The sequence below is a fragment of the Collimonas sp. genome (genome assembly GCF_039923675.1).
In the GTDB taxonomy this organism is placed as follows: Bacteria; Pseudomonadota; Gammaproteobacteria; order Burkholderiales; family Burkholderiaceae_D; genus Collimonas.
The window spans coordinates 115344-172180 of sequence record NZ_JBDTCG010000052.1 but is presented as its reverse complement, the minus strand read 5'-3'; the positions used below and the strand labels follow the sequence as shown (position 1 = coordinate 172180).

Below are 56837 nucleotides of genomic sequence, written 5' to 3'. Positions count from 1 at the left end.
AAGCACCCTGAGTTATGTGTATTTCCCGACGACCGCCATCGTCTCCTTGCTATACCTGCTGGAAAACGGGGCTTCCGCCGAAATCGCAGTGGTGGGCAACGAGGGCATCGTCGGCGTTTCGCTGTTCATGGGCGGCGAATCCACTCCCAGCCGCGCGGTAGTGCAAAGCGCCGGTCACGGCTTCCGGCTGCAGTCGCGGGCCATGAAAGAGGAATTCAACCGCGCCGGTCCGGTGCTGCATCTGCTGTTGCGCTATACCCAGTCGTTGATCACGCAGATGACCCAGACCGCCGTATGCAACCGTCACCACACGCTGGACCAGCAGTTGTGCCGCTGGCTGTTGCTGAGCCTGGACCGCTTGCAGGGCAACGATCTGGTCATGACGCAGGAGCTGATCGCCAACATGCTCGGCGTCCGCCGCGAAGGGGTTACCGAGGCTGCAGGCCATCTGCAGCAAGCCGGGCTGATCAGCTATTCGCGTGGGCACATTACGGTGCTGGACCGGCCGGGGCTGGAGTTGCGCACCTGCGAATGCTATGCGGTGGTGAAGAAAGAATGTGACCGTCTGCTTCCCGATAAGCAGGCAATCTGATTCCGCGTCGCATTGTCCTTGCCAAGCACCGGCAATGTCATGCCTGCGCTGCCAGCCGGCTCAACGCATTCAACTAAGTTCCCGCTATGTGTGCTGGCAGACAGTCGGCCGTAATTGCTTGATGCACACTGTTAGTGCTACCCAACATTGCATTCGCCAATAACGCACTCTCCGCCTGTTTTGTTGTTACAGGCGGAGCGGCAATATACCGGAGAACTAGTTTGGGCCCCGTCGAGAATCATCTTATCGAGCTGCTCCCGCGTAAGGATCGTTCGCGATTGCTTGCCGTTAGCGAGCTGCTGCAACTGGAATCCGCCGAGGTATTGTGCGAGCCGGGCAAGCCGATTCGTCATGTGTATTTTCCGGTTGAAGCGTCGATTTCACTGCTCGCCCTGATTGACGGCAGCCCCGGCGTCGAAGTCGGGATGGTGGGACGGGAAGGCATGCTGGGCGTGCAGATGATCCTGGGCGTGGCGCTGGCGACGGTGCACGCTGTGGTGCAAAGTCCTGGCACCGCATTGCGTATCGCCGTTAACGATTTCCACAATGAACTGGCACATAGCCAGGCTTTGCAGCGCGGCATGAACACCTATCTTTACGTCCGCCTGGCGCAGATGACGACATCCGCGGCTTGCCTGCGTTTCCACCTGATTGGTCCGCGCCTGGCGCGCTGGCTGTTGATGAGCCAGGACCGGGTCCATGCCGACAGCTTCCATGTCACCCACGAATTCCTGGCGGCCATGCTCGGCGTGCGCCGCGAAGGCATCACCACCGCCGCGAGCGCGTTGCAGCGTAGCGGCCTTATCGCTTATCGGCGCGGCTATCTGACTGTACTTGACCGGCATGGACTGGAAGCGGCCGCATGTGGCTGCTACGCGGCCGAGCGTGAAGCTTATTCGGCGATGCTATGCTGAATGACCAGCGCTAGAGCAGAAAGAGACGCTTCCTGCTCTAGACGTGACAAAGGCAGGCTCGCGCGAACCAAGCCTGCCGAATCTCACCTGCCGTCGGCTATTAGCGCTTGCCGGCCTCGTTGCCGATCACGCCGCCGACTGCTGCGCCGCCGACCGTACCCAGCGCGCTGCCACCGGTCAATACCGCGCCGCCAATTGCGCCTACACCGGCGCCGATCGCGGTATCCTGGCCGCGCCGGGACATACCGTCACAGGCGCTCAAGCCTAACGCCATCATCAAGGTAATCGCACTGACTGCCAATTTTTGTGTCGTTTTCATCGGAACACCTCTTTGTCAAAATAATTTCCAGTTATAGGGAAATGCCTACACCCTGGTCTCCAAAGTAGTCTTAAAAATGCACTTCGTCGGTACGCTGGCGCACCTAAGGCAGCGTTGTGTTGCTGCCTGTGCGTCTGCCAATCAAGGATGCGCATGCCAGCTTACATTTCCAATTTTGCATCGAGAACAACCGTTGCATTCAGCAGCTTGGAGACCGGACATCCCACCTCGGCTAAAATCTGCAGATAAATTTTCAGGCGGTTGCCACGGTGATGCATTCGTGGCAGCATATTCGACGTAACTTCTCATCGTTCGCAGTCATCACCGGGAGTATCAGGCAATGAATATCGACGAACTAAAATCAGTAGCGCGCGCCATCGTGGCGGCCCAGAAGGGCATTCTTGCCGCAGACGAAAGCGGCCCGACGATCAAGAAACGCTTTGATTCAATCAAGCTTGAATGCAGCGAAGAAAATCGCCGCCGTTATCGCGAAATTCTATTTACCACCGTAGGCGCCGAGCGCTATCTGGGTGGCGTCATCCTCTACGATGAAACACTGCGGCAGAGCAGTGCAGAGGGGATACCCTTCGCCGAATTATTAACCCGCCGCGGCATCATCCCTGGCATCAAGGTTGACGGCGGCGCCAAGCCGCTGGCCTTGCATCCGGGCGAAAAAATTACCGAAGGGTTGGACGGTTTGCGCGAGCGTTTACAGGAGTATGCGCAACTGGGAGCGAAGTTTGCGAAATGGCGTGGCGTCATCGAGATCGACGCCACTGACATTCCCAGCAGCTACGGGATTCGCGCCAACGCGCATGCGCTGGCGCGTTATGCCGCCTTATGCCAGGAAGCCGGTATAGTGCCGATCGTCGAACCGGAAGTATTGATGGATGGCGCACATGATCTGGCGCGCTGCGAAGCGGTAAGTTCGCAAGTATTGCAAGCCGTGTTTGACGAGCTGGCGGCGCACGGCGTTGCGCTGGAGGGTATGCTACTGAAGCCGAACATGGTTATCGCCGGCATGAATTCTCCGCAGCAGGCGGGCACCCGCGAGGTTGCCGAAGCCACGATGCGTTGCCTGAAGCAGCATGTACCGCCGGCAGTGCCAGGTATCGTCTTTCTTTCTGGCGGACAAAGCGCGGAAGATGCTACCCACCATTTGAGCGCCATGAATCAGCTTGGTCCGTTCCCGTGGCAAGTCAGTTTCTCCTATGGCAGGGCGCTACAAGCGCCGGTGCTGGAGAGCTGGAAAGGATTGGAGCAGAATGTGGCGGAAGCACAGAAGATATTCTTGCGGCGTTGCGAGCTGAACAGCCTGGCGTGCGCGGGAAAATACAATAGCGGCATGGAGAGCGGCGCTATCTAGCAACCATTCTAGCCACCATGAATGTGAAACAAGTCCGCAAACGGGCTTGTTTCACGTAGGCTTATTGTGTTGCCAACTCAGCTTGCCTTGTTGCGTATCTTGGTCACCGTTTCGGCCCGCAAGCGAAATCCATCCGGCATGCCCGATCCGAGCAGCGGCTTCAAATACTGATGAAAGGCCTCGGTGACGTCGGTGCCGCTGGTGGCGATCAGGTCGTCTTCCATGACACGGGTTTTTCCAGCCACCACATCCAGCGCCATCAATTCATAATTGACAGAATATGAACCGTTGCGTTTGATGGCCACTGTGCCGTTACGTGCTTTTTGCACGGCAAACTGTAGTGCCTTCTCACCGACTTCGCGCGCTTCACGCTGGTCCACATCCGATACGCAGCCGGCAAACGAGCGTTGCAGATAGCCGAAGGTATCGCCGCGCACGCGCTTGATGTTCAGTTTCGACTTGATCTCTTCACATAGCAGATCTGCCAGCGCGCCGTTGCCGGACAATTGCACGTTGCCATGGTCGTCGCGTTCGACTGTTTCCGCCAGCAGGCTGGCGATCGGGGTCCCGGATTCATCGTGTATGCCTTCGGAAACTGCAATCACACAGCGCCCCAGGCGTTGATAGACTTCGTTCACATCGGCCAGGAATTTTTCCAGCACAAAGCTGCGTTCGGGCAGGTAAATCAAGTGCGGTCCATCGTCGGAAAATTTCCGCGCCAACGCTGAAGCCGCAGTCAGGAAGCCGGCATGCCGTCCCATCACTACGCCGACATAAACGCCGGGCAGGGCGGCATTGTCCAGATTGGCGCCGGCAAATGCTTGCGCCACGAAGCGCGCCGCCGATGGAAAACCCGGCGTGTGATCGTTACCGACCAGGTCGTTGTCGATGGTCTTGGGAATATGGATGCAGCGCAGCGGAAAGGCCAGTTTTTCTGCTTCCAGGCTGAGGATGCGCAGCGTGTCGGAGGAATCGTTGCCGCCGATATAGAAAAAATGATTGATCTGATGTGCCTGCAATACCTGGATGATTTCCTGGCAGTATTTGAGATCAGGTTTGTCGCGCGTCGATCCCAGTGCGGAAGATGGCGTGTTCGCCACCAGCTCCAGGTTGCGGCTGGTTTCTTGCGCAAGGTCGAGGAAGTCTTCATTGACGATGCCGCGCACGCCATTGCGCGCGCCATAGACCAGGTCGACATCGCGCACGCCGCGCGCCGCCAACACCACGCCCACCAGCGATTGATTTATCACCGCGGTGGGGCCGCCGCCTTGGGCGATAAGGATTCTTCTGGATTGCATTTGCCTGCTCCTTGGACCATCGTTGTATGGGCTGCTGCTGGGCTGTTACCCGCAGATTCTACCCCGATCGCGCGCCCGTGGCGAAACCCGGACCGGTGGCGCCGGTCCGATCCGCAATCCCGCTGTTACGCAGCCAGGTTTTTATCTGCCCCAGATTTTTTTATACTCGGTGCGGTAGCCGTTGTTGGGCTCGAAAGTATTTTTATCGCCGCCATGGAAAGCGATGTTCTGTTCCGTCACCAGATAGGCTGGCGTGCTGTAGGCGCTGGCCTTTTCGCCGGAAAATGCACGGTTCAGTTCATCGACGATCTGCCATCCTTGCTGGCCGAACGGCTCAGGTACGGTGGCGATTTGCTGGCTCTTGTTGCGGATGCGCTGATACGCGGTTTCAGAGCCTTCGCCAGCCGACAGCGTCTCGATCTTGTTGCTGGCAAGGATGGCCATCGAAGCCGGCGCCGCCAGCAGGTCGAGATAGCTGTCGTTGACGCCGATGATGTAGGTCCATTTTTTGCCGAAGCGTTGCTGCAACGATGTCAGCAAGGCCGGTATCTTGTCTGCGGCGGTAGTGATCGGCAAGGCTTCAACGCTGAGCAGGCTGCAGGTGCGGCATTGTTTGATGACGGCAGCCACTTCATTCGATTTTGCCTGCGAATACAGGCTGGCCGGATCGGTGAGCACCACCACGCCGGCCTTGCCGTTCGAGTTGACTACGCCAAGCAAGGCAGCGATCAGCGCTTCTTCCTTGGGATCTGCCGTGACATTCGAAAACAAGCCGTCGCTCGGCCCGATCCTGGTTGATGCATGCCAGCCGACCACGGGCACATTTTGCGTGTTGGCCGCATTCATTTCCTTCGGTTGTTCATTGGCGTCGATGCCGGCCAGCACGATGCCATTGGGCTTCAGCGCCAGGGCGCGGCTGAAGGCTTCCGCGTGCTTGCTGTCGACGCCCCAGCAATCGATCGTGAAGACTTCCCAGCCGGCTACCGCGGCCGCTTCCTGCACACCCTTGGAAACCCGCAAGACGCTATTGTTTTTGAGATTCGAGGCGATGACGACGATGAGTTTTTTCTGTGCCGCCATCTTGGGTCCGGTGATGGGGCCGTCCCAGCTGTTTTTGAAGGCCATCGCCTTGGCGATTTTGGCGTTGGCCCGGTTCAAGAAAGTAGTTGGATCTTCCTGTGCGAATGCTGAACCGATGAGACCGAATACAAGTGCTACCGTTACAAAATTAAAATTAAAATTTGTAATTTTCATTATTTTTTTATCCGGATGTTGACTGCATATTGTCGGAGCGGATTTTTCCCGCTTGTCTTCTTTTGCAAATTAATGCAAATTATTATTTGACAACAACTCCCTGTGCTACAACGCAACCATCTCCTTTCGTTAGCGCCTATGCCGCTTTCCCGTAAATCTGTCTCCATCGGAAAGGGCCTCGGCCTTGGCGTGCCTTAGCTTACGCAAAGGTTAAATCATTGTCTATTGGAAATCACTATTGCACCGCATGTAAAGCATTTTTCAAGCCAGGAACACAATGGATTTGTCTGCGGCGGCGCACCAATAAGGACATGATGCCTAGCCTGTCGCCAGATGCAAAAAGGGCCACCTCCACTATGGAAGGTAGCCCATTTACTGTCGTTGCGGTCGCGGGGAACCGTTGGTTCAAGTCAGCGCTGAAGTCACTTTCAACACTTCCTCGACGGTGGTCACGCCTTCCAGGACTTTCAGTGCACCAGCAAGTCGCAAAGGTTTCATGCCGTCGGCGATGCTTTGCTTTTTCAGTGCATGAATATCGGTTTCAGCCTGGATCATTTTGGAGAATGGCTGGGTGATGGTCAGCAGTTCATACAGGCCGGTGCGGCCTCGGTATCCGGTCTGGCGGCACTCCGGGCAACCTACCGGGTGGTATACCGCCGCCGGTTTCGGCAGGTTCCAGCTTTCCACCAGTGTCGCCCAGACTTCGTCGGCCACCTGGCCGTCCGGGCTTTTGCAATAAGTGCAGAGGGTGCGCACCAGGCGCTGCGCCATGATGCCGATCAGTGTGGTTTCCAGCAGATAGTACGGTACGCCCAGTTCCAGCAGGCGCATTACCGCTGACGGCGCGTCGTTGGTGTGCAGGGTGGAGAGCACCAGATGGCCGGTGAGGGCGGCCTGGATCGCCATTTCGGCGGTTTCCAGGTCGCGGATTTCACCCACCATGATGATGTCAGGATCCTGCCGCATCAAGGCCCGCACGCCATCGGCAAACGTCAGGTCGATGCCATGGTTGACTTGCATCTGGTTGAAGGATGCTTCCACCATTTCAATCGGATCTTCCACTGAACAGACATTGACTTCGGAAGTAGCCAGCGCCTTCAGCGTCGTGTATAGCGTGGTGGTTTTGCCGGAACCGGTCGGCCCTGTCACCAGGATGATGCCGTGCGGGCGCTTGGTCAGCGCATCCCAGCGCAAGGCGTCGTCGGTCGGGAAGCCAAGCTCGGGCAAGGTTTTTACCACTACCTCCGGATCGAAAATCCGCATTACCAGTTTTTCACCGAAAGCGGTCGGCAAGGTCGACAGGCGCAACTCGATTTCCTGGCCGCCGGCGGTACGGGTTTTGATGCGGCCGTCTTGTGGCCGGCGCTTTTCAATCACGTCCATCCGTCCCAGCAGCTTGATGCGCGCGGTCATGGCAATCATGACCACCGCCGGCACCTGGTATACTTGATGCAAGACGCCATCGATGCGGAAGCGGATCGCGCTGAAATCGCGCTTGGGTTCCATGTGGATATCGGAAGCGCGCTGTTCGAACGCATACTGCCAGAGCCAGTCGACGATGTTGACGATGTGCTGGTCGTTGGCGTCGACCTGCTTGTTGGTTTTGCCAAGCTCGACCAGCTGTTCGAAATTATTTCGCAACGCCAGATCCTGGCCGCCGGTCTTGTGCGCGCTCTTGATCGATTTCGCGAGCGTGAAAAACTGGGTGATGTATTGGGTGATGTCGAGCGGATTGGCGATCACCAGGCGGATATTGCGGCGTGTGATCTTGGCGATTTCCGCCAGCCATTCGGTGCGGAACGGTTCTGCGGTGGCGATCACCAAATCGGTCGCGCTCAGTTCGACCGGCAGGATATTGAAACGGGTTGCATAGCTGGCGGACATGACATCGGCCACCTTGGCAAAATCGATCTTGAGCGGATCAATCCGGTAGAACGGCATGCGCACCTGCTGCGCCAGCCACTCGGTCAGCCATTCCAGCGTGATGGCGCGGTGCGGCGGCAAGGCCGACTGCCGCTTGCATTGGGCGACGGCGCTCAGCGGATGGATGGCGATGGCAGCGTTGCGGAAAATCCCCTGGGCCTGGGTGTAAAAAGCCTTTACTTCGTTTTTATCGACCGTACCGTCGTTCAGCAGCCAGGTGAAAATCTGCTGCAGGTCGAGTACTTTGGGCGGAGCATTGTTCATTGCGATAGGAATATGGATTGATTAAATCGGCGCGCGCCGGCATGGTGTTCAGCGTAGTCTGCTACTGCGGCGAATGCCAGGTCTTGAGGCCGTTGACCCACGATTTGGCGGGCAGCTTGGTGGCGGCGGTAATTTCCGCCGCGCGTTCGTACCAGGCGCTGAAATCGACTTGCGGGGCTTTCTTGAAAGCGATGGCGATGACGTTGCCCTCGTGGACCTCTGGCAGGCACCAGACATCGTCGAAGGCAAACATCATGGCTTTCAGGTTCTTGGCGTAGCTGGGATGATCGCCGAACAGGTTGACTGTCATGATGCCGTCGTCGGTAAGGCAAGCCGCACAAGCGCTGTAAAATTCAGGCGTGTCCAACACCGGGCCGCGTGCGGTGGCGTCGTACAGATCGACCTGCAAAGCGTCGATGCTGCCATGATTCACCGGGTCCATGACGTAATCCATGGCGTCCATTTCAAACACAGAAAGTCGTTCGTCTTCAGGCGGCAGCTTGAACATGGAGGCGCAAATCGCCAGCACAGAAGGGTTCAGCTCGATTGCTGTTACTCGTGCGACGGGAAACTGGCGATAGCTGAACTTGGTCAGCGCCGCAGTGCCGAGGCCCAATTGCACGATGTGTTGCGGTTCCGGATTGAACAGCATCCACGCCATCATTTGCTGAGCGTACTCCAGCTCCGGCCAGTCCGGCTTGCGCAGCCGCATGGCGCCTTGCACCCATTCGGTACCGAAATGCAGATAACGCACCCCATCTTGTTCTGACAGGGTAACGGGGGCGAATTTCGGTTTGCGAGGTGGCTTGGGAGTGTCTTTTTTTGCAACGTCGGCGCGCTTGCCGGCGCTGGTCTTGCGCGGGCCGTCCATGCGGTTGGCGTCGGCTTCTATGGATTTGCGTTTGATCAGCATCAGTGAGTTATTCAGGCGAAATGTAAGCAGATATAAATATAGGGCAATGATACCGCGCCACAGCTGCAAATTTGGCTTAAATGTACTAAAACCCGGTTAGCAGACGCCGATTGCCAACCACCGGTGATCCAATCCTGATCAATCCCGATTTCCCCAATCTGGCCGCGGTTTGTCCCTGCAGCCGATGAACATGGATTTTTTGCGCGCATCGCGGCCCGGGCTGCGATCCTGGTCGTAGACGAAATAGCCGTCGCGGCCGCAAAGATCGGCGGCTTTCTTGTAGCAGGCGCGCCAGGATTGTTCGGCATCGGTGCATTCGACCAGAAAGGCGTCGCGGCCATCGGGGCCGGCTATGCGCTCGGCGGTCACGCATCCGCCGAGCGCGAGTAACAAGGGCAGCGTCAGCGAGACTGCATATGGTGACTGAGGCAGTGAGGATAATTTTTTCATGTGTTTTCTTGCGTCCCGTTTAAAGACTGAGGCCAAGAGAAACGCATGCTGAAAGCGTTACCAGTAAAGTGAGGACGGTGGCGGTGCGTAAAAGATGCTTGAGCAATGGCGACATGTTGATTCCTTGAGAGGTCAGAGCGGCTCATTCTAGAGAGTCATCGTCGCTCAAGGTTTGTCGAATTGTGGGGAATGTGTGCGAACTTTGTAATTGACGCAGCAGTGTGTCGATGTAGCGCGCTTGGTCAGGAAACGCGTTCTTGCAGCGTTATCCAGGCCGCGAGTTTTTCCGCATAAGGCTTGGTATAGGCCGGGCTGCTGGAAGGCAGCAGAATGATGCGGTAGCGTCCGGCCTGTTCGCCCAGTGCCTTTAATCCCAGCCTGGCAGCGGTGCCGCCATTGAAGGCGATGGTCTGCAGTTGCGGCAGCGTAGCGATCAGGCTTGGCAGGTCGTTATGCACGTGGTCACGGATATTGCTGTCCAGGCTGCCGTCGCGGAGGGCTTCGGCCACTACATCCCACAAGCCGATGCCGTGCGCCAGCAGCGCTTGCAGCCGCGCCGCATAAGGCAGCGCCGGCAAGTCGACGCCGATGACTTCCGTCAGCAGTTTCCAGAACCGGTTTTGCGGATGGGCATAATACTGGCTGTGCGCCAATGACTGCACGCCCGGCAGGCTGCCCAGGATAAGGGTATGGACTTGTTGATCGACGACCGGTGGAAAGCTGCGCTTGCGATTCATTTTTTCTTGCAAAGATTATCGTGATGTTTGCTGGCGAGGACGCAACTCTGACGGCTGGCGCCGGTCAAAGTGCAGTTAATCAATGTCTGATTATAATGCGCTGAGATGGGGCTCTGCGGTGGCCGGCGAGATCGCCTGCGCCGCCTTGTTTGGAAGCGCAAAAAATGAGGAAGAAAACATGTCGAAAGCAGTCATGATTATTACCGGCGGCAGTCGCGGCATCGGCGCGGCGACTGCCCATCTTGCCGCGGCACGCGGCTACGCAGTGTGCGTCAACTATGTGCACAACCGCAGCGCTGCCGAGTCGGTGGTGGCGGCGATTCGCAGCGCTGGTGGCGAAGCGCTGGCGGTGGCCGGCGACGTCGCTTCCGAGTCGGATGTGATGACGTTGTTCCAAACCGTCGACAACCAGTTGGGTACGGTGACTGCTCTGGTCAACAATGCCGGCATCCTGGAACGCCAGATGCGGGTGGAGGAGATGGATGTGGCGCGTTTGCAACGCGTACTGACGACTAATGTCATCGGCAGTTTCCTCTGCGCGCGCGAAGCGGTTCGGCGCATGTCCACACGCTTTGGCGGCCAGGGAGGCGCCATCGTCAATTTGTCGTCGATGGCGGCCAAGCTGGGCGGCCCGGGTGAATACGTCGATTACGCCGCATCCAAAGGCGCCATCGATGCAATGACGGTCGGCCTGGCGAAAGAAGTCGCCGACCAGGGGATTCGCGTCAATGCAGTCCGGCCAGGCGTCATTTATACTGAGATACATGCCAGCGGCGGCGAGCCGGGCCGGGTTGACCGCGTCAAAGACAGCGTGCCGATGCGGCGTGGCGGCAGCGCCGAGGAAGTGGCGCGCGCAATATTGTGGCTGTTATCGGAGGAAGCTTCCTATTCGACCGGCACATTTATCGATGTTGCAGGGGGACGTTGAGACGGCTGTGTTGCAAATGATTCAACAGCTCGGCCAACTGGTGTTTTTAGCAAAATTCCGTCCTTTTTAAAAAAATTGATAAAATGCGCAACATTGGTACACGATTCAAACAAGTTTCACTAGTGTAAAAAGTATCTGTGCTGCAATATGGCTAACTCGGCAACCCCTCTGCTGGTGCGCTAATCGCGTTGGCTATAGGCGGCAATTTCGGTGTAAAAGCAATTTACGATGGAGTTATCAAGAATGAAGAATCTGATTGTAGTCGCCGCATTGGTGGCTTTGAGCGGTTGTGCAGTGACTCCGAACTCGGCGAGCGTCTATAACAGCCGCCAGGCGCAGGGCGAGCAGTCGGTGCGCATGGCGGTGGTGGACTCGGTGCGTCCGGTGACCATTGACAAGAGCACCGGCGGCAACGGTGCCGGCACCCTGGCTGGCGGCGCGCTGGGCGCGGTTGCTGCCGGTTCCACCATCGGCAAGGGCAATGGCTCGCTGGCAGCCGGCGTGGTCGGTGCGGTATTGGGTGGCATCGTCGGCAATCAAGTGGAAAACAACCTGAATCAGCGTCCGGGGCTGGAAATCACCGTGCGTCTTAATAATGGCGAGCTGCGGGCGATTACCCAGGATGCTGACGAGCGGTTCAACGTTGGCGACCGTGTACGCCTGCTGTCTTCCGGCGGCGTTACCCGCGTCACGCATTAATTGCCGAAGCGGATGGCGGCCTGGCCGCCACCCGCACAAGCCAAGGGCTGTAACGGTGATCGCGATCGCCGTTACAGCCCTTTTTTGTTAGGGCGCTTGCTCGTCGTTGATTACGCCAGATTCATGGTCCGTTATGGATTACCACCAGCAACGCCGTGGCCGTACTTTTGCCGACATTCTTGATGTAATGGGGGCAGTCGGCTGCATATCTTGCCGTCTCGCCAACCTTGATTTTGGTCAGGTTGGTTCCGCTCTGGACTTCCAATGTGCCGGACAAGACCGTCAGGTGCTCGCGCGAAGCCGGCTCGTGCGCTTCGGAGTCGAGGCAGCCGCCCGGCTGCAATGACAATTCATACCATTCAAACTGGCCTGCCAGCTCAATCGGACCAAGGATACGCAACGCGCAATGGCCGTCTCTTGAGCGCAGGGAGGGTGTAGCGTGGCTGGCCACGGTTTCGATCGAGGTCGGCACTACCTGGTTGCCATCCACCAGTAAAGAAATCGGTACGCCCAGCGCATTCGCAAGCCGCCACACCACGGCTACCGTCGGATTGGCCTGGTTGCGCTCGATTTGCGACAGCATCGACTTCGATACGCCGGCGCGTTTCGACAGCGCATCCAGCGACAAGCCGTCGGCCTGGCGCAGCTTCACCAGGGTATCGCCGACTTTTGGCGGGGCATCTTCCAAAATTTTCTCAGCCATGGTTTTTCCTGCCGTTTTTTTTCGCTGAATTGCTACGCATCTGGTTGACAGCCTCGTTGTTGTGCATTATCGTGGAATTTGTGTTCGATATATCGAATTAGAACAATATATTATATAAGATCGAGGCTCGCAATGACAGTCACGCAAGGTAACAGCACAACCAGCAGCACAAACAGTAGCTCCCCGCAGTTCTACACCCATTTGCGTGAGGAGCTGACGGCAATCGAAGCCGCCGGCCTGTTGAAATCCGAACGCCTGATCCTTGGCCCTCAGGGCGGCAAGATCAACACTGAAAGTGGCGAATTGATCAACATGTGCGCCAATAACTACCTCGGATTGTCTTCTCATCCGGCGTTGATCAAAGCCGCTCACGAAGCCTTGGACTCCCATGGTTTCGGCATGAGTTCGGTGCGCTTCATCTGCGGCACGCAAGATATCCACCGCGAACTTGAACAGCGCCTGGCGACATTCCTGGGTACGGAAGATTGCATCTTGTACGCAGCGGCATTCGATGCCAACGGCGGCCTGTTCGAGCCACTGTTGGGAGAGCAGGATGCGATCATCAGCGATGCGTTGAATCACGCCTCGATCATCGACGGCGTGCGCTTGTGCAAGGCCAAGCGCTACCGCTACGCACACAACGACATGGAAGACCTGGAGCGCTGCCTGAAGCAGGCCAAAGCCGATAATGCCCGTTTTTCCATGGTGTTTACCGACGGCGTGTTTTCGATGGACGGCACCGTGGCGCAACTCGATGTGATCCGCCAGCTGTGCGACAAATACGGCGCGTTGCTCGGCGTCGACGATTGCCATGCCACCGGGTTCATGGGCGCCAGAGGGCGCGGCACGCATGAAGCGCGTGGCATCTTCGGCAAGGTCGACGTGATCACCGGTACATTGGGCAAAGCCTTGGGCGGCGCCAGCGGCGGCTTCACTGCGGGACGGCGCGAAGTGATCGACCTGTTGCGCCAGCGTTCGCGGCCATACTTGTTCTCGAACACCTTGATGCCGGCAATTGTCGGCGCCTCGATCGAAGCGCTCAATCTGCTGGAAGCCTCCACCGAGCTGCGCGACCGCCTGGAGCGCAATACGGTTTACTTCCGCAAAGCCATTACCGATGCCGGTTTCGAGATCAAGCCCGGCACCCATCCGATCGTGCCGCTGATGGTGTACGACGCCGTGGTCGCGCAAAAATTATCGCGCCGCCTGTATGAGCTTGGTGTGTATGCCGTCGGATTCTTCTATCCGGTGGTGCCGCAAGGGCAAGCGCGGATCCGGGTACAGATGTCTGCCGTACACGATGAAGCGACATTGCAGCGCGCAGTGGGCATTTTCCGGCAAGCCGGCGAAGAGCTCGGTCTGGTAAAGAACTAAGAGAAGAATAGAAGAGACGAAGATGAAGAAAATATTGGTAATCGGTGCAAACGGACAGATCGGCACCGAACTGGCGACCGCGCTGGTCAAGTTGCATGGCGCGAAACAGGTTGTAACGAGCGATATCCAGCCTGCCGGCAAGCATCCGGAATTGTCTTATGAAACATTGGATGTCACCGACGCCAAGCACTTGGCCGAGGTGGTCAGGCAGCACGATATCGGCGAGATTTATCACCTGGCCGCAGCCTTGTCGGCAAAGGGAGAAGAGCATCCTGAGTGGGCCTGGAACCTCAACATGACAGGCTTGCTGAACGTGCTGGAAGTGGCGCGCCAAGCTAAACTGTCCAAGGTATTCTGGCCGAGTTCAATCGCCGCATTCGGACCGTCGACGCCGCGCGACAACGCGCCGCAGATCGGCCCGATGGATCCCAAGACCGTCTACGGTATTTCGAAACTGGCGGGCGAACACTGGTGCACCTGGTATGCAGAGAAATACGGCATGGACATCCGCAGCTTGCGCTACCCCGGCTTGATCAGCTATTCGGCAGAACCGGGCGGCGGCACCACAGATTACGCCATCCAGGCGCTGTTTTCCGCTGCGGCCGGTAGCGATTTCACCAGCTTCCTTGACGCCGACAGCACGCTGCCGATGATGTACATGCCCGACGCCGTGCGTGCGACCATCGAGCTGATGGGTGCGCCGAAAGAAAATCTCAAGACGCCTGGTTCCTACAATCTGGCAGCCTGGAGTTTTTCACCGAGCGAACTGGTGGCCATCATCAAGCAGCGTTGTGCATCTTTCCAGGCCGCCTACAAACCGGATTTCCGGCAAGGCATCGCCGATGCGTGGCCGCGTTCGATTGACGATTCAAGTGCGCGGCAAGACTGGGCTTGGGCGCCTGCCTATAGCCTGGCAGAAATGGTGGATGACATGCTGATGCACCTGGCGACGCGTAATCCGGTTACCCAGGCGGCGTGACGGTTGTGGAGCAGGCAAGCCGGAATGAATTATGTTCAACCCGGCTTGCCTGTTTTTACGAAAATGGATTGATCAACCGCACCCCGGTGCCGATAAAATCACCGGTATTGCGGGTCACCAACGTAAGGTCATGGATCAATCCAATCGCAGCAATTTGTTTGTCGATAATGTGTTGATTGCCCGGTGACGTCAGCCGTCCCCATACTTGCGCGCAATCTGTGTCAAAAGCGAGGATACGATCACTGTATTCCGCGATCAAAATATGTAGCCATCGCTCCAATGCTTTGGCTTGCACGGTATCGCCGCGATTCCTGATATGTTCGACGCCTCTGCGTATCTCGCCGATGGACTGTACCGAGAGATAAATTGTACCGGGATCGACCGAACTCCAGAATTCCAGCGTTCCTCGGTTCGCTCTATTTCCTTTCCGGATTTCGCTGATGACGTTGGTGTCGACCAGATACACGTTCTACTCCTGAACCTTGCGAGAATTGAAATCCTCGTCTTCCCCGACATTCGGCATCTCCGCCAGTACATCAACGAGCGAACGGCGCTTCGGCCGCTGAAGAGCTTCCCGCAAGATTTCCCTGTGCTCGGCTTCGGCGCTGCGGCCATTTGCTGCGGCTTGTTGTTTAAGTGCCATGGCGATTTCCTCCTCGACATTCCTGACGATCAAATTTGTTGCCATCGTTGCATTCCTGGATTGATTGCATTGATAGCATTCTATGACATGGCTGCAATCAATGCAATCATCGTCGTTCTATACTGGTTTTTTTACCAATACTACAGCGGGAAGATAGTAATAGCATTCAGCCACGAAAAAGTTAGCCAAAGTCTTATGAAGAGGAAATCGATGTTGCGGGAGATCTCATGCCATTCACAGTGAATGGGTTATTCTTGGTTAACCTGATACTTGAATGGGAAGAGCTTTGTACTATATTTTTGCTACGAAAAAATTACAGCGGGGCTGGGCAACTGGTACGCCACCGCTTTGTTCTGGAAGCCGCAATTGGCCTTGCTGGTGAATGAGCGAGCACTATTGCCAGTGTTGATGCCATTGGCTCCAGCCGCGACATTGACGGATCGTTTTCCGCAACAGCTGGCGCGCGTGCTGGCAGCACATGGCATTGCCCAGGAACGTATTTCCGTTGAGGTCACAGAGATGGAGCAGGCACGATATGCGAAAACCGCGAGCCGCAGTATCGTGGGTGTGATGAACGAATTTTCTTATCTAGCGGAGGTTTATTGCGATCACCTGGCTTCCGGGGACTTGATCGAACTGTCTGTCAAACTGGCGGAAACGCCGTGTAGTCCGCTATACAAGCGCGCACTTACGCCTGAGAGAGAGTTGCGGCTTTTGTTCTCCGGGCAGCCGTGACTGCTTCACTCAGGCGGCGAGTAATATTGGTTTTATTTTAGGGCGCTTTACCTTTTCAGCCATCCAGAGGTCAAAAGCAGTTTGCAATCCCATCCACATTTCGGGGCTGGTATTGAGCGCCTCATGCAACCTCAGCGCCATGTCAGCAGAGACGCCGCTTGTGCCGTTCAGAAGACGTGACAACGTAACCCGTGATACCGACAGCCGCTCGGCAGCTTCTGTTACTGTCATATCGCCCAGCCATTCGCGCAATACCTCGCCAGGATGGGGAGGGCTGTGCATTCGTCCCATATTTACTCCTAGTGGTAGTCCAGATAATCAACCAATATGACATCTTGGCCGTCAAATTTAAACGTCAGCCGCCAATTGCCACTCACTGTTACCGACCAATGTCCGGCTAAATCTGCCTGCAATGCATGCAATCGCCAATTTGGCGCAGCCATATCTTCCGGCCTTAGTGCGTGGTCAAGCGTTGCCAGCTGCAATTTCAAGCGTATTGCATGGTGAGACTGGATGCCTGCTTTGCTGCCGGTTTCGAAAAATGCTTGTATGCCTTTGTGTCTAAAGGTCTTAATTATATCCGAGTGTATCGCGTAACGATACATGCGTCAATTGGGATGTTGAACATGATATGTCTCCAGGGGCGAGATGCTGGAAGCCGCAGCCAATGCCAGCAGTATTTCTCTTGTCCCAAATTATAATTGTCGAGACGATACAAAATTGCTGAAAATGGTATTTTTCCTCATGTTGAGGCTGCTTTTTAGATAAAACTTATGATAGAGAGCACGGCATGCTCATGCACCTGGTCAGCAAACCGGGGGCGCAATAACAGGCGGCTCAGGCTGTCGGCTGCCTCGAAGAAATCGCGGTTCGCCGTTATTTTTCTTTGGGTGGCGCCGTAAAGACTGGAGCTACCCCTATCGCTGTAATGCCTTGATCTGATCGCGCAAATTTTTCGGGACCGGATAATCCGGATACGCTCGATTGAATTTCTCCCACTCTTCCAGGGCATCCTGGCGCAAGCCCGCTTTCAGCATTTCATCGATCGCTGATAGCCAGGTTTCCGCTTTTGTGGTTGATTCCGGCTTTGCGGCCGAAGCGACGGCTGGCGCTGGCAGGACGGGGGCGGCGACAACGGGTGCAGGAACAGGCATCAAGAAAGGTGGCGCCGGGGATGGTGCCGGTGCTGAGGCAACTGGCGCGGCTGGTGCTGCCGAAGTCTGCGCCGCAGCACGGGGCTGGATAACAGCTCTTACCCTTGCTCCCAGGATTGCACTTGGCACCTCCGGCAATTGCGGGGCAGCATAGTTTGGCCGTGAGGGCGCATCGGCAAGCGGGATTTGCCGCTCGGGTTCGGTCACCGGCGCTGAAGCTTTGGCGGCAGGCTCGGGCTTCACCGCGATTGGTGCGTCTTGTTTTGCGCGCTTTGATCGAGACAACGCCGGCGCTGTTTGCTGCCTGGATTCCGCAATAGAAGGGGGCGCGGGCGGAGCGGTTGCGACAGCTGTCGCTGTCGTTGCGGATGCCGCATCAGGCGTCGGCGCGCCAGTCGACAGTGCAGCCGGCGATGATGACAATGCTGGTGCTGCTGCAAGCGGCGCAGCCGGTTCAGCCTGCCGTTGCTGTTGCGCCAGATCCTGTTGCTCCGGCGTCGGTTCGGCCTGCCAGCGCAGCGTCACCAGCACCGCCAGTACCATGCTGGCGGCCATGGCCAGCTGGGTGGGCCAGCGCAGCATGAAGCGCGGCTTGCCGCGCCGTTCCTTGTGGGGCAGCGCCGCATCATTGGCGGCTTGTGGCAATGCCGCCGGCGTGCGCATCAGCGTCTCGGCCTGCGCCATGATTGCGGCGTCCAGTTCGGCCGAAGGCGCCGGCTGCGGCAATCCCTGCAACTGGCGCGCCAGATCGCCATCGCCTTGCAGGAAAGCGTCGAATTCGGCGTCGTCGATCTGATCTATGTCTTTGGACGTCATACCGCCCCCTTGCTGGCAACCTGGCTGTGCGTTTGCGTCAGATCCTGGCGCAATTTATGCATGGCATAGCGCAGCCGGCTCTTGATGGTTTCCACCGGCACGGCGACGATCTGTGCGATTTCGCCCAGGCTCATTCCATTGAATTGCTGCAAAATCAGTGCCTCTTTCTGTTCGCCGGGCAGCTTGCGTATCGCCGCGTGCAGGTCGGCTATCCGCTGCCGGTTTTCCAGCGCGCTCTCGGGGGAAGCTGTTTCCTGCGCGGTGTCGGCGTAATAGTCGAATGCGGCAAGCGCATCGTCTTCGCCGCCCATCTCGCTGCTGAGCAATGTCTGTTGCTGGCGCAGCAAATCCAGCAACCGGTTGCGCGCTATCTGGAACAGGTAGGTCCGAAAACTCGATTCCGGCGTATAGCGGGCGCGCGCGTGATGCAGGTTGGCCCAGCTGTCCTGGGCGATTTCATCGACCCAGTCGCGGCGTGGCGAGCGCCAGGCAATGAAGCGGTACAAGCCCTGGCTATGACGCCGGTACAGTTCCTTGAATGCGCCGAGATCACCGTCACGGTAATTGAGCATCAGTGATTCATCGGATGGTTCAGCGTGCATGGCGGCGCGATTCTTTACCCGGCTGGGCGTTAGCGGCGATTGTGACTTGTGCGGTGGAAGAAAGCAACAACGCGCTGAAGCATTCCCGGTCGAATGATTTTTGAATTTATTTTTCACCCGGTTTAACCCCGTTTCCGACCTTGCCACGTTTCATATGACAAGCCAGCGTATCGGCATAAACGGAGAATAATATGTTACGAGGCTTGATTGGCGCATTTTGCATGCTGGTGCTCTTGCTCTTGCTCCCCGGAGCGCAGGCCAGGGTGATATTGCCCCCGAGATTGATTGTGGCGACCGGCGCCGAACAGCCTGTTGTGCTGCAAAGCCTGCAGATCATCGGCGAGATCAGTGGCGGCATGGCGCAAACCACGGTGCAGATGGTGTTCTTCAATCCCAACCGGCGCATGCTTGAGGGGCAACTGCAATTTCCTTTGCTGGATGGCCAGCAGATCACGGCATTCTCGCTCGATATCGAAGGCCGGTTGCGGCCTGCCGTGCCGGTGGAAAAAGCCAAGGGCCGCCAGATCTTCGAAGCCATCGAGCGGCGCAGGGTGGATCCGGGCTTGCTGGAATCCACCCAAGGCAATAATTTTCGCCTGCGCATCTATCCGATTCCCGCCAACGGCACTCGCACCGTAGAACTCAAGTACGCCGAACCGCTGGCGCGCCAGGGCAAGAACTGGTCGTATCGTTTGCCGCTGGCCTATGGCGACCGCATGCGTGATTTCGACCTGACCCTGAATGTACATGGCGCCACGGCCGCGCCGCAAGCCAGTGGTGCGCTAGGCGTCGTCGGCCTCGTGCACACGGGTGAGCAGTATCAGATGCATGTGGCTAAAAGCAAGTTCGCGGTGACAGGCACTCTCGATCTGCAGATACCCGCCAGCGAGAAGCCGCAGACGTACACCCAGGTGCGCGATGACGATACCTGGTTTGTCACCGAAATACCGGTAGCCGAGACGCATGCGGCGCGCAGTTTGCCGAAGGTGGTTGGTTTGCTGTGGGATAGTTCGGGTTCGGGAGCCGGGCGAGATCACGATTCGGAATTGGCTGTCCTCGACCGTTACTTCCAGGCGCTTGGCAATGCCGAAGTACGGTTGATCCGCTTGCGCGACCGGCCCGAAGAGTCGCGCACGTTCCGCATCGCCAACGGCAACTGGGGCGTCTTGCGGCAAGCCCTGCAAAGCACCGTCTACGATGGCGCCAGCGCGCTGGGCGACTGGCAGCCGCAGCCCGACGTCGGCGAATACCTGCTAGTCAGCGACGGCTTGAGCAATTACGGTAATGCCGCATTTCCCACCCTGGCTGGCGGACAACGCCTGTATGCCTTGAACTCGGCGCTGGCAGCCGACACCGGTCTGCTCTCGGCCTGGGCCGAAAACAGCGGCGGCCGCCTGATCCAGGTGTCGTCGCAATCGGTGGCAGCGGCGGCGCAAGCAATGCTGACCGACGCGACGCATGTGGACGCATTGACCGCCGTTGGCGCGACCGACCTGGAAGTCGAATCGCATGATGCAAAAAACGGCGTCATCCGTATCGCGGGGCGCTTGCGCAGCGCCGATGCCCGGCTAACACTAACCCTGCGGCAGAACGGCAAGCCGCTGCTGATGACTATTCCGGTTTCGGCAACTGCGCCGGCGCATCCGCTGGCTGGCTATCTGTGGGCGGGATATCGCTTGCGTGAACTGGACGCAAACCGTGATCTGCATCGCGCCGAAATACGCCGCATCGGCCAGCAGTTCGGCCTGGCGACGCGCGAGACATCGTTGATTGTGCTTGAGCGGCTTGATGACTATGTGCGCTACGACGTCAGTCCCCCGCAGGAATACCAAGCGGCATTCCAGCAACTGAAGAAAGTACGCGACGCCGATTTCAGGCAGACACGGAACCAGCATCTGGAAAACGTGGTTGGTCAGTTTCAAAGGAAGATTGCCTGGTGGGAGAAGGATTTTCCTAAAGACCGATTGCCAAAAGCGTCGCTGAAACCAATGCCGCCGATAAGTGCAATGGCAGCTGAACCTGCCTCCGGCCGGGTTCGCGCGGTTGTTGTTCCCGCACCGGTTATCCCCGCGCCAGAGTTCGCAGTGGCGGCTCCTGTCCCGGCAGCTCCGATTGCGGGGCGCTTGAATTTTGCGTCGACTGCAGATTCCCTGGCAAAATCCGCTGTCGACAAGGGCGCGGCATCCGATGCGCCAGAGATCAGGGTGGCGCTTCAAAAATGGACCGCAGCCGCCCCCTATGTCGACCGGCTCAAGGCTGCCACGGCGGAAACCGTCTATCCGATCTACCTGGATGAAAAGCCGAGCTATATTAACAGCAGCGCCTTTTATCTTGATGCCGCCGACATCCTGCTGGAGAAAGGGCAGCGCGACCTGGCGCTGCGCGTACTGTCCAACCTGGCGGAGATGGATCTTGAGAACCGCGCCGTGTTGCGTATACTGGGCTATCGCCTGTTGCAGGCCGGCGCGCCGCAACTTGCCATTCCGGTCTTCGAAAAAGTAAGGCAGTTGGCGGAAGAAGAGCCGCAATCGTTCCGCGATCTCGGTCTGGCTTACGCCGCCGACAAGCAGTACCAGAAAGCCATCGACCAGTTATACGAAGTTGTGCTACGGCCGTGGGATGCGCGCTTTCCGGAAATCGAAACGATTGTGCTGGCGGAACTGAACCAGATTATCGCTACCGCCGGCGTGCCGCTCGACACCAGCCGTATCGACCCGCGTTTGATCAAGAACATGCCGCTCGACTTGCGCGTGATCATGACCTGGGATGCCGATAATTCCGACATGGACCTGTGGGTGACCGATCCCAATGGCGAGAAATGTTTCTACGGTCATCCGCTGACCTATCAAGGTGGCCGCATGTCGCGCGATTTCACCCAGGGTTACGGGCCGGAAGAATTTTCGCTGCGCAAGGCCAAGCCGGGAAAGTACAAGATCGAAGCCAATTATTTCGGTAATAGCCAGCAGCTGATTGCGGGCGACACGACCTTGCAGGTTAAGCTGACGACCGGCTTCAGTACTTCGCAGCAGAAGGAGCAGATGGTCACGCTGCGCTTGAAGGATCGGCAGGAGACGGTGTTCGTCGGGGAGTTCGAGGTGTCGCCGTAAGGCTTGAACTGAAGAAAAACTGACATGGCCGGTGGCAAGCAAAAGGGCTGGAAGACAGATTGTCTTCCAGCCCTTTATTTTTGCCCGACGCTTTCCTGTTACTTGCCGGTCATGCCCAGCAACATTTCATTCAAGCGCTTGACAAAGCCCGCCGGATCAGCCAGCGCGCCGCCTTCAGCCAGCAAGGCCTGGTCGAACAAAATGTGCGACCAGTCGCCGAACTTGGCTTCTTCGTACTGCAGGCGCTGCACCAGCGGATGGTCCGGATTGATTTCCAGGATAGGCTTGGAATCCGGCGCTTCCTGGCCCGCAGCCTTCAGCATGCGCAGCAGGTTGCCCGACAGTTCGTTTTCATCGGCCACCAGGCAGGCTGGCGAATCGGTCAGGCGGAAAGTGACGCGTACATCCTTGGCTTTGTCGGCCAGGGCGGCTTTCATCTTCTCGACCAGATCCTTGAACTGGGTTTCGGTTTCTTCGTGCTGCTTCTTCTCGGCTTCATCTTCCAGCGTGCCGAGATCGAGGCCGCCCTTGGCTACCGATGCCAGTTCCTTGCCTTCGAAATCCTGCAGGAAGGACAGCATCCATTCATCGACGCGGTCGGTCAGCAACAGCACTTCGACGCCTTTCTTGCGGAAAATTTCCAGGTGCGGGCTGTTCTTGGCGGCGGCGAAAGTTTCGCCGGTGGCATAGTAGATCTTGTCCTGGCCTTCTTTCATGCGGCCGATGTAGTCGGCGAAGGAGACGGTTTGTACATCGCCTTCATTGCTGGCGGAGTTGCCAGTTGAGGCAAAGCGCAGCAGCTTGGCGATACGGTCCTTGTTGGTCGCATCTTCGCCGATGCCTTCTTTCAGCACCTGGCCGAATTCCTTCCAGAAGCTGGCGTACTTGTCCTTCTGCGCCTGGTCGTCGCTATTGGCCAGTTCTTCCAGCAAGCCCAGCACGCGCTTGGTCGAGCCTTCGCGGATCACGCGTACATCGCGCGATTCTTGCAGGATTTCGCGCGATACATTCAATGGCAAATCGCTGGAATCGATCACGCCCTTGACGAAGCGCAGATAGACCGGCATCAGTTGTTCGGCGTCGTCCATGATGAAGACGCGCTTGACATACAGCTTGATGCCGCCGCGCTTGTTGCGGTCCCACAGGTCGAACGGGGCGCGGCTTGGCACGTATAGCAGCTGGGTGTATTCGCTACGGCCTTCGACCCGGTTGTGGGTGTAAGTCAACGGCGCTTCGAAATCGTGCGAGACGTGTTTGTAGAACTCGACATACTGTTCTTCGCTGATGTCGGACTTGTTGCGGGCCCACAGCGCGCTGGCCTGGTTGACGGTTTCGAACTCGTCCTTGACGACGGTTTCTTTCTTTTCTTCGTCCCATTCTTCTTTCTGCATCACGATCGGCAGCGAGATATGGTCGGAATATTTACGGATGATGGATTTCAGCTTCCAGGCCGACAGGTACTCGTCTTCACCTTCACGCAGATGCAGGACGATGTCGGTGCCGCGCGAGGCCTTGTCGATGGCTTCGATGCTGAAGTCGCCATCACCGGTGGATTCCCAGCGTACGCCTTCAGTGGCGGTGGCGCCGGCACGGCGGGTGTCGACCGTGATCTTGTCGGCGATGATGAAGGCGGAGTAGAAGCCGACGCCGAACTGGCCGATCAGCGCCGCATCTTTTTGCTGGTCGCCGGACAGTTTCGAGAAGAATTCCTTGGTGCCGGATTTGGCGATGGTGCCGAGGTGCGAGATGGCTTCATCGCGGCTCATGCCGATACCGTTGTCCGAGATCGTGATGGTGCGCGCAGCCTTGTCGAAAGCGACCTTGATCTTCAGTTCAGGATCGTTCTCGAACAGGGCGTCGTTGTTGATCGCTTCAAAGCGCAGCTTGTCGGCGGCATCGGATGCATTGGATACCAGTTCGCGCAGGAAAATTTCCTTGTTGGAGTACAGCGAGTGGATCATCAATTGCAGCAGTTGCTTGACTTCTGCCTGAAAACCAAGGGTTTGCTTTTCGGATACGGCCATTGTTTCCTCTATGTATGAATGGTGAAAAAGTGATGTAAAAACGATCATCAAGATAAAGCGGTCAGCAAGGCGCGGTGCGCCATACCTGCTGCGGTCCGCCTTAATTGCGTAAATCTATGAATTTCTCAAGAAATGGGGAGCAAACCGGATTTTACAAGAGCGGCCGGCCATTCGGCTATCGAACTTGCCTTATTTGCCACACTCCTGTTCCAGGAAGCGCCAGACGGCCGGATCCGACATCGCTGCCACGTTAATCCGCATCCGTGACGACGGCAACTGACTGGGGGAGAACAGGGCGCCGGGCGCCAGCAGGTAACCCTCGGCCAGGGCTTTTTCCGCCATCACATTGGTGTCGCGCCCTGTGTCGACCCAGACAAAGATGCCGGCCGGCGTGCTGATGTCGACCGTCATGCCGATCCTTTCCATCTGCCGAATGGTACGGTCGCGCACGCTGTCGAGCTTGTTGCGCAGACGGTCCAGGTGCTTGCGGTAATGGCCTTCGGACAGGATTTTGTACACTATCCGTTCGCCGATTTCGGCGCTGGTCAGGTTGGTCAGCATCTTGCGGTCGGCAAAATGCTGCGCCAGTTCGAGCGAGGTGGCGATGAAGCCGGAGCGCAGGTTGGGCGAGAGCGTCTTGGAAAAGCCACCCATGTAGATCACGCGATTGAGCTGGTCCAGCGCGGCGATGCGCGTGGCCGGCTGGATCGCGGAACCGGGATGCATGTCGCAATAGATATCATCCTCGACGATCATGAAATCGTGCTCTTCGGCCAGCTTGAGAATCTGGAACGCCTTGGCTGCCGACAGCGAGGTCGAGGTCGGATTGTGCAGCACGGACACCAGCACATATAGTTTGGGCTTGTGCAGCGCCGCCAGTTCGGCCAGCTTGACCATATCCGGGCCGTCGGCCAAGCGCGGTACGCCAACCACTTTGGCGCCCAGCGCGGCGAACGAGGCGAACATCAGGAACCAGGACGGATCGTCGACAAAAATCACATCGCCGGGCTGGGTAAAGTGACGCGCCACCAGATCAAGCGCCTGGGTGACGCCGGTGGTGGTGACGAACTGTTCCGGCGTCGCCGCGATTTCCAGCTCTGCCATTTTCAACTGCAATTGCTGGCGCAGCGGCAAGAAGCCCTGTGGTGTGCCGTACGACAGCAGTTGCGCCGGACTTTGCCGGCTGATGCCGCGCAAGGCGTTGGCGATCAGTTCGCCATCCAGCCAATCGCTGGGGAACATACCGGAGCCGGGCATGGTCTTGTTCGGCGCCTGCTGGTGCATGTTGCGCACCAGCCAGACTACATCGATCAGTTGCGGCTGCTTGTCGCTGGAGGCATTGCTGCCGCGCTCGGCCAGCAACGGCGAGCGTTCGCGCACATAGAAGCCAGAGCCGCGGCGCGATTCCAGGCAACCCTTGGCCACCAGCCGGTCGTAGGCTTCAACCACGGTGAAGCGCGACACAGTATGGCTGTCGGCAAACTGGCGGATCGACGGCATGCGGGCGCCGGTGCGCAACAGGCGGTCGTTGATGCGCGTTTCGATGCTGCGCACGATCTGCTCGACCAGCGATGTGTCGCTATCGCGTGACAGCGGTTGCGGCGCAGATGGAAGCTGGTCGCTGTTCAGTTTGCGGGGAAGGATTGTATTGGTCACTGTGCTGATTTCTGTATTGGTAATTTAGCCGGGACAATATCAGGAATTACTTGGTAAAGTGTATTGGTACTGTATTGGTTTATTGGCTTAGCATAGACCTAAATCCTTTATGCTGCAAATCCGGAAGCGAGTTCACCATGCAAACGCTATTCAAGCAACAATCCCATACTTTGTCGGGCGGCAAAGTGCTGTCCGGCGTCACCGAACAGCATTTGATCCTGAAAGTGGTCAGCGGCCGCGTCTGGGTCACCTTTGAAGGGCAGCCGGAAGACCATTGGCTACACGCCGGGCGCTCGCTGACCTTGCTGCCAGGCCGGATGGTGGTGGTTGAGGCCGATCCGGGTCATAGCCGCATCACGTTGACCGGCCAGTCGCAACGCGGCGCCACCAGCTTGTTGCGCGTCATGCTGGCGCGTTTGCGCGGGCCTGGTTTTCATCCTGCCACGAGCGTCTCATGATGCTGGAAGCCTTGCTGCCGCTGGCCGTATTTGCCTTCGTGTCGTCGATCACGCCGGGGCCGAACAACATCATGCTGACTTCATCCGGCATCATGTTCGGCTTCAACCGCACGATTCCGCACATGCTCGGCGTGACCTTTGGCTTTGGCGTAATGCTGGTGCTGTGCGCGGCGGGCATCGGCAGCCTGGTGCTGGCGTTGCCCTCGATTCACGTCATCCTCAAGACCCTGGGTTCGGCCTACCTGCTATACCTGGCCTGGAAACTGCGCAACATGTCTTTCAAATCCGAGGTGGAAAGCGGCCACAAACCGATGACCTTCTTTGGCGCGGCGATCTTCCAGGCCGCAAATCCGAAAGCCTGGATCATGGCGATCACCAGCGCCTCGGCATTCCTGCCGCCGCTGCAGCCGATCTGGTTGTCGATCGGCCTGTATTGCGTGATTTTTTCGGTGATCAACCTGCCATGCGTCGGCGTCTGGGCCGCCGCCGGCTCGGTGCTGCGGCGCTATCTGGCGCAACCTTTGTGGCAGCGCACCTTCTGTGCCGTAATGGTGGTGCTGACCATTTACTCAGCGGTCTCGATCTGGCTTTGATCGCACCATCGATCCGATAAATATCTCTAAGACAGGCGACATGACAGACGAATCGAAGGGTATGTGGCTGGGTTTGGCCGGGGTCGCGATATTCAGCCTGACGCTGCCGTTTACACGAATGGCGGTGGCGGAACTGAACCCGGTGTTTGTCGCCTTCGGCCGGGCGGTAGTCGCAGCGCTGTGTTCGATTTTGCTGCTATGGAAAATCAAAGCTGCCCGGCCCACCGGTGCGCAATGGAAATCACTGGCGATAACGGCGCTTGGCGTGGTGGTCGGTTTTCCTGTGTTTTCTTCGGTGGCGATGCGCTACGTACCGGCTGCGCACGGCGCTATCGTGCTCGGCATCTTGCCTCTGGCTACCGCCATGTTCGGCGCCTTGCGGTTTGGCGAGCGGCCATCGCCGGGGTTCTGGATTGCAGCCGTCGTTGGTAGTGGCATCGTTGTGGTTTTTGCAGTAAACCAGAGCGGTGGCAGATTGCAGCTTGCCGATCTGGCGCTGCTGGCTGCGGTGCTGGCGGCAGCGACGGGTTACGCGGAAGGCGGCCGCCTGTCGCAGACCATGGGCGGTCAGCAAGTGATCGCCTGGGCGCTACTGCTGTCGTTGCCGCTCGTGCTGCCGATAACCGTCTGGCTGGGCTGGCGCTACGGTATCAGCGCCTCGCCCAAGGCCTGGCTGGGTTTTGCCTACGTTTCGCTGTTCTCGATGTTTATCGGCTTCTTCTTTTGGTACAAGGGGCTGGCGCTGGGCGGGATAGCCAGAGTTGGTCAAATGCAACTATTACAGCCGTTTCTGACCCTGCTAGGCGCGGCGTTGATCCTGGGCGAGGCGCTGGAAGGGCGCAACATGCTGTTTGCGCTGGCGGTGCTGATTGTGGTCGGATTCGGCCGCAACATGGCGGTACGGCGTCAGCCAGCCTGATATTCCGATAAAAATTGGATGGCAAAATATAACGCCGCCCTGGTCGCCAAGTGCGCGCAGGGGTGAGATAATTGTTAGCTTCCCGGGGCACAGGTACTGACCGTCCTCCGGTGTTATCCCATTTACCCTATCATTGCTGCTGGCGTCACAAGCGTTGGCAAATGATTATATTTTTCGGAGTGTCAGATGTCTGTATATGAAAAGTTGCAAGCCCTGAATATCACGTTGCCTGCCGTTGCTGCACCTGCGGCCGCTTACGTGATGTACGCCCAAAGCGGCAACACGGTTTACCTGTCCGGTCATCTGTCCAAAAAAGACGGCAAGATCTGGGTCGGCCAACTAGGCAAGGACATCACTACCGAAGAAGCCAAGCAAGCCGCGCGCGGTATTGCGGTTGATCTGATCGCTACTTTGCAAGCCGCTTGCGGCGGCGATCTGTTGCGCGTCAAACGCGTCGTCAAGCTGATGAGTCTGGTGAATTCAACGCCTGACTTTACCGAGCAGCACCTTGTGACCAACGGCGCCTCGGAACTGATCGGCGAAGTGTTTGGCGAGCAGGGCAAGCATGCCCGCTCCGCATTCGGTGTGGCACAGCTGCCGTTGGGCGCCTGCGTAGAAATCGAAATGATTGCTGAAATCGAATAGTCCTCGCAGTTCTGGCAGCGCTAAAACCGCTGCCGGCCCAGGAGACGGCAGATCATAAAAAAATCCCAAGGCTACCGCCATGGCGGCGGCCTTCCAGAATATAAGATCACTTGAAGAGAATCGTATGAAAATTGAAAACCCAACTCCGCTGCAATGGCGTTTCTCGGAGCGCGCGCAGAAGCTGCAAAGCTCGGCTATCCGTGAAATCCTGAAGATCACCATGCGTCCGGAAATCATTTCCTTCGCCGGTGGCCTACCGTCGCCGGCGACTTTTCCTATCGAGCAGTTGAAGGTCGCGTTCGACAAGGTCTTGTCGTTGCAAGGCAAGATCGCTTTGCAATACGGCCCGACCGACGGCTACGGACCGCTGCGCGAGTGGGTGGCCAATTCACTGTCGACCGACGGCGCCAAGATCTTGCCGAACCAGGTCATGATGACTTCCGGTTCGCAGCAAGGCCTGGACCTGCTGGGCAAGGTATTGATCGATGAAGGCAGCAAAGTACTGGTTGAGACGCCAAGCTACCTGGGCGCCTTGCAAGCATTTTCACTTTATGGTCCGGAATTCGTTTCGGTGCCTAGCGATGACGGCGGCCTGATCCCGGAAACCGTGGCGACATTGGGGCAGGGCGCGCGCATGCTGTACGCCTTGCCGAACTTCCAGAATCCGACCGGACGGACGTTGACGGTGGAACGTCGCCAGGCGCTGGTGAATATCTGTGCCCAGCTCGGCCTGCCGCTGATCGAGGACGATCCATACGGTGCCCTCAGCTATCGCGCCGAACCGCTGCCGAAGATGCTCAGCATGAATCCGGGCGGTGTGATCTACATGGGTTCTTTCTCCAAGATCCTGACGCCGGGAATACGCCTCGGCTACGTGGTAGCGCCGCGTCCGCTGATCGAAAAAATGGAGCAGGCCAAGCAAGCGACCGATCTGCACACTTCGCAGCTGACGCAAATGGTGGTGTACGAAACCATCAAGGACGGCTTCCTCGACCAGCATATCCCGACCATCCGCAAACTGTATTCGGACCAGTGCGACGCCATGCTGGATGCGCTGCAAGCCTACTTCCCGGCCGGCGTCAGCTGGACCAAGCCAGAAGGTGGCATGTTCATCTGGGTCACCTTGCCCAAGCATATCGATAGCACCAAGTTGCTGGCCGAAGCGGTCGAACAGCATGTGGCGTTCGTGCCGGGCGGACCGTTCTATGGCAATACGCCGGAACAGCACACCTTGCGCTTGAGCTTCGTCACTGTGCCGCCTGCAAAGATCCGCGAAGGGATCGAGAAGCTGGGTAAGCTGATCGCTGCGAAACTCTAAGGCCTTTATCGTCTATGCAAACGCTCGTGTCGTCGTCTTTGCAACATTTCGCCTCCGATAACCAGGCAGGCATTTGCCCCGAAGCGCTTGAGTATCTGCTCAAGAGCAACGATAGCGGCCACGAGCCGTCGTATGGCGACGACGCTTGGACTCAGCGCGTATGCGACCGCGTACGCGATCTGTTCCAGACCGATTGCGACGTCTTCTTCGTGTTCAACGGCACCGCTGCCAACTCGCTGGCGCTGGCATCCCTGTGCCAGTCTTATCACTCGGTGATCTGCCATGAGCTGGCGCATATCGAAACCGACGAATGCGGCGGTCCGGAGTTCTTTTCCAACGGTTCAAAACTGCTGACGGTCAAGGGCGAAAACGGTAAGTTGACGCCGGATGCGATCGAAGCGCTGGTGACCAAGCGTTCCGATATCCATTACCCGCGGCCGAAGGTAGTCAGCATCACGCAATCGACCGAAGTCGGCACTGTCTACACGGTGGAAGAAGTCCGGGCGATTGCGGCCATCGCCAAGCGCCGCCAGTTGCGGGTCCACATGGATGGCGCGCGTTTCGCCAATGCGGTCGCAGCACTGGATGTCCATCCCTCTGAAATCACCTGGCGCGCCGGCGTTGATGTCTTGTGCTTCGGCGGCACCAAGAACGGCTTGCCGGTGGGCGAGATCGTGGTGTTCTTCGACAAGTGGCTGGCCGAGGACTTTGCCTACCGCGTCAAGCAAGCCGGCCAGCTGGCTTCCAAGATGCGCTTCATTTCAGCGCCGTGGCTGGGTTTGCTGGACAACGACGTCTGGTTGCGCAATGCCCGCCATGCCAACGCCATGGCCCGGCTATTGCACCAGCGCTTGCTGGACATCGCAGGCGTGAAGGTGTTGTTTGAACCGCAGGCGAACGCGGTCTTTGCCGAGCTACCGGACCGGGCGGCCGCAGCAATGCGGGCTCGTGGCTGGAGGTTCTATCAATTTATTGGCGCCGGCGGCTGCCGTCTAATGTGTGCGTGGGATACTCAACAAGAAACCGTGGAGCGTTTTGCCGCCGAATTGCGCAGCTTGTGCGCTTGAGTTACTGGGTCCAGTCTTCAAGATGAAGTTGTGCGACCTGGCTGAAAGCCCGGTCGTTACTCACTAAAACTGCTTTGGCGCTCAAGGCGTGGGCCGCAATCTGCAGATCGAGCGCTCCAAGCGTCTTACCCTGCCGTTCCAGGCCGGCCCGTACTGCGCCATACTCTTCCGCGACTGCGCCATCCCAGGACAATACATCCACGCGCCGCAGAAACTCCGTCACTGACAGATGCAAGCGTTTGGCCTCAGGCCGCTTCGCCAATCCAAACAACAGCTCGCCTTTAGTAATCGCGGAGATGCATAAGGACGCCATCGGCACCGCCAGGATACGGGCAGCGACCAGCGGATGTCCCTTAAGCAGATGGCTGACCGTGTTGGTGTCGAGCATATATTGCGTCATTCGGCGCCTTCAAGGGGGTCGCGATTTTGCATGCCTTGGGCGCGCTCTTCCTCACCCAGAAAATCTGCCGGCACGTCCGAATCCTTGAGTGTGCTGAAGAAACCATCCCAGTCTGGCGGCTTGCGAGACAAAATCACATCGCCGGTATGCGGATCCTTGTGGATGAATACTTCCTTGGTGTCAAAGCGATAGGCAAGCGGCAGGCGCACTGCCTGGCTGCGGCCATTGGTAAACAGTTTGGCAATTTGGCTCATGGCATCGGTCCTGAAGCGATAGATACCAAAGTATATTCTATGTTTGAGATATATTAAAGTATATGCCCAGAATGCGTTGCAAGATTGGTTGAATTGAAAACAAGCAGAGGGAGGCCACATTTCCCGTGAAAGAGCGGTCGTCTTGTTTAAGCTTTCACTGAATAACGTTGAAATCAAGGATGAATAGCCAAGCCATTTTTGCCCCAATAATAGTATCGAGCCCAAAAACAATTGGGGTCAGAGTTGAATAATTGATAATTCGACTCCGACCCCAGTTTTGACGGCGCAGCCTGAAATCGGCTGCTTTGTGGTTACAAGACTATGGCGTCACCGGCGCTAAAGTTGCGGGCTTCAGTTTCGATTCCAGCACTTTCCCTTTACGCGCCCGCTTGCCGATATGCGGCGCCAGGCCTGATGCCGACAGCAGCACCTGTTGCGCTTTGCCGCCACGGCCAACACCGGTGACAAGCACGCCGCGCTGGCTGATCGGTTGCGCCGCCAGCAGTTTTTCGTTGGCTTCCAGTTCCATCAGGATCACGCCGCGGCCGCCGTTACTTAGCGTTTTACACTCGTCCAAGCCGAATACCAGCAAACGGCTTTTTTCCGAGAGGCAGGCAATCGCACTGGCAGTGCTGCCCAATGGTTGTGGCGGCAAAGGCAGGTCGCCCGCATCCAGCGTGACATAGGCTTTGCCAGCCTTGACCCGGCTCAGCATGTCGACGAGCTTGGCCGTGAAGCCATAGCCGCCGGAACTTGCCAGCAGCAGGGTAGTGTCAAGCGGTCCTGCGAAATAGTGCAGCACGCTGCTGCCGTTGGCGAGGTCGATCAGGGTAGTGATCGGGACGCCGTCGCCGCGGGCGTTGGGCAGGGTTGCTACCGAGACTGAATAAATACGGCCATTCGAACCGAAGGTCAACAGGTTGTCGACCGTGCGGCATTCGAAGGCGCCGTACAAGGCATCGCCGGCCTTGAAGCCGAACTGGCCGGCGTCATGCCCGTGGCCGGTACGCGCCCGTATCCAGCCCTTTTGCGAAATGATGACGGTCACCGGTTCATCGATGATCTTGGTTTCCACCACGGCTTTTTCTGCGGCTTCGATCAGGGTGCGGCGGGCGTCGCCAAACTGCTTCTGGTCGGCTTCGATTTCCTTGATGATAAGGCGCTTCATCGACGCCGGATTGTCGAGCAAGTCTTGTAGCGTGGCTTTTTCGTTGCGCAGCTCGGCCAGTTCTTGCTGGATCTTGATTGATTCCAGGCGCGCCAGCTGGCGCAAGCGGATTTCAAGAATATCTTCGGCCTGGCGGTCGGACAAATTAAATGCTGCGATCAGTGCTGGTTTAGGCTCATCCGATTCACGGATCAGCTTGATCACCTTGTCGATATTCAACAGGATCGCTTCGCGGCCTTCCAGGATATGGATGCGGTCGTCGATTTTTTGCAGCTTGAATTGCGAGCGCCGGGTAACGGTCACGAAGCGGAAGCTGATCCACTCGCGCAAGATCATGCCCAGACCCTTCTGGCGCGGGCGGCCATCGCCGCCGATCATCACCAGATTGATCGAGGCGCTGCTTTCCAGCGAAGTGTGAGCCAACAGCATGTTGATGAATTCGGTCTGGTCGAGATTTTTCGATTTCGGCTCGAACACCAGGCGCACCGGAGCGTCGCGTCCGGATTCGTCGCGCACCGTATCGAGCACCGACAAGATGGAGGTCTTCAGCGCGATTTGATCCGGCGTCAGGGCTTTCTTGCCGAGCTTGATTTTCGGGTTGGTCAGTTCTTCGATTTCTTCCAGGATTTTTTGCGAAGAAGCGCCCGGCGGCAATTCGGTAACGACTGCCTGCCATTGGCCGCGCGCCAGGTCTTCGATTTTCCAGGTGGCGCGTACTTTCAGGCTACCGCGGCCGCTTTCGTACATCTCCGAGATTGCAGTGGCAGAGGTAATGATCTGGCCGCCGCCCGGGAAATCCGGGCCGGGAATGAATTGCATCAGTTCCGCATGGCTCAAGGCCGGATTGCGGATCAGCGCGACTGCCGCCTTGGCCACTTCCTGCAAATTGTGCGAAGGGATTTCGGTGGCCAGGCCGACCGCAATACCCGATGCGCCGTTCAACAAGACGAAGGGCAGGCGCGCCGGCAGCAATTTCGGTTCTTCGGTAGAGCCGTCGTAGTTGGGCTGGAAATCGACTGTTCCCATGTCGATTTCTTCCAGCAGCAAGCGGGCAATCGGCGTCAGGCGCGCTTCGGTGTAACGCATCGCCGCGGCGCCGTCGCCATCGCGCGAACCGAAGTTGCCCTGGCCGTCGACCAGCGGATAGCGCAGCGAGAAATCCTGGGTCATACGCACCAGCGCGTCGTACACCGATTGGTCGCCATGCGGATGCAGCTTACCCAGTACATCGCCCACCACCAGCGCCGACTTGCGCGGCTTGGCGGCGGCGTTCAAGCCGAGTTCGCTCATCGCGTACAGGATGCGGCGCTGCACCGGCTTCTGGCCATCGGAGACGTCCGGCAAAGCGCGGCCCTTGACTACCGAAATCGCATAGTCGAGATAAGCGCGTTCAGCAAAGGTGGCAAGGGTTAAAGATTCAGCGTCCGGAGTTGGTGCATCTGGTGTTGCAAACAGATCGTTTTGGTCGGTCATGGAGAGTCGGGAATTATTCGGGCAGTTGTTGGGGCAGTTGTTCGGGCGATATGACTTGCGGGGCTTATTGTACTTTTTATGCGCGCTGTTTTATTCAATTATAGGTGTTGTCGCCGCCGGTAGCGACGCTGCCGGCGGAATCAGGCTGGCGCCAGGCATCGCGGACGCAGGCATCAGGTCGGCCGGCATGTTGCGGCGGCCGGGAATCACCAGCTGGATACGCCTCAAGACGCCAGTCTGGCTGGCGCCGTTGCTGTTTCGGGATGAGGCAAGTCCGGGTTGATACAGTTGATAAAACTGCCGCACCAGTTGCACGTAATTGCGTGTTTCCGGATACGGCGGTATCTGGTTGTTGTACTTTTGCACCGCGCCTTCGCCGGCATTATACGAAGCGATGACGAGTTCTTGCCGGGCCGGATAAAGTTTCAGCAAATCGCGCAGATGGCGTGCGCCGAGGCGGATATTGGTGCGTGGATCGGTCAGTTTTTGTTCGATCGGCTTTTTTTTGTCGCCGGTCAGGCCGTAACGTTCTGCCGTGGCCGGCATGATCTGCATCAGGCCGATCGCGCCTTTAGGCGATACCGCACCGGGATTGAAGCCGGATTCGGCTGCCATCACGGCCTTCAGCAAGGCCGGTTCGAGCGCGAACTCTTGCGCCGCCTGGTCCACCAGCTGTTCGTATTTTTTCAAGTTGGGATGCTGCGACAGATAGCGAAACAGCGGGCTTTCGCGCAATTTCGGATCCAGCGGTTTTGCGCTCTTGCCGCTGAGTTGCGATGAGTCGAAAGAACCGTCGCCACGCATGAACAACTGATAACGCTCATCCAGCTTTTCAGTCGAAAAATGGCCCATGCCGTCGGCATCGATATAGCCGAAGATATCCGCGCGCGCAGTGCTGACCGTGGTTATGAGTGCGAGCGTCAGCAGAGTAGCTGTGAGGAGTTGGCCCAAATGATGGCGAAGCTGCTTCATTTGCTATTGCGGGCCAAGCTTCGAGAGAGTGGTGTTACGGTATTTCATTAAAAGCAATATCCTTTGTATAGACAGGTTCGTTAATGAACTGCGATAAAACCCAGGCGTGCTTGCGCAAACAAGTACGCAATTAACATTAGATTAGGCGGCTGTCCATGCTGCTGCAGGCGCGCGCTAAGGGAAAAGATCAGTTGACCGTTGGCAACCCGACAAGCCGGGTGATTTCGTCATGAATCGCAAAACAGCACTCATCATAATACGTTTCGCCAATGTGGATGGCCAACGGCAAAATTGTTGCCAATCTTGCCATCCCCTGACATGTACTGCTGTCCTCAGATATCCGCTTCGGCCTCGTTCCCGTGCTCTTCAATCCAGGCCCGTCGCGCCGCAGCTTCGCCTTTGCCCATCAACATGTTGAAGCGGTTCTCCGATGCTTCCAGATCGAAGCCGCCCAGCGTGATCGGCAACAGACGGCGGGTATCCGGGTTCATCGTGGTTTCCCACAACTGTTCCGCATTCATTTCACCCAGGCCTTTGAAGCGCGAGATCGACCAGGCGGTGTCCTTGACGCCGTCTTTGCGCAATTTATCTTCGATCGCTTCCAGTTCGCCGTCATCCAGGGCATATATCTTTTGCGCAGGCTTTTTGCCGCGTGCCGGAGCGTCGACCCGATACAGCGGCGGCCGCGCGACGCAGATATTGCCGCGGTCGATCAATTGCGGGAAGTGACGGAAAAACAGCGTCAGCAACAAGACCTGGATATGCGAGCCGTCGACGTCCGCATCGGACAGGATGCAGATCTTGCCGTAGCGCAGACCGCTGAAATCGATGGTGTCGTTTTTGCCATGAGGATCGACGCCGATGGCGACAGCGATATCATGGATTTCATTATTGGCGAACAGGCGGTCGCGTTCGGTTTCCCAGGAGTTCAAGACCTTGCCGCGCAAGGGCAGGATCGCCTGGAATTCCTTGTCGCGGCCCATTTTCGCCGAGCCGCCGGCAGAGTCGCCCTCGACCAGGAACAGCTCGTTGCGGGTGATATCGCTGGATTCGCAATCGGTCAGCTTGCCCGGCAAAACCGCGACGCCGGAAGATTTTTTCTTTTCGACTTTTTGCGCCGAGCGCAAACGGTTCTGGGCTTGCTTGATGACCAGGTCCGCCAGCTTCTTGCCGTATTCCACGTGCTGATTCAGCCACAGTTCCAGCGCCGGCCGGGTATAAGTCGAGACCAGCCGCACCGCATCGCGCGAATTCAGGCGCTCCTTGATCTGGCCCTGAAATTGCGGGTCGAGCACCTTGGCGGACAAGACGAAGGAAACACGCGCAAACACGTCTTCCGGCAACAGCTTGACGCCTTTGGGCAGCAGCGAGTGCATTTCGACGAAGCTTTTGACAGCGCCGAACAAGCCTTCGCGCAAGCCCGATTCATGGGTGCCGCCAGCCGAAGTCGGAATCAGGTTGACATACGATTCGCGCACAATCCCGCCATCCTCGGTCCAGGCCACGACCCAGGCAGCGCCTTCACCTTCGGCAAAACCTTCGGCGTCGGCATTCGCATATTGCTCGCCTTCGAACAAGGGGATCAGCGGTTCAGCATTTGATGATTGCGCCAGCGATTCCATCAGGTAGCCGCGCAAGCCCTGTTCATATTGCCAGGTCTGGCTGTCGCCGGTCTTAGCGTTCAGCAACGTCACCTTGACACCAGGCAGCAGCACCGCTTTGGAGCGTAGCAGGCGTTGCAGTTCCGGTTGCGAAATGGCGGGCGAATCGAAATACTTCGGATTCGGCCAGGCGGTCACGCGGGTGCCGGTTTTCTTGTTGTCTTCCTTGCCGATCGGACGCGATTTGAGTTTTTCAATCACGTCGCCGTCGGCAAACACCATGTGATGCACGCCGTTGCCTTGGCCATCCGCGCGCCAGACCGTAATTTCCAGGCGTGAGGAGAGGGCGTTGGTGACCGACACGCCGACGCCGTGCAGGCCGCCGGAAAATGAGTAAGCGCCACCGCTGCCCTTGTCGAACTTGCCGCCGGCATGCAAACGGGTGAACACGATTTCCACCGTCGGCACTTTTTCTTCCGGATGCATCCCTACCGGAATGCCGCGGCCATCATCCTCGACACTGACGCTGCCGTCGGTATTCAGGGTGACCAGGATATTCTTGCAATAGCCGCCGAGCGCTTCGTCCGAGGCGTTGTCGATCACTTCCTGAATGATATGCAGCGGATTTTCAGTGCGAGTGTACATGCCAGGACGTTGCTTGACCGGCTCCAGGCCCTTCAGTACACGGATCGATGATTCGCTATATTCAGATTGCGGTGGTTTTTTGGTTGCCATTCAGTTGGTTCAGGTTAAATGTAAAATATTGTTAATTTGCAACTAAATTCGGAATTGCTCGTTATTATCCTGTGCGCATTCTAATGAAAAAGCCGTCAGGCTGGGCACAATGTGCAAATGCGGTGATGGCAGGTGGGGCCAGGCATGGTAATTGCGAGCAGTATCGGGTCAGCTGCCAAGAATCGTATCGTCAGGCTGAGCGCAGATTTAGCACTAGTTTTATTGGAAGTCGGCAATTAAATGTTGCTATTTTTGCACAGTATGTTGATAAAAATTAAAGCCCAATAAAGACGCTGCTATTATGCTTCGGTCGGGGTTCGCGCAACAGGGGGCATAAAAAAATGAAAAATCATAACGCACCATTCGCCATTCGTTTCATCGGATTTTCTGCAAGGGAAATCAATATTTTCGACGCTACTTTTTCAGTCGAGCAAAATCGCCAGAAGCAATATTTTCGCCTATCCGCAGATAGCTTGCAGGAGCCAGACCTGTATCTGGTGAATTCCGACGATCTGAAAGCGCTGGCGACGCTGGCGGACATGGAGCCGAATAATTTGCAGCCGGCCTTGCTGGTCGGCACGCCGCATGTGGAATTGCCGTTTGCGAACGTAGAACGTCCCATCCGTTGGCTTAAATTGTTCGATGCCTTGGATATCCTGATCGAGCGGCGCTTGATCATGCTGGCCAAGCAGAATCCGTCCGACGCCACGCTGGTGAGCGCTGTGCCCGAGCGGCGCCGGCGCGAGCGCCTCGATCTCGACCTGACCGACCCGCTTGAATATGAACGCATGCGCAGCAAGCAGCCGCGAAGCGACCGCATCCTGGTAATCGACAATCAATCCACTTTCCGCGACGATCTGGCGCTGGCCCTGGCGCACCATGTGGTGCCGGTTGAATGGGCGGGGACGTCAGATGCAGCCGCCGAGGTATACACAAGGCTCAGCATTTCAGTAGTGTTGATCAATCCGAAACTGGCGCAAGTCGATCCCTATGACTTGTGCACGGAGATCAAGCATCAGCACCCAAGCACGCGGATCGCCGTGGTTTTCCTGATTGACAAGGATTTTGACTACGATCAGATAAGGGCAAACCAGGTCGGCTGTGACGGTTTTCTGAACCGTCATCTGGAGCAGCCGCAAATCCTGCTGGCGATCGGGAAATTCCTGTCGTTGCGGGACCGGGTTTACTAGATGGCAAAGGGCGGCTGCCTGTGCCGCCCTGATGGAGCAGATAAAACGTTCAATTGCCAGTGACGGTGTTGCAGCAGGCTGTCATTTGCTGAGCAGGCGCATGCCGCGCTCCAATCCATCCATTGTCACAGGGAACATGCGGTTGCTCATCAGTTGCCGGATCACTTCCACCGATTGCCGGTATTGCCACAAGCCCTCCGGCTCGGGGTTGAGCCAGATGAACTTCGGGAACGCCCGGGTGAAGCGCTGCAGCCATTCGGCGCCGGCTTCTTCGTTGTTGTATTCGACCGAACCGCCGGGCTGCAAGATTTCGTAAGGACTCATGGTGGCGTCGCCGACAAAGATCAGCTTGGTGTCCGGCGTGTACTTGCGCAAGATTTCCCAGGTCGGGAAGCGTTCGGCGTGACGGCGCTGGTTGTTTTTCCACATATAATCATAGACGCAATTGTGGAAATAGAAAAACTCCATGTTCTTGAATTCGGTCTTCGCCGCACTGAATAATTCTTCGGTGCGGGCGATATGGTCATCCATGGTGCCGCCGACATCCATCAGCATCAGCACCTTGATATTATTCTTGCGCTCCGGTCGCATCTTGATGTCGAGATAGCCGGCATTGTGGGCAGTGGCGCGGATGGTGTCGTCCAGCGCCAGTTCTTCGGCGATGCCTTCGCGCGCGAACTTGCGCAAGCGACGCAGGGCGACCTTGATGTTGCGCGTGCCTAGTTCTCGCTCGTCGTCATAGTCGCGATAGGCGCGCGCATCCCATACCTTGACGGCAGTGCGGTTACCGCCGCTGCCGCCGATGCGTATGCCTTCCGGATTGGTGCCGCCGTGGCCGAAAGGCGATGTACCGCCGGTGCCTATCCATTTGTTGCCGCCTTCGTGCCGGCCTTTTTGCTCTTCCAGCAACTCGTTCAGGCGGCCCATCAATTTGTCGTAGCCGAATTTTTCGAGCTGTGCCAACTGCTCCGGCGACAGCTCGCGCTTCATGCGCTGCATCAGCCAGTCCAGCGGGATTTCTGGATTTTTTTCGAAGATGGTCTGGATGCCCTTGAAGTAGCGCCCGAACGCCTGGTCGAACTTGTCGAAATGGGCTTCGTCCTTGACCAGCGTGGTGCGCGCCAGATAATAAAAATTATCCAGCGTCGGCGAAATGACCTTCTTCTGCAGCGCTTCCAGCAGGATCAGGAATTCCTTGATCGACACCGGAACTTTGGCGTCTTTCAAGGTAAAGAAAAAATCGATCAGCATGAGGTGCTTTATCTATTTGTCGCGGTTATCTGTCGCAGTTATCTGTTCTTCCGAGCCATAAAAACCAGGCGCTCAAACAGATGCACATCTTGTTCATTTTTCAACAGGGCGCCATGCAAAGGCGGCACCACGGCTTTGGCGTCGCTGCTGTGCAGCGCTTCCGGCGGGATGTCTTCGGCCAGCAGCAATTTCAGCCAGTCCAGCAGTTCGGAGGTTGATGGCTTCTTTTTCAGGCCGGCCACGTCGCGCACCTGATAAAAAGTTTCCAGCGCCTGCGCCAGCAAATCCTTCTTCAGATTCGGAAAATGGACATTGACGATCTCCTGCATGGTCGCCTTGTCGGGGAACTTGATGTAGTGAAAAAAGCAGCGGCGCAAGAAGGCGTCCGGCAATTCTTTTTCATTATTCGAGGTAATGATCACCAGCGGCCGATGCTTGGCGCGCACCATTTCACGTGTTTCGTAGACGTAAAATTCCATGCGGTCGAGTTCGCGCAGCAAATCGTTGGGGAACTCGATGTCTGCTTTATCGATCTCATCAATCAGCAGCACCACTTGTTCGTCAGCGTTGAACGCCTGCCACAGTACGCCTTTGACAATGTAGTTGTGAATGTCCTTGACCCTGGCGTCGCCCAGCTGGGAATCACGGAGGCGCGACACGGCATCGTATTCGTACAAGCCTTGCTGGGCTTTGGTGGTCGATTTGATATGCCATTGCATCAAAGGCATGTTAAGTGCGGCGGCGACTTCTTCCGCCAGCATGGTTTTGCCGGTGCCGGGCTCGCCTTTGATCAGCAGTGGCCGTTGCAGCGTCAGCGCGGCGTTAACCGCCAGTTTCAGGTCGTCGGTGGCGACGTAGCTGGGGGAACTTTCAAAACGTGTCTCAGATCGCATTGTAGGTAGTCATGTGCAAGAAAATAAAGTCGAGTATAAACGAGAAGGCCAATTGGCTGGCCCGACGGCTCCCGACTTAGAGGCGTTAATCAGTTGTCATAATAATCAGGCAACATGTCCCACCGTTATAGATAAGCATAGCCAATGAAAATTCTCTTTCTCCGCCTGCGGGTGATGTGGCGCCGGTTTCGACTTGGCGAGCGTCATCAGGCAGACAGCCAGCACGCCACCAGGCAAGTCGATGCGTTGATGCGTCGCGCCAATCCATTCGCCGCATGGCAAGAACGCGCCAACTGGATTATCGATATCGTCCATTGGCTGCGCCATATTCCCAAGGTGTCCATGCTGGACGATGACGCCAGGCTGCGCTTCAGGCGGCAGCGTCTGCAATTCCTGCTGGAGTGGCTGGACAGTAACCGCGACGTCCGCCGGGTAGTGCAGGCAACCTTGCAGAAAACCCTGCGCGAAGCCGCCGGGCCGGAACTGTTTTGCGCCACCGGCCTGCCGCACGAGCCGGCGTTTTTTAGCGAGCTGTCCGAGCACATCGTCAAGATGGCGTTGCCGAAGCCGCCATTCGAAGCCGACTTGTCGGCGTTGTTTACGGTGCTGTTTCCGACCCCGGAAGACGCTGACTGGCTGTTGGCGCTGGACCGGCAAAGCGTGGGGAAAATCTGGAAACTGATTGCCGATGACGGCATCGCCCACAGCTACCAGCAGCAGATCGACGAAGCCCTGATTTATCTGGCGGCGATGGTGCTGGCGGATGGCATCAGCAAGGCTTTCCGGCAAAAACTGGACCCCAAGATGCCCTTGCAGGCAACCCCGTTCATGGTGTTGCGGCGTGAGCTCGAAACCTATCTTTACGTCAGTCCGCGCGATGATGCGGCAATGCGCAGCGTACGCATGCTGATCGCGGTCTGCCAGGCGCAGACCGATCGCATCTATGCCCATCTGGACGAGCATGGCGTTTCGGTCAGCCTGGTCTACCGGGTCGAGCGGATGCGTGCGCAGTTGACGCGCATGGCGCTGCTGATCGATATGCGCTCGATGATCTACGGCAGCGGCAACCAGGATGACGGGCAGGGCGCCGGCCAAATTCAAGCCTTGTTGGGCGACCTGATCGCCGCCCATCATCAACGCTCTTCGATACGCGGCCTGGTCCAGCGCAGTTTTTCGCTGCTGGCGCGCAAGATGGTCGAACGCAATGCCGACCATGGCGAACACTACATCGCACGCGACAGCAAAGAATACCGGGCGATGCTGAAGGCCGCCGGCCGTGGCGGCGTCATTACCGCATTTACGGTGCTCGGCAAATCCATGGTGTCGGCGCTTGGCGCCGCCCGTTTCTTCGAGGGCATTTTTGCATCACTGAACTATGCTGTCAGCTTCATGGCGATCTCCGCCGTCGGCGGCGTCCTCGCCACCAAGCAGCCGGCGGTGACGGCGCCGGTGCTGGCTTCCAAGATGGGTCAGCTCGATACGGTGGAAGGCTTGCGCGCCTTGCTGACTGAAATCGCCCAGTTGCTGCGCTCGCAGGCGGCTGCCGTATTCGGTAACCTGCTGGGCGTGATTCCGGCGATGCTGCTGATTTCCGGCGCCATCCTGCTGGCGACCGATGCGCCCATGATGACGGCCGAACATGCGCGCGCCAGCCTGCACAGCCTGTCGGTGATCGGACCGACGCCCCTGTTTGCCGCCTTTACCGGCATCTTGCTGTGGCTGTCCAGTCTGGTGTCCGGCTTTGCCGACAACTGGTTTGCCTTGCGCCGCCTGCGCGAAGCGCTGACCCATCAGCGCCGCCTGGTGTACGTGCTGGGCGCGATGCGGGCCGAGCGCTGGGCCGCCTGGCTGGACCGTAATGTGGCGCAGATTGCCGGCAATGTCTCGCTCGGCCTGTTGCTGGGCATGACGCCGGTGCTGGCGCAGTTCTTCGGCCTGCCGCTGGATGTGCGGCATGTGACGCTGGCTACCGGCAGCCTGACTGCCGCCGCCAGCAACCTCGGCTGGGACGTGCTGGCGACGCCGCAGTTCTGGCTGGCGCTGGCCGGGATCGTCAGCATCGGCGTGTTGAATGTCGGGGTCTCGTTTGCCTGTGCGCTGACTTTGGCCTTGCGCGCGCGCGATGTGCCGGCGCGCATCAGACGGCTGGTGTTCCGGGCGGTGCTGCGTCGTTTCAGCGCCTCTCCGCGATCTTTCCTGTTTCCGGAGGTGGCGGTAGCTGTGGCGACCAAGTCGCAAGGGCAGGCAGAATCCGATGCCCCTGATACGATGTCAGGCGATACGATGCAGGCCGGCTTGGCGCAATCGGTGGAGCCAACGCCGCCGAGCCGGCATCCCGATAGTCGTCACGGCTAGGCCGCTGGATGCTTGCGGCAAAATGAGCCGGCGGCGGGCAACGCTCGCCAAAAGCCGGCTTTTTCGCTAAAAATCCGGACTTCAGGCCCGTAATCCGGAGCTCTTGCCCGAGCCCGGCTGCTGCCGCCTGCCTGACATCGGCGGGCGTGGACTATGCATGTTTCTTGGGGTAAAATTAGCCGGTTTTGGTGTAGGGTGGCGACGGCGGTCGGCGTCAGGCAGGGCTACCTTATTCCGTGCTTGCGCGGTATATGACGCGGCATAGGCGATATATTGCCTATCCACGCTGTATATCCCCTGGCATTTGAGGCAGTATTCGTGGCAGTTTCGAATAAACGGTTTCGCTACAATTACCCAGCTACTATGAAAAAATTCATTGCACTGCTCGCGCTTGCGGGCCTTGCCAACATGGCCGCAGCCGCGGACGTCGTCGGCAACGCCAAGGCAGCGGAAAACAAGATATCGATGTGTATCGGCTGCCACGGCATTCCCGGCTACAAAGCGACCTTCCCGGAAGTCTATCAAGTGCCCATGCTTGGCGGGCAATCGGCGAAATACATTGAAAATGCATTAATCGCTTATAAAAAAGGCGACCGCAAGATGCCGACCATGCGCGGTATTGCGGCCAGCCTGTCCGAGCAGGACATGGCGGATATTGCGGCTTACTACTCGCAGCAAAAATAAGGGACCCACACAATGAAAAAGATTTTTGCTGGCGTGGCGTTTCTGCTTTCCACCAGCGCATTCGTGAATGCCCATGCTGCAGGCAATATCGCAGCAGGGGAAGCCGCAGTGAAAAAGTACGCATGCGCGTCTTGCCATGGGGTTGATTTCTACACCCCGATCGATCCCAGCTATCCGAAACTGGCCGGTCAGCCTCAGGATTATCTGCAGCATGCCCTGATCTCCTATCAACGCGGCAGCGACGGTCCTAACGGCCGCAGCAACGCCATCATGGGCGGCCAGGCCAAGGCACTGTCGCACCAGGATGTACAAGACATTGCCGCCTACCTGCACAGCCTGCCGACAACGCTGGTGTTGAGCAAGTAAAGTAAGCTGGCCTCTTGGCCCGGACGGAATAGAAACCACGCAGTTGTCCATGCGTGGTTTTTTTATGCGTCCTGGTTCGGGAAATACAAGGTGAACACGGTTTGCTGATCGGCTGAGCGGCTCAGTTCAACCTGGCCGCCATGCAGTTTCATGATCGATTGCACGATGGCGAGGCCGAGGCCGGCCGACGAGGCGGAATCGCTGCGCGCCGGATCTGCGCGGTAGAAGCGATCGAACAGCCGCGGAATCGCGGCTTCCGCAATCTGGATTCCCGGATTGCTGATCCGTATATTGCTGCCTTGCGCCTGCTGCTGTGCTTCCAGGCGGATCACCTGTCCTGCCGGGGTGTAGCGGATGGCGTTGGCGACCAGGTTGCCGATCGCCCGCCGCAACAGCATCGGATCGGCATACAAATTGCCGGTGCCCGAAATGTCCAGGCGCACGCCGCTGTCTTCCGCCACGCCTTCGAAATAGTCGGCGATACGCTGCAATTCCTGGGAACAGTCGAGCTGTTCGCGTGTCACCGCCACATGGGCATTGTCGGCGCGCGCCAGGAACAGCATGTTGTCCAGCATGCGCGCCAGCCGTTCATATTCCTCGACATTCGATACCAGCAAGCCCTGATAGTCTTCCGTGCTCCTCGGCTGCGCCAGCGCCACCTGGGTCTGCACCATCAGGTTGTTGATCGGGGTGCGCAAGTCGTGCGCCAGGTCGGCGGAAAACTGCGACAGCCGTTGAAAGCTCTCATGCAGGCGATCCAGCATGCTATTAAACGCCACCACCAGTTGCTGCAATTCGTCCGGTGCGCTGGCGACATCCAGGCCGAGGTCCAGCCGTTGCGCGGTAATCGAATGCGCCTGCTGGGCGATCAGGCGGGTCGGACGCAAGCCGCGCCGCACCAGCACGTAGCCGAGCAGCGCCGCCAGCAGCGCACCGGACAAGGCCGCACCCAGGATCTGCTGGCGATAGCTGGCGAGCATGGCTTGGCTGTCGCTGACATTGTGAGCGACGATGATCTGTACCTGCTCGCCGGTGCGGTCGATCAGGCCCCACAGCGCCGTTGCGCGCACAGGCATGCCGGCGGAGGTGCGCAGGTTTTTCCTGGATTTCCGGTCCGGCGTCTGGTCGATTGCGGTCAACGGCAACCGCGGCAGGCTGCCTGCCCCGGGTTGCGTATCCAGCAGCGGCACACCGTCTGCGCTGCGCAGGATCAGCAGCAAATCGTTGTGGCCGAGCGCTGCGTCCATGAACAAATGCGGATCGTCGCGGATGGCCTGCACCGAGCCGGCCTTGCCCACCAGATGCCGCATCAGCGTGACCTTGCCCAGCAATTCCTGGTCGTCATGGCTTTCCAGCTGGCGCGCCAGCGAATAGTACAGATAGCTGCCGACCAGGCTGAACGTGAGTAGCGTCGCCAGTGCAAACAGCAAGGCCAGGCGAACCGTCAGCGAGCGTGGCGCCCATGGTTTCAAGCGCGGTCCTCCAGCACGTAGCCCATGCCGCGCACGGTATGGATCAATGGCCGTGCATAGGGCTCGTCGATCTTGATGCGCAGACGGCGGATGGCGACGTCGACCACATTCGTATCGCTGTCGAAATTCATGTCCCACACCTGCGAGGCAATCAGCGAGCGCGACAAGACTTCGGTCTGGCGTTTGGCCATCAGGTAAAGCAGGGAAAATTCCTTGGTGGTGAGGTCGATCCGTTCGCCATTACGGGTGACGCGGCGTTTCATCACGTCGATTTCCATGTCGGCGATTTGCAAGGTGTCGGATTCGCGGATCGGTCCACGCCGCAACAGGGTACGGATGCGGGCCACCAGCTCGGCAAAGGCAAACGGCTTGACCAGGTAATCGTCGGCGCCGAGTTCCAGGCCCTTGATGCGGTCGTCGACTTCATCGCGTGCGGTCAGGAATAACACCGGCGTCGAATGGGTCTTGCGCAGTTCGCGTATCACCAGCCAGCCATCCATGCCGGGCAGCATGACGTCCAGCACGATCAGGTCGTAGTCTTCCGATGTCGCACAATGCAAGCCATCGGTGCCGGTCCGCACCCAATCGACCACATAGCCGGACTCGGTCAATCCTTTGCGTAGGTATTCACCGGCCTTGGGTTCATCTTCTACCAACAGGATACGCATACATCACCCTTCTGTTGTCTGAGGTTGAACCCTGATTATCTTCCATAAAGCCGCGGCTGTGGATTACAAAAGCGTAATCCAGGCGTCACGTTCCCGTTTTCCTTCCCTTTCTACACTTTGTCTCAACGATACGGCCATGTGCACAAGCAACGGCCGCCGTTGAATCCCTTTCACTTTTTTGGAGATTGATATGAATGCCAAACAACTTTTGTCCATCGCGGCTTTATTGACTGCTTCCGGCATCGCGCTGGCGCAGACCCCGTCCCCGGCGCCTGCCACCCAGAACGCCGGCGCCGAAACCGCAAAGAGCGTGGAAAAAAAACCGGCCCAGACAGACGGCAAGAAGAGCAAGGCTTCCGCTCACGATCATAAGAACGACAGCCCCAAGAAAAACATCTATTCCGGCGCCTGAACCGGGTAGCGGCAGCAAGCTCTCCGGTGTCTTGATCGCAAAGCACTGGTCGAAGCACGGGAGAGATTTTTTAACGTATTGGAGATTGCCATGCATATCAAACAGATGACCGTATTTCTCGCCTCCATGGCGGTGGCCGGCAGCGTCCTGGCGTCCGCGCCGGTTGCCGGCAAGACCCGCGTCGAAGTATTGCGCGAACTGGAACAGGCGCGCGCTGCCGGCCAGATGTCGGTGCCGGATGCGCAATATCCGCGGCTTGCCGTGGACGGCGGCAAGGGTGGCAGAGCAGCGCCGTCGGCTGCGCTGGCCAGCTGCATGCAGCACCAGAAAATCGATCCGGTGTATTCGGGAGCTTGATGCATGCGGCAGGTCGCGCCTGGCGTGAATTTTGGGGGAGTCGTTATGTACAAGTTTTTCTTGCCGCTCGGTTTGGCGGCACTGGTATGGCAACCGTCTTTGGCGCAGGATCTGGCGCCAAAGACGCCGGCAATTATCAACTACAAGCTGCCGCCGCTCAGCAAGGATGAACTGGCGGGGCAATTGACGCTACAGCAAGCGATGCTGCAGGCATTCAAGAGCAATCCGGAATTGGCCGCCGCGGCGCTGGAAGTCAAGGCTGTAGAGGGCTCAATCGTGCAAGCGGGCGTGCGGCCTAATCCGGAAATCGCAACTTTGCTGGAAGATACCCGCAAGGCGACCAGGACCACTACCGTGCAACTGAACCAGAGGCTGGAACTCGGCGGCCAGCGCGATGCGCGCATCAAGGCGGCGGAAAAGGGCCGCGATGCGGCGCAGGCTGACTATCTGGCCAAACGCGCTGATATCCAGGCCATGGTGGTCGGAGCCTATTTTGCGGCGCTGGAAGCGCAAGAGAGTCTGCAACTGTTGCAAAGTTCTTTGCGGCTGGCGCAACGCGCCAGCGAGATCACGGAAAAACGTGTCGCCTCCGGCAAGGTGGCGCCTATCGAAGCGATCAAGGCGCGCGTCGCGGAAGCCGACGTGCGGGTCGAGCTGCAGCAGGCGGACAGCCGCTTGAATCTTGCCCATCGCGCGCTGGCCGCGACCTGGGGCGATGCCATACCAGCCTTTTCCACTGTTGACGGCCATATCAACGATCTCCCCGGACTACCCGATTTGACGGTCATGCTGGAACGTTTGAAAAACTCCCCGGCTTTTGTCAAAACCCGGGTCGAAGTCGAACGCCGCCAGGCCCTGGTGCAGCTTGAACGCAGCCGCCGCACTCCGGATGTCACCGTCAGTATTGGCGGCAAGCGGGTGGAAGAAAGCCGGCAAAACCAGATGATTTTCGGTCTGTCGATTCCTATCCCCGTGTTTGACCGCAATCAAGGCAATCTGCAGGAAGCCTTGCAACGCGCCGACAAGGCGCGCGACGAGCTGCGCGGGGCCCAGCTGAAATTGAATGGCGAGCTGCGCGACGCCTATGAGCGGCTCAAGCTGGGTCGTCAGCAAGTGACAGCTTTCCAAATCGAGATCCTGCCCGCTGCGCAAAGCACCTACGAGATTGCCACCAAGGGCTTCGAACTTGGCAAGTTCAGTTTCCTGGAAGTGCTGGACGCACAACGCGTACTGTTCCAGGCCAAATCGCAGGCGCTGCGCGCGCTCGCCGATACCCACCGCGCGGCCACCGAGATAGAACGCGTGGTCGGCATTTTTCCCTCAACCGACCCTTTGTAAAACAGCCGACATGAAAATCAACTTGAGCAAAAGAAAAGCAATTGCCGTTACTGTGGCGGCCATTCTCGTCCTGATTGCGGGCGGGCTGTATGTCGTCGATAGCAAGCAGGCGGACCGGGAGGTGGGGCAGAGCAAGGAGGAAAGCACACACCGCGAGGCGGCCGCGCATACCGATGGTGAACATCACGGCGAGCCGGTGAGCGAGAAGCACGGCCATGCCAACCAGCACGCCGACGGCGAACATCATGAGAAGGCAGAGGGTGCGGCTACCGCCGGCAAGGGGCCGCATGGCGGCAGAATGTTTACCAAGGACAAACTGGCGCTGGAAGTGACTATGGCGGAAGCGGTCGGAGAGGCGCGCTTTCAAGCCTGGCTGTTCGATGACGGTAAGGCGTTGGCGCCGGATGCAGCCAAATTGGCGCTGGCGCTGGCGCGGCCCGACGGCGAAGTGCAGAACATCAGCTTTGCTCCGCAAAATGGCGCGCTGGTGAGCAGCGTGGCGATTGCGGAGCCGCACGTATTCGATGCTGCATTCCAGCTGCAATATGGCGCTCAAAACCTGCAAGCGGTCTTTTCGCAGGAAGAAGGCAAGATCGAATTGAGTGAAACCCAGGTGGCGGCTTCCGGCGTCAAGCTGGAAAGCGCTGGCGTGGCACGTGTGAGAACGGCGATTACGCTGCCGGGTGAAATCCGTTTCAATGAAGACAAAACCGCGCATGTGGTGCCGCGGCTGGCAGGCGTGGTGGAGCAGGTGGCGGTCAACCTCGGGCAGCAGGTCAAGCGCGGGCAACTGCTGGCGGTCGTGGCGAGTACCGGCCTGGCGGAACAACGCAGCGAATTGCTGGCGGCGCAGAAGCGTTACAGCTTTGCCCGCATCACCTATGAGCGCGAAAAAAAGCTATGGGAAGAAAAAATATCGGCAGAGCAGGATTATCAGCAAGCGCGCCAGGTCATGAACGAAGCGGAGATCGCTTTGCAGAACGCGCGTCAGAAACTGAACGTATTCGGCGCAAGCGCCGGCGGCGGCAGCGCGCTCAACCGTTACGAAATCCGGGCGCCGTTCGATGGCCTGGTGACCGAGAAGCACATTGCGCTGGGCGAGGCGGTAGCTGCAGAGGCTAGCATATTCACCATTTCGGATCTGTCCACCGTATGGGCGGAAATTATCGTGCCGGCCAAGGATTTGAACTTGGTGCGCCTTGGGGGAAAAGTCAAGATCAGCGCCACCGCCTTTGAATCGACGGCGAGCGGCAGCATTTCCTACGTAGGCGCGTTGCTGGGCGAGCAAACCCGTACCGCCAAGGCTCGCGTCACCTTGGCCAATCCGGACATGGCCTGGCGTCCGGGATTATTTGTCAATGTCGACGTGGTTTCCAGCGATGTCGAGGTCGCCGTTGCTGTGCAACCGCAAGCGATTCAAGACCTAGACGGCAAGCAGGTGGTGTTTGTCCGTATCGCCGACGGTTTCATGGTGCAGCCGGTGACCACCGGGCGTGCAGACAGCCGGCAAGTGGAGATCGTCAAGGGGCTGAAGGCAGGCGCGCGTTATGCGGCTGAAGGCAGTTACGTTCTCAAATCGGAACTCGGCAAAAGCACCGCCGAACATGCGCATTAAGCCATCCGCCCCCAAGTCATAAGGACCCGATCCCATGTTTGAACGCATCATACGATTTTCGATCGAGCAGCGCTGGCTGATCATGCTGGCGGTGTTTGCGATGGCCGCACTCGGTATCTACAATTATCAGAAACTGCCGATCGACGCGGTGCCGGATATTACCAACGTCCAGGTACAAATCAATACCGCCGCGCCGGGCTACTCGCCGCTGGAAACCGAGCAGCGGGTGACTTTTCCGATAGAAACGGTAATGTCGGGCCTGCCGCATCTGCAGCAGACGCGTTCCTTGTCGCGCTACGGCCTGTCCCAGGTGACGGTGATTTTCAAGGACGGCACCGATATTTATTTCGCCCGCCAGCTGGTGAATGAACGGATCCAGGAAGCCAAAGGTAAATTGCCGGCGGGAGTCGCGCCGGCGATGGGGCCGATTTCCAGCGGCCTCGGCGAGATCTACCTGTGGACGGTGGAAGCCAAGGAGGGCGCGAAGAAGGCCGATGGCAGTGCCTACACGGCGACCGATCTGCGGGAAATCCAGGACTGGATCATCAAGCCGCAGCTGCGCAATGTCAGCGGCGTCACCGAGATCAATTCGATCGGCGGCTTCGCCAAGGAATATCAGGTCGCTCCCTGGCCGGAAAAACTGGCTTCCTATGGCTTGACCCTGCAAGATATCGTCTCGGCGCTGGACCGCAACAATAGCAATGTCGGCGCCGGCTATATCGAAAAACGCGGCGAGCAGCTGCTGATACGGGCGCCGGGGCAGGTCAGCTCGATTGACGATATCCGCAACATCATCCTTGGCAACGTGCAGGGCGTGCCGATCCGTATCCGCGATGTCGGCGAGGTCGACATCGGCCGTGAATTGCGTACCGGCGCCGCCACCGAAAACGGCCGCGAGGTGGTGCTCGGCACAGTCTTCATGCTGATCGGCGAAAACAGCCGCGCAGTGTCGCAGGCGGTCGACCGCAAGATGGTGGAAATCAACCGCAGCCTGCCGGCCGGGGTCGAGGCCATCACGGTGTATGACCGCACGGTGTTGGTGGACAAGGCGATCAACACTGTCAAGAAAAACCTGCTGGAAGGCGCCATCCTGGTGATCGCGATCCTGTTCCTGTTCCTCGGAAATATCCGCGCCGCCATCATTACCGCAATGGTGATTCCGTTGTCGATGCTGTTCACCTTCACCGGCATGGTCCAGTACAAGGTCAGCGCCAACCTGCTCAGCCTGGGGGCACTCGATTTCGGCATCATCATCGACGGTGCGGTGGTGATCGTCGAGAACTGCGTGCGACGGCTGGCACATGCGCAAGCGCATCACGGCCGGCCATTGACCCGCAGCGAACGCTTCCATGAAGTATTTGCGGCATCGAAGGAAGCCCGCCGGCCCTTGCTGTTCGGCCAGGTCATCATCATGGTGGTTTACCTGCCGATCTTCGCCCTCACCGGGGTTGAAGGAAAAATGTTCAATCCGATGGCGCTGACGGTGGTGATTGCGTTGGTTGGCGCGATGATATTGTCGATTACCTTCATTCCGGCCGCAGTGGCTTTGTTCATCGGAAAACGTGTCTCGGAAACCGAGAATTTCCTGATGCGCGGCGCTAAACGATTCTATGCGCCGGTGCTGGAATGGGTCATGCTGCGCAAGCCACTGGTTCTGGGCGGTGCGTTAGCGGTATTGCTGCTGTCCGGCGTGCTGGCGACTCGCCTGGGCAGCGAGTTTGTGCCTAGCCTGAACGAGGGCGATATCGCAATCCAGGCGTTGCGCATCCCCGGCACCAGTCTGACGCAATCGCTGGAAATGCAAAAGCAGATCGAGAGCACGCTGAAGCGGCAGTTCCCTGAAATCGAGCGCGTCTTTGCCCGTACCGGCACCGCGGAAATCGCCTCCGATCCGATGCCGCCGAATATTTCGGATGGCTACATCATGCTCAAGCCGGAAGATAGTTGGCCCAAGCCGAAGAAGTCGCGGCCGGAACTGCTGGCGGCGATCCAGGAAGCTGCCAACAATGTGCCGGGCAATAATTATGAATTTTCCCAGCCGATCCAGCTGCGCTTCAATGAGCTGATCTCCGGCGTGCGCAGCGATGTCGCGGTCAAGATTTTCGGCGACGATATGACCGTCTTGAATGACGCCGCCGATAAGGTGTCGAAGGTACTGGGCAAGATCAGCGGCGCCACTGAAGTCAAGATCGAACAGACTTCCGGTCTGCCGATGCTGACTGTAAATGTCGACCGTGACAAGACCGCGCGCTACGGACTCAATGTGGCGGATGTGCAAGACGTCGTCGCTACGGCTATTGGTGGCAAGGAAGCCGGCACCCTGTTCCAGGGCGATCGCCGCTTCGATATCGTGGTGCGTTTGCCGGAAAACCTGCGCAGCGACCTGGAAGCCTTCAAGCGTCTGCCGATTTCCCTGCCGCGCAATGCAAACGGCGACGGCCGCACCAACTACATTCCGTTGGCAGAAGTGGCCAGCCTGGAGCTGGCGCCAGGGCCAAACCAGATCAGCCGCGAAAACGGCAAGCGGCGGATCGTGGTGAGCGCAAATGTGCGCGGCCGCGATATCGGTTCGTTTGTGAAGGAGGCCGAAGACAAGTTGCAGCAGCAGGTCAGGATTCCGGCCGGCTACTGGACCAGCTGGGGCGGACAGTTCGAGCAGCTGCAATCGGCTACGCAACGTTTGCAGATCGTGATTCCGGTCGCTTTGCTGCTGGTCTTTACCTTGTTGTTTGCGATGTTTGGCAACATCAAGGATGGCTTGCTGGTATTCAGCGGCATTCCGTTCGCCCTGACCGGAGGTATCGTCGCTCTATGGATGCGCGGCATACCCTTGTCGATTTCGGCTGCGGTCGGTTTCATTGCCCTGTGCGGCGTGGCGGTGCTAAACGGATTGGTGATGATTGCCTTCATCCGCAGTTTGCGTGAGGACGGGCGCAGTCTGGATCTGGCGATCAGAGAGGGAGCACTGACGCGTTTGCGGCCGGTGCTGATGACGGCGCTGGTGGCTTCGCTCGGCTTTGTGCCGATGGCGATTGCGACCGGCACCGGCGCCGAAGTGCAGCGGCCGCTGGCGACGGTGGTGATCGGCGGAATCCTGTCGTCGACCATCCTGACCTTGCTGGTATTGCCGATCCTGTATCAGTTATTCCATCGTCGCGATGAAGAGGATCCGCAACCGGTAACGGAGGAAGCAATCGTTCAGCATTGAGTTGCAAAAGGAAGTATTTCCCGCCCAAGTGTCCCCTTGGGTTTCGACGCCTGGATGAATTTCCAGGCGTTTTTTTTAAACCCGCTTCTTTACGCAGTCGATATACGCCGCACCATCCGGCGGCAAGCCGCTGCGCTGCGAGTTCCAGATCATTTCGCCCAGACATTCCATGATGTGGTGATGGGCTTCGTGTTCCGACTGCAGCCGTTGCGTCAATGCGATAGCGGCGGCTTTGATCCCCGGCGGCTGGTCGATCGAAATCTGCTCGGCGATCGACAGATGCATCGACAGGTGCAGGAAGGGATTGGTCTGGCCGTTTTCCACGGAATAGTCCGCGCCCAATGCAGCGTCGATGTCTTTGAGGTCGTCCGCATATTCCGGATGCTGCGCCAGCCAGTCGCTGGCGATGGCTTCCAGCGGCGTCAGGATTTCATGGTCGCGGTGCTTGCGGTAGGTTTCGCAAAAGAAGCGGCGCACATCGTCTTGGGATGGATTAAACATGGTAATTAGCTGATCAGTCTGGCGATGGAGAATGCGGCGGCGGCGGCAAGGCCGCCTACCATCAGGGTTTGCAGCGCCGATTTGAGGGCGCCGGTGCCGGTAACGCTGCCTTTCAGGTAACCGAACACAAACAATGCCAGCAAGGTGACTCCGGTGGAGGCGGTCAGCGCTTCGGGAATAGAGTGCATGAGCATGTACGGTCCGAGCGGAATCAGGCCGCCGACCAGATAGGAGAGCGCGATGGTGATTGCGCTTTTCCTGGCCGCGCCCGCTTGCGGCTCTTCCAGGCCTAGTTCAAAGCGCATCATGAAATCGCGCCAGGCAATGGGATTGCGCTCCAGGCCGGCCAGCATCGGTTCGCATTCCTGTTTGGTGACGCCGTATTGCGCCATGATGTCGATCACTTCCTTGCGTTCGCGATGCGGTACGTTCAGGATTTCTTCCTCTTCACGTGCGCGCTCGGCATAGTAATGCTGGCGCTGTGTGCGTCCGGCCAGGTAGCCGCCCAAGCCCATGGCGATCGAGCCGGCGGCGATTTCGGCGACGCCGGCGGTGACGATGATATCGATGCCGACTGCTGCGCCGCTGATGCCGGCGGCCAGCGCAAATGGTACGGTCAGGCCATCGGCCATGCCGATGACGATGTCGCGTACGGTGTCACTGGCTTCGAAATGATGTTCGGTGTGCGGGTGTGAGTGCTGCATGGTTTTATATCCCTTTTTCCGGCAATGGCGTTTTCGCCTTGAAGTCGCAGAGGTCGGCGATGCTGCAGTTCCAGCACAGCGGCTTTCGTGCGATACACGTATAGCGGCCATGCAGGATCAGCCAGTGATGAGCGTCCAGCAGGAATTCGGCGGGCACCAGTTTCATCAGTTTTTGTTCGACCGCATCGACATCCTTGCCGGGCGCAATCCCGGTGCGGTTGGAGACCCTGAAAATATGCGTGTCGACCGCAATCGTCGGCACCCCGAAAGCGGTATTCAGCACCACGTTGGCAGTCTTGCGGCCGACGCCTGGCAGCGCTTCCAGCTGTTCGCGGGTACGCGGCACCTGGCTGTCGTGCAAGCTCACCAGCATGCGGCAGGTTTCGATCACGTTCTTGGCCTTGGTGCGATACAGGCCGATGGTCTGGATATACGGGATCAGGCCGTCGATGCCTAGTGCGTAGATTTGCGCCGGCGTGTTGGCGACCGGGTACAGTTTGCGCATCGCCTTGTTGACCGAGACATCGGTGGCCTGCGCCGACAAGATCACCGAAATCAGCAATTCGAACGGCGAGGTGTATTCCAGTTCGGTGGTCGGATGCGGCAGCGCTGCGCGTAGGCGGGTAAATATTTCCCGGCGTTTTTCGGCGTTCATTGCGAATCCCTGTCAACGGGTATGGCGGGTTTGTCGGGTTTTTCTGCTTCGGCTTGTTGTTCTTTTTTTAAGCGGGCTCGTTCGATGGCGGCCTGGATGATGGCTTTCTTGCGCAATTGCTCGGCTTGCTGTTCCGGTGTGGTTGCCGATTCGGCAGCGACTGCCTTCAGCTTTTCAGCAGCCTTGGCCGCCAGACGATCGTCGTTTTCCAGTTTTTCGCGGCGCAGCCTGAACAGATGAAAATCGTGGCGGGTGCGTGCTTCGTCGGCCTGTTGCTGGTCCCAGGCATTCCAGCCAGTGTGTTCGCCGCTGACGTCTACCATCGCGATGCAATCCACCGGGCAGGGCGCGACGCACAGGTCGCAACCGGTGCACAGGTCGGCAATCACCGTATGCATTTGTTTGGCGGTGCCGGCAATGGCGTCGACCGGACAAGCCTGGATGCAGAGGGTGCAGCCGATGCAGGCGGCTTCGTCGATGACAGCAACCGGACGCGGGCGCTCGACGCCATTCAGCGGATTGAGCGGAATCACCGGCTGCTGAAGCAATTGCGCCAGCCTGGCGACGCCTTCCTGGCCGCCCGGAGGGCATTGGTTATAGCCAGCGCTGCCATCGGCGATGGCTTCGGCATACGGCCGGCAAGCGGGATAGCCGCACTTGGTGCATTGCGTCTGCGGCAGCAGTGCTTCAATACGGTCGGCAAGGGAGGGCGAGGATGGTACGGACACTGGTGGCGGAAGGCTGGGTGATGACAACATAGGCGGTATTATACCGAGCAAATCGTGCTAACTCCGCGAGGCTGAATATACGTGCCGAATAGAGCTGCAACGGTGAATGAAAAAAGCCGTTCCTTATGCAGGAACGGCTTTGTAAACGCGATGTCGCTAATCTAGCGTTTGATAGCGCTAATGATCAGGCGTTATCTTTAATGAATGTAGTTATTTTCGGGCAGATGATCTCACGCCAGCGGCGGCCTGAGAAAATGCCGAAGTGGCCGCACTTGTCGGCAGTGAAATGCTGCTTCTTGGCTTTCGGGATGGCGCTGCACAAATCGTGGGCGGCCTGGGTTTGTCCCGGTCCGGAAATGTCGTCCAGTTCGCCTTCGATGGTGAACAGCGCCACAGTCTTGATATCTTGCGGCCGCACCAGCTTGCCGCCGACTTCCCAGGTCCCTTGCGGCAGGCTGAAGTCCTGGAACACCGTTTTAATGGTTTCCAGATAGTATTCGGCCGGCATGTCCAGCACTGCGTTGTATTCGTCATAGAACTTGCGATGGCTTTCCGCAGATTCATTGTCGCCTTCGCGCAGGTGCATGTAGAAATCCCAATGGCTCTGGGCATGGCGGCTGCGATTCATGGCGACGAAACCGGCATGCTGCAGGAAACCCGGATAAACCTTGCGGCCAAAGCCAGGATAGTTGGCCGGCACACTGTAGATAACGGTATTCTCGAACCAGCTGAAAGGTTTGTCGGTGGCCAGGTTGTTGACTTCGGTCGGCGATTTGCGCGGATCGATCGGCCCGCCCATCATGGTCATGCTTTTCGGCAGATGGCTGTCCTTGTCAGTCGCCATCAGCGAAATCGCCGCCAATACCGGCACGGTTGGCTGGCAAACCGAAATCACGTGCAAGTCCGGGCCGAGCAGCCTGATGAAAGCCTGGACGTAATAGATATAGTCATGCAGATGGAAGGCGCCTTCGCTGGCGGGCACCATGCGGGCGTCGGTCCAGTCGGTGATGTAGACGTCATGCTCAGGCAGCAGGCCGCGCACGGTGTCGCGCAGCAGGGTCGAGTGATGGCCGGACAGCGGCGCTACCAGCAGGACGGTGGGTTGTTTGAGGGCGGCAAATTCTTTGCCGCTCAAATCTTTCTTGAAATGCAACAAACGGCAAAATGGCAGGGATGTGGCGACTTCTTCAATAATCCCGACTTCTTTGTCTTTGATTAGCGTGTCGGTGATATCGAACGCCGGTTTTTCATAATTCTTGCCGATGCGGTACATCAACTCGTAACCGGCCGCGATGCGTTGTGCAAACGGCGTGTGGGCCAGCGGCGAGATCGGATCGGTGAACAGCTTGGTGCCGGCATCTGCCCATTGCACCAGCGGATGCAGCAA

General features: G+C 58.0%; 54 protein-coding genes (2 of these 54 cut by a window edge). 24 read left to right on the top strand and 30 right to left on the bottom strand.

Annotated features, from left to right (window positions below):
- Window positions 1-592, top strand: the 3' portion of a protein-coding gene (locus ABI171_RS10405; protein ID WP_348092523.1) for a Crp/Fnr family transcriptional regulator. The gene continues 128 nt to the left of window position 1, outside the view; only the last 592 of its 720 coding nucleotides appear in the window; the start codon falls outside the window, past its left edge; the stop codon is at window positions 590-592.
- A 278-nt stretch (window positions 593-870) separates the two neighbouring features.
- Window positions 871-1506: a Crp/Fnr family transcriptional regulator gene (locus ABI171_RS10400; RefSeq protein ID WP_348092481.1), complete on the top strand. Its 636-nt coding sequence runs from the start codon at window positions 871-873 to the stop codon at window positions 1504-1506.
- 100 nt (window positions 1507-1606) lie between these two features.
- On the opposite strand, the gene ABI171_RS10395 is transcribed toward ABI171_RS10400, so the two are convergent.
- On the bottom strand, window positions 1607-1825 hold the full coding sequence (locus ABI171_RS10395) for a glycine zipper 2TM domain-containing protein (protein ID WP_348092480.1): 219 nt from the start codon (window positions 1823-1825) through the stop codon (window positions 1607-1609).
- A 340-nt stretch (window positions 1826-2165) separates the two neighbouring features.
- Between ABI171_RS10395 and ABI171_RS10390 the strand changes: the two genes are divergently transcribed.
- On the top strand, window positions 2166-3191 hold the full coding sequence (locus tag ABI171_RS10390) for a class I fructose-bisphosphate aldolase (protein ID WP_348092479.1): 1026 nt from the start codon (window positions 2166-2168) through the stop codon (window positions 3189-3191).
- 77 nt (window positions 3192-3268) lie between these two features.
- On the opposite strand, the gene ABI171_RS10385 is transcribed toward ABI171_RS10390, so the two are convergent.
- The 6 genes from ABI171_RS10385 to ABI171_RS10360 form a co-directional block, all read right to left on the bottom strand.
- Window positions 3269-4489: a 6-phosphofructokinase gene (locus tag ABI171_RS10385; RefSeq protein WP_348092478.1), complete on the bottom strand. Its 1221-nt coding sequence runs from the start codon at window positions 4487-4489 to the stop codon at window positions 3269-3271.
- A gap of 141 nt (window positions 4490-4630) precedes the next feature.
- Window positions 4631-5743, bottom strand: coding sequence for a substrate-binding domain-containing protein (locus ABI171_RS10380; protein WP_348092477.1), 1113 nt, complete (start codon window positions 5741-5743; stop codon window positions 4631-4633).
- 405 nt (window positions 5744-6148) lie between these two features.
- Window positions 6149-7930, bottom strand: a complete 1782-nt coding sequence (locus ABI171_RS10375; protein ID WP_348092476.1) for a GspE/PulE family protein — start codon at window positions 7928-7930, stop codon at window positions 6149-6151.
- 61 nt (window positions 7931-7991) lie between these two features.
- On the bottom strand, window positions 7992-8843 hold the full coding sequence (locus ABI171_RS10370; protein ID WP_348092475.1) for a spermidine synthase: 852 nt from the start codon (window positions 8841-8843) through the stop codon (window positions 7992-7994).
- A gap of 138 nt (window positions 8844-8981) precedes the next feature.
- A complete protein-coding gene (locus ABI171_RS10365) occupies window positions 8982-9293 on the bottom strand; it encodes a hypothetical protein (protein WP_348092474.1) in 312 nt (103 codons plus the stop codon).
- Window positions 9294-9535: 242 nt separating this feature from the next.
- Window positions 9536-10030: a DNA-deoxyinosine glycosylase gene (locus ABI171_RS10360; RefSeq protein ID WP_348092473.1), complete on the bottom strand. Its 495-nt coding sequence runs from the start codon at window positions 10028-10030 to the stop codon at window positions 9536-9538.
- Window positions 10031-10208: 178 nt separating this feature from the next.
- On the opposite strand from ABI171_RS10360, the gene ABI171_RS10355 reads away from it, so the two are divergent.
- On the top strand, window positions 10209-10958 hold the full coding sequence (locus ABI171_RS10355; protein WP_348092522.1) for an SDR family oxidoreductase: 750 nt from the start codon (window positions 10209-10211) through the stop codon (window positions 10956-10958).
- Between the two features lie 243 nt (window positions 10959-11201).
- On the top strand, window positions 11202-11657 hold the full coding sequence (locus tag ABI171_RS10350) for a glycine zipper 2TM domain-containing protein (protein ID WP_348092472.1): 456 nt from the start codon (window positions 11202-11204) through the stop codon (window positions 11655-11657).
- Window positions 11658-11778: 121 nt separating this feature from the next.
- Here the strand turns inward: ABI171_RS10350 and ABI171_RS10345 are convergent, their stop codons facing one another.
- Complete coding sequence (locus tag ABI171_RS10345) at window positions 11779-12360, bottom strand: XRE family transcriptional regulator (RefSeq protein WP_348092471.1); 582 nt, start codon at window positions 12358-12360, stop codon at window positions 11779-11781.
- Window positions 12361-12492: 132 nt separating this feature from the next.
- Between ABI171_RS10345 and kbl the strand changes: the two genes are divergently transcribed.
- Window positions 12493-13734, top strand: coding sequence for a glycine C-acetyltransferase (gene kbl, locus ABI171_RS10340; protein WP_348092470.1), 1242 nt, complete (start codon window positions 12493-12495; stop codon window positions 13732-13734).
- Between the two features lie 22 nt (window positions 13735-13756).
- Window positions 13757-14713 carry an NAD-dependent epimerase/dehydratase family protein gene (locus ABI171_RS10335; protein WP_348092469.1) on the top strand — a complete coding sequence of 319 codons (957 nt, stop codon included), beginning with the start codon at window positions 13757-13759 and terminating at the stop codon, window positions 14711-14713.
- 55 nt (window positions 14714-14768) lie between these two features.
- Here ABI171_RS10335 and ABI171_RS10330 read toward each other — a convergent pair whose 3' ends face one another.
- Both ABI171_RS10330 and ABI171_RS10325 read right to left on the bottom strand, forming a co-directional pair.
- Window positions 14769-15179, bottom strand: a complete 411-nt coding sequence (locus ABI171_RS10330) for a type II toxin-antitoxin system VapC family toxin (protein WP_348092468.1) — start codon at window positions 15177-15179, stop codon at window positions 14769-14771.
- A 3-nt stretch (window positions 15180-15182) separates the two neighbouring features.
- Window positions 15183-15401, bottom strand: coding sequence for a DNA-binding protein (locus tag ABI171_RS10325; RefSeq protein WP_348092467.1), 219 nt, complete (start codon window positions 15399-15401; stop codon window positions 15183-15185).
- Between the two features lie 321 nt (window positions 15402-15722).
- Here ABI171_RS10325 and ABI171_RS10320 point away from each other — a divergent pair, with 321 nt between their 5' ends.
- Window positions 15723-16091 (top strand): hypothetical protein, encoded by a 369-nt coding sequence (locus ABI171_RS10320; protein WP_348092465.1) that lies wholly within the window; start codon window positions 15723-15725, stop codon window positions 16089-16091.
- 9 nt (window positions 16092-16100) lie between these two features.
- Here the strand turns inward: ABI171_RS10320 and ABI171_RS10315 are convergent, their stop codons facing one another.
- The 4 genes from ABI171_RS10315 to ABI171_RS10300 form a co-directional block, all read right to left on the bottom strand.
- Entirely contained in the window at window positions 16101-16382 is a 282-nt protein-coding gene (locus ABI171_RS10315) for a HigA family addiction module antitoxin (RefSeq protein ID WP_348092464.1), read from the bottom strand.
- 8 nt (window positions 16383-16390) lie between these two features.
- On the bottom strand, window positions 16391-16696 hold the full coding sequence (locus ABI171_RS10310) for a type II toxin-antitoxin system RelE/ParE family toxin (protein WP_348092463.1): 306 nt from the start codon (window positions 16694-16696) through the stop codon (window positions 16391-16393).
- A 312-nt stretch (window positions 16697-17008) separates the two neighbouring features.
- A complete protein-coding gene (locus ABI171_RS10305) occupies window positions 17009-18061 on the bottom strand; it encodes a hypothetical protein (protein WP_348092462.1) in 1053 nt (350 codons plus the stop codon).
- Complete coding sequence (locus ABI171_RS10300) at window positions 18058-18663, bottom strand: sigma-70 family RNA polymerase sigma factor (protein WP_348092461.1); 606 nt, start codon at window positions 18661-18663, stop codon at window positions 18058-18060. The genes ABI171_RS10305 and ABI171_RS10300 overlap by 4 nt, the downstream gene beginning before the upstream one ends.
- A gap of 191 nt (window positions 18664-18854) precedes the next feature.
- Between ABI171_RS10300 and ABI171_RS10295 the strand changes: the two genes are divergently transcribed.
- The gene (locus ABI171_RS10295) at window positions 18855-21770 is read left to right on the top strand and encodes a VIT domain-containing protein (RefSeq protein WP_348092460.1); all 2916 of its coding nucleotides are present in this window, start codon (window positions 18855-18857) and stop codon (window positions 21768-21770) included.
- Between the two features lie 98 nt (window positions 21771-21868).
- Here ABI171_RS10295 and htpG read toward each other — a convergent pair whose 3' ends face one another.
- Together htpG and ABI171_RS10285 are read right to left on the bottom strand one after the other, a co-directional pair.
- The gene (htpG, locus tag ABI171_RS10290; RefSeq protein ID WP_348092459.1) at window positions 21869-23794 is read right to left on the bottom strand and encodes a molecular chaperone HtpG; all 1926 of its coding nucleotides are present in this window, start codon (window positions 23792-23794) and stop codon (window positions 21869-21871) included.
- 189 nt (window positions 23795-23983) lie between these two features.
- Window positions 23984-25438, bottom strand: a complete 1455-nt coding sequence (locus ABI171_RS10285) for a PLP-dependent aminotransferase family protein (RefSeq protein ID WP_348092521.1) — start codon at window positions 25436-25438, stop codon at window positions 23984-23986.
- A gap of 149 nt (window positions 25439-25587) precedes the next feature.
- Here ABI171_RS10285 and ABI171_RS10280 point away from each other — a divergent pair, with 149 nt between their 5' ends.
- The 6 genes from ABI171_RS10280 (at window position 25588) to ABI171_RS10255 (ending at window position 30450) form a co-directional block, all read left to right on the top strand.
- A complete protein-coding gene (locus ABI171_RS10280) occupies window positions 25588-25908 on the top strand; it encodes a DUF2917 domain-containing protein (protein ID WP_348092458.1) in 321 nt (106 codons plus the stop codon).
- The gene (locus ABI171_RS10275; RefSeq protein WP_348092520.1) at window positions 25908-26501 is read left to right on the top strand and encodes a LysE family translocator; all 594 of its coding nucleotides are present in this window, start codon (window positions 25908-25910) and stop codon (window positions 26499-26501) included. The genes ABI171_RS10280 and ABI171_RS10275 overlap by 1 nt, the downstream gene beginning before the upstream one ends.
- Window positions 26502-26541: 40 nt before the next feature.
- On the top strand, window positions 26542-27420 hold the full coding sequence (locus ABI171_RS10270; RefSeq protein WP_348092457.1) for a DMT family transporter: 879 nt from the start codon (window positions 26542-26544) through the stop codon (window positions 27418-27420).
- Between the two features lie 186 nt (window positions 27421-27606).
- Window positions 27607-28065: a RidA family protein gene (locus ABI171_RS10265; protein ID WP_038488171.1), complete on the top strand. Its 459-nt coding sequence runs from the start codon at window positions 27607-27609 to the stop codon at window positions 28063-28065.
- Between the two features lie 124 nt (window positions 28066-28189).
- Window positions 28190-29383, top strand: coding sequence for a PLP-dependent aminotransferase family protein (locus ABI171_RS10260; protein ID WP_348092456.1), 1194 nt, complete (start codon window positions 28190-28192; stop codon window positions 29381-29383).
- A gap of 38 nt (window positions 29384-29421) precedes the next feature.
- Complete coding sequence (locus ABI171_RS10255; protein ID WP_348092519.1) at window positions 29422-30450, top strand: low specificity L-threonine aldolase; 1029 nt, start codon at window positions 29422-29424, stop codon at window positions 30448-30450.
- A gap of 1 nt (window position 30451) precedes the next feature.
- Here the strand turns inward: ABI171_RS10255 and ABI171_RS10250 are convergent, their stop codons facing one another.
- The 5 genes from ABI171_RS10250 to ABI171_RS10230 all read right to left on the bottom strand — a co-directional run bounded on the left by ABI171_RS10250 (window position 30452) and on the right by ABI171_RS10230 (window position 37053).
- Window positions 30452-30850 (bottom strand): type II toxin-antitoxin system VapC family toxin, encoded by a 399-nt coding sequence (locus tag ABI171_RS10250; protein WP_348092455.1) that lies wholly within the window; start codon window positions 30848-30850, stop codon window positions 30452-30454.
- Window positions 30847-31104, bottom strand: coding sequence for an AbrB/MazE/SpoVT family DNA-binding domain-containing protein (locus ABI171_RS10245; RefSeq protein ID WP_348092454.1), 258 nt, complete (start codon window positions 31102-31104; stop codon window positions 30847-30849). The genes ABI171_RS10250 and ABI171_RS10245 overlap by 4 nt, the downstream gene beginning before the upstream one ends.
- Window positions 31105-31423: 319 nt before the next feature.
- On the bottom strand, window positions 31424-33745 hold the full coding sequence (gene parC / locus ABI171_RS10240) for a DNA topoisomerase IV subunit A (protein WP_348092453.1): 2322 nt from the start codon (window positions 33743-33745) through the stop codon (window positions 31424-31426).
- A 90-nt stretch (window positions 33746-33835) separates the two neighbouring features.
- On the bottom strand, window positions 33836-34717 hold the full coding sequence (locus tag ABI171_RS10235; protein ID WP_348092452.1) for a lytic transglycosylase domain-containing protein: 882 nt from the start codon (window positions 34715-34717) through the stop codon (window positions 33836-33838).
- Between the two features lie 332 nt (window positions 34718-35049).
- The gene (locus ABI171_RS10230; RefSeq protein ID WP_348092451.1) at window positions 35050-37053 is read right to left on the bottom strand and encodes a DNA topoisomerase IV subunit B; all 2004 of its coding nucleotides are present in this window, start codon (window positions 37051-37053) and stop codon (window positions 35050-35052) included.
- Window positions 37054-37394: 341 nt separating this feature from the next.
- Between ABI171_RS10230 and ABI171_RS10225 the strand changes: the two genes are divergently transcribed.
- Window positions 37395-38243: a response regulator gene (locus tag ABI171_RS10225; RefSeq protein ID WP_348092450.1), complete on the top strand. Its 849-nt coding sequence runs from the start codon at window positions 37395-37397 to the stop codon at window positions 38241-38243.
- 81 nt (window positions 38244-38324) lie between these two features.
- On the opposite strand, the gene ABI171_RS10220 is transcribed toward ABI171_RS10225, so the two are convergent.
- Both ABI171_RS10220 and ABI171_RS10215 read right to left on the bottom strand, forming a co-directional pair.
- Window positions 38325-39494: a VWA domain-containing protein gene (locus ABI171_RS10220; RefSeq protein ID WP_348092449.1), complete on the bottom strand. Its 1170-nt coding sequence runs from the start codon at window positions 39492-39494 to the stop codon at window positions 38325-38327.
- Window positions 39495-39532: 38 nt separating this feature from the next.
- Window positions 39533-40387 carry a MoxR family ATPase gene (locus ABI171_RS10215; protein ID WP_038488191.1) on the bottom strand — a complete coding sequence of 285 codons (855 nt, stop codon included), beginning with the start codon at window positions 40385-40387 and terminating at the stop codon, window positions 39533-39535.
- A 144-nt stretch (window positions 40388-40531) separates the two neighbouring features.
- On the opposite strand from ABI171_RS10215, the gene ABI171_RS10210 reads away from it, so the two are divergent.
- The 3 genes from ABI171_RS10210 (at window position 40532) to ABI171_RS10200 (ending at window position 43792) form a co-directional block, all read left to right on the top strand.
- Window positions 40532-42742, top strand: a complete 2211-nt coding sequence (locus ABI171_RS10210; RefSeq protein ID WP_348092448.1) for a site-specific recombinase — start codon at window positions 40532-40534, stop codon at window positions 42740-42742.
- Window positions 42743-43105: 363 nt separating this feature from the next.
- The gene (locus ABI171_RS10205) at window positions 43106-43426 is read left to right on the top strand and encodes a cytochrome c (protein ID WP_348092518.1); all 321 of its coding nucleotides are present in this window, start codon (window positions 43106-43108) and stop codon (window positions 43424-43426) included.
- Window positions 43427-43438: 12 nt separating this feature from the next.
- Window positions 43439-43792, top strand: a complete 354-nt coding sequence (locus ABI171_RS10200) for a cytochrome c (RefSeq protein WP_348092447.1) — start codon at window positions 43439-43441, stop codon at window positions 43790-43792.
- Between the two features lie 62 nt (window positions 43793-43854).
- Here ABI171_RS10200 and ABI171_RS10195 read toward each other — a convergent pair whose 3' ends face one another.
- Both ABI171_RS10195 and ABI171_RS10190 read right to left on the bottom strand, forming a co-directional pair.
- Complete coding sequence (locus ABI171_RS10195; protein WP_348092446.1) at window positions 43855-45264, bottom strand: heavy metal sensor histidine kinase; 1410 nt, start codon at window positions 45262-45264, stop codon at window positions 43855-43857.
- The gene (locus tag ABI171_RS10190; protein ID WP_348092445.1) at window positions 45261-45932 is read right to left on the bottom strand and encodes a heavy metal response regulator transcription factor; all 672 of its coding nucleotides are present in this window, start codon (window positions 45930-45932) and stop codon (window positions 45261-45263) included. The genes ABI171_RS10195 and ABI171_RS10190 overlap by 4 nt, the downstream gene beginning before the upstream one ends.
- 190 nt (window positions 45933-46122) lie before the next feature.
- Between ABI171_RS10190 and ABI171_RS10185 the strand changes: the two genes are divergently transcribed.
- From ABI171_RS10185 to ABI171_RS10165, 5 genes are all read left to right on the top strand, one after another.
- Entirely contained in the window at window positions 46123-46344 is a 222-nt protein-coding gene (locus tag ABI171_RS10185; protein ID WP_348092444.1) for a hypothetical protein, read from the top strand.
- Window positions 46345-46434: 90 nt separating this feature from the next.
- On the top strand, window positions 46435-46701 hold the full coding sequence (locus tag ABI171_RS10180; RefSeq protein WP_348092443.1) for a DUF4148 domain-containing protein: 267 nt from the start codon (window positions 46435-46437) through the stop codon (window positions 46699-46701).
- A 45-nt stretch (window positions 46702-46746) separates the two neighbouring features.
- Complete coding sequence (locus ABI171_RS10175) at window positions 46747-48039, top strand: TolC family protein (protein WP_348092442.1); 1293 nt, start codon at window positions 46747-46749, stop codon at window positions 48037-48039.
- 22 nt (window positions 48040-48061) lie between these two features.
- Window positions 48062-49654: an efflux RND transporter periplasmic adaptor subunit gene (locus ABI171_RS10170; RefSeq protein ID WP_348092441.1), complete on the top strand. Its 1593-nt coding sequence runs from the start codon at window positions 48062-48064 to the stop codon at window positions 49652-49654.
- Window positions 49655-49688: 34 nt separating this feature from the next.
- The gene (locus tag ABI171_RS10165) at window positions 49689-52862 is read left to right on the top strand and encodes a CusA/CzcA family heavy metal efflux RND transporter (protein ID WP_348092440.1); all 3174 of its coding nucleotides are present in this window, start codon (window positions 49689-49691) and stop codon (window positions 52860-52862) included.
- Between the two features lie 75 nt (window positions 52863-52937).
- Here ABI171_RS10165 and ABI171_RS10160 read toward each other — a convergent pair whose 3' ends face one another.
- From ABI171_RS10160 to phaZ, 5 genes are all read right to left on the bottom strand, one after another.
- A complete protein-coding gene (locus ABI171_RS10160; protein WP_348092439.1) occupies window positions 52938-53363 on the bottom strand; it encodes a DUF1841 family protein in 426 nt (141 codons plus the stop codon).
- Between the two features lie 5 nt (window positions 53364-53368).
- Window positions 53369-54067 carry a VIT1/CCC1 transporter family protein gene (locus ABI171_RS10155; RefSeq protein ID WP_348092438.1) on the bottom strand — a complete coding sequence of 233 codons (699 nt, stop codon included), beginning with the start codon at window positions 54065-54067 and terminating at the stop codon, window positions 53369-53371.
- Window positions 54068-54071: 4 nt separating this feature from the next.
- A complete protein-coding gene (gene nth / locus ABI171_RS10150; RefSeq protein ID WP_348092437.1) occupies window positions 54072-54722 on the bottom strand; it encodes an endonuclease III in 651 nt (216 codons plus the stop codon).
- Entirely contained in the window at window positions 54719-55480 is a 762-nt protein-coding gene (gene rsxB / locus ABI171_RS10145; RefSeq protein ID WP_348092436.1) for an electron transport complex subunit RsxB, read from the bottom strand. Before rsxB ends, nth begins: the two co-directional genes overlap by 4 nt.
- Before the next feature lie 154 nt (window positions 55481-55634).
- Window positions 55635-56837, bottom strand: partial view of a polyhydroxyalkanoate depolymerase gene (gene phaZ, locus ABI171_RS10140; protein ID WP_348092435.1) — the 3' portion only. Its footprint extends 33 nt past the window's final position; only the last 1203 of its 1236 coding nucleotides appear in the window; its start codon lies beyond the right edge, outside the window; the stop codon is at window positions 55635-55637.

Bases quoted from the DNA above. Each gene is read 5' to 3' on its own strand.
- ABI171_RS10245 (WP_348092454.1), bottom strand. From the start codon at position 31,104: ATGAGCCAAATTGCCAAACTGTTTACCAATGGCCGCAGCCAGGCAGTG.
- ABI171_RS10215 (WP_038488191.1), bottom strand. From the start codon at position 40,387: ATGCGATCTGAGACACGTTTTGAAAGTTCCCCCAGCTACGTCGCCACC.
- ABI171_RS10360 (WP_348092473.1), bottom strand. From the start codon at position 10,030: ATGAATCGCAAGCGCAGCTTTCCACCGGTCGTCGATCAACAAGTCCAT.
- ABI171_RS10375 (WP_348092476.1), bottom strand. From the start codon at position 7,930: ATGAACAATGCTCCGCCCAAAGTACTCGACCTGCAGCAGATTTTCACC.
- ABI171_RS10370 (WP_348092475.1), bottom strand. From the start codon at position 8,843: ATGCTGATCAAACGCAAATCCATAGAAGCCGACGCCAACCGCATGGAC.
- ABI171_RS10210 (WP_348092448.1), top strand. From the start codon at position 40,532: ATGAAAATTCTCTTTCTCCGCCTGCGGGTGATGTGGCGCCGGTTTCGA.
- ABI171_RS10260 (WP_348092456.1), top strand. From the start codon at position 28,190: ATGAAAATTGAAAACCCAACTCCGCTGCAATGGCGTTTCTCGGAGCGC.
- parC (WP_348092453.1), bottom strand. From the start codon at position 33,745: ATGACCGACCAAAACGATCTGTTTGCAACACCAGATGCACCAACTCCG.
- ABI171_RS10230 (WP_348092451.1), bottom strand. From the start codon at position 37,053: ATGGCAACCAAAAAACCACCGCAATCTGAATATAGCGAATCATCGATC.
- ABI171_RS10350 (WP_348092472.1), top strand. From the start codon at position 11,202: ATGAAGAATCTGATTGTAGTCGCCGCATTGGTGGCTTTGAGCGGTTGT.
- ABI171_RS10300 (WP_348092461.1), bottom strand. From the start codon at position 18,663: ATGCACGCTGAACCATCCGATGAATCACTGATGCTCAATTACCGTGAC.
- ABI171_RS10220 (WP_348092449.1), bottom strand. From the start codon at position 39,494: ATGCTGATCGATTTTTTCTTTACCTTGAAAGACGCCAAAGTTCCGGTG.
- ABI171_RS10175 (WP_348092442.1), top strand. From the start codon at position 46,747: ATGTACAAGTTTTTCTTGCCGCTCGGTTTGGCGGCACTGGTATGGCAA.
- ABI171_RS10205 (WP_348092518.1), top strand. From the start codon at position 43,106: ATGAAAAAATTCATTGCACTGCTCGCGCTTGCGGGCCTTGCCAACATG.
- ABI171_RS10295 (WP_348092460.1), top strand. From the start codon at position 18,855: ATGTTACGAGGCTTGATTGGCGCATTTTGCATGCTGGTGCTCTTGCTC.
- ABI171_RS10185 (WP_348092444.1), top strand. From the start codon at position 46,123: ATGAATGCCAAACAACTTTTGTCCATCGCGGCTTTATTGACTGCTTCC.
- ABI171_RS10335 (WP_348092469.1), top strand. From the start codon at position 13,757: ATGAAGAAAATATTGGTAATCGGTGCAAACGGACAGATCGGCACCGAA.
- ABI171_RS10160 (WP_348092439.1), bottom strand. From the start codon at position 53,363: ATGTTTAATCCATCCCAAGACGATGTGCGCCGCTTCTTTTGCGAAACC.
- rsxB (WP_348092436.1), bottom strand. From the start codon at position 55,480: ATGTTGTCATCACCCAGCCTTCCGCCACCAGTGTCCGTACCATCCTCG.
- ABI171_RS10155 (WP_348092438.1), bottom strand. From the start codon at position 54,067: ATGCAGCACTCACACCCGCACACCGAACATCATTTCGAAGCCAGTGAC.
- ABI171_RS10200 (WP_348092447.1), top strand. From the start codon at position 43,439: ATGAAAAAGATTTTTGCTGGCGTGGCGTTTCTGCTTTCCACCAGCGCA.
- ABI171_RS10165 (WP_348092440.1), top strand. From the start codon at position 49,689: ATGTTTGAACGCATCATACGATTTTCGATCGAGCAGCGCTGGCTGATC.
- ABI171_RS10265 (WP_038488171.1), top strand. From the start codon at position 27,607: ATGTCTGTATATGAAAAGTTGCAAGCCCTGAATATCACGTTGCCTGCC.
- htpG (WP_348092459.1), bottom strand. From the start codon at position 23,794: ATGGCCGTATCCGAAAAGCAAACCCTTGGTTTTCAGGCAGAAGTCAAG.
- ABI171_RS10380 (WP_348092477.1), bottom strand. From the start codon at position 5,743: ATGAAAATTACAAATTTTAATTTTAATTTTGTAACGGTAGCACTTGTA.
- ABI171_RS10395 (WP_348092480.1), bottom strand. From the start codon at position 1,825: ATGAAAACGACACAAAAATTGGCAGTCAGTGCGATTACCTTGATGATG.
- ABI171_RS10315 (WP_348092464.1), bottom strand. From the start codon at position 16,382: ATGGGACGAATGCACAGCCCTCCCCATCCTGGCGAGGTATTGCGCGAA.
- ABI171_RS10355 (WP_348092522.1), top strand. From the start codon at position 10,209: ATGTCGAAAGCAGTCATGATTATTACCGGCGGCAGTCGCGGCATCGGC.
- nth (WP_348092437.1), bottom strand. From the start codon at position 54,722: ATGAACGCCGAAAAACGCCGGGAAATATTTACCCGCCTACGCGCAGCG.
- ABI171_RS10250 (WP_348092455.1), bottom strand. From the start codon at position 30,850: ATGACGCAATATATGCTCGACACCAACACGGTCAGCCATCTGCTTAAG.
- ABI171_RS10280 (WP_348092458.1), top strand. From the start codon at position 25,588: ATGCAAACGCTATTCAAGCAACAATCCCATACTTTGTCGGGCGGCAAA.
- ABI171_RS10310 (WP_348092463.1), bottom strand. From the start codon at position 16,696: ATGTATCGTTACGCGATACACTCGGATATAATTAAGACCTTTAGACAC.
- kbl (WP_348092470.1), top strand. From the start codon at position 12,493: ATGACAGTCACGCAAGGTAACAGCACAACCAGCAGCACAAACAGTAGC.
- ABI171_RS10180 (WP_348092443.1), top strand. From the start codon at position 46,435: ATGCATATCAAACAGATGACCGTATTTCTCGCCTCCATGGCGGTGGCC.
- ABI171_RS10345 (WP_348092471.1), bottom strand. From the start codon at position 12,360: ATGGCTGAGAAAATTTTGGAAGATGCCCCGCCAAAAGTCGGCGATACC.
- ABI171_RS10390 (WP_348092479.1), top strand. From the start codon at position 2,166: ATGAATATCGACGAACTAAAATCAGTAGCGCGCGCCATCGTGGCGGCC.
- ABI171_RS10275 (WP_348092520.1), top strand. From the start codon at position 25,908: ATGCTGGAAGCCTTGCTGCCGCTGGCCGTATTTGCCTTCGTGTCGTCG.
- ABI171_RS10235 (WP_348092452.1), bottom strand. From the start codon at position 34,717: ATGAAGCAGCTTCGCCATCATTTGGGCCAACTCCTCACAGCTACTCTG.
- ABI171_RS10190 (WP_348092445.1), bottom strand. From the start codon at position 45,932: ATGCGTATCCTGTTGGTAGAAGATGAACCCAAGGCCGGTGAATACCTA.
- ABI171_RS10325 (WP_348092467.1), bottom strand. From the start codon at position 15,401: ATGGCAACAAATTTGATCGTCAGGAATGTCGAGGAGGAAATCGCCATG.
- ABI171_RS10385 (WP_348092478.1), bottom strand. From the start codon at position 4,489: ATGCAATCCAGAAGAATCCTTATCGCCCAAGGCGGCGGCCCCACCGCG.
- ABI171_RS10270 (WP_348092457.1), top strand. From the start codon at position 26,542: ATGACAGACGAATCGAAGGGTATGTGGCTGGGTTTGGCCGGGGTCGCG.
- ABI171_RS10305 (WP_348092462.1), bottom strand. From the start codon at position 18,061: ATGACGTCCAAAGACATAGATCAGATCGACGACGCCGAATTCGACGCT.
- ABI171_RS10225 (WP_348092450.1), top strand. From the start codon at position 37,395: ATGAAAAATCATAACGCACCATTCGCCATTCGTTTCATCGGATTTTCT.
- ABI171_RS10365 (WP_348092474.1), bottom strand. From the start codon at position 9,293: ATGAAAAAATTATCCTCACTGCCTCAGTCACCATATGCAGTCTCGCTG.